Origin of the sequence: Goodfellowiella coeruleoviolacea, from assembly GCF_024171785.1 — a bacterium.
GTDB lineage: Bacteria > Actinomycetota > Actinomycetes > Mycobacteriales > Pseudonocardiaceae > Goodfellowiella > Goodfellowiella coeruleoviolacea.
Map to the genome: position 1 here is coordinate 57,672 of NZ_JAMTCK010000019.1, position 56,961 is coordinate 114,632.

The 56,961-nt window shown below is 73.6% G+C and carries 52 protein-coding genes (2 of these 52 running past the window's edge); 20 read left to right on the forward strand and 32 right to left on the reverse strand.

The features are described 5' to 3' along the window. The 8 genes from murG to LX83_RS32620 form a co-directional block, all read right to left on the reverse strand. Positions 1–242, reverse strand: the start of a protein-coding gene (gene murG / locus LX83_RS32585) for an undecaprenyldiphospho-muramoylpentapeptide beta-N-acetylglucosaminyltransferase (RefSeq protein WP_253778433.1). 862 nt of this gene lie to the left of the window's left edge; the window shows 242 of its 1,104 coding nt (coding positions 1–242); the start codon lies at positions 240–242; its stop codon lies beyond the left edge, outside the window. Beyond that, positions 239–1,777, reverse strand: coding sequence for a putative lipid II flippase FtsW (gene ftsW, locus LX83_RS32590; protein WP_253778435.1), 1,539 nt, complete (start codon positions 1,775–1,777; stop codon positions 239–241). The genes murG and ftsW overlap by 4 nt, the downstream gene beginning before the upstream one ends. Before the next feature lie 6 nt (positions 1,778–1,783). Continuing rightward, complete coding sequence (gene murD, locus LX83_RS32595) at positions 1,784–3,217, reverse strand: UDP-N-acetylmuramoyl-L-alanine--D-glutamate ligase (RefSeq protein WP_253778776.1); 1,434 nt, start codon at positions 3,215–3,217, stop codon at positions 1,784–1,786. Positions 3,218–3,291: 74 nt separating this feature from the next. Continuing rightward, positions 3,292–4,377: a phospho-N-acetylmuramoyl-pentapeptide-transferase gene (mraY, locus tag LX83_RS32600; protein ID WP_253778436.1), complete on the reverse strand. Its 1,086-nt coding sequence runs from the start codon at positions 4,375–4,377 to the stop codon at positions 3,292–3,294. Beyond that, entirely contained in the window at positions 4,374–5,864 is a 1,491-nt protein-coding gene (locus LX83_RS32605) for a UDP-N-acetylmuramoyl-tripeptide--D-alanyl-D-alanine ligase (RefSeq protein ID WP_253778438.1), read from the reverse strand. The genes mraY and LX83_RS32605 overlap by 4 nt, the downstream gene beginning before the upstream one ends. Beyond that, the gene (locus LX83_RS32610) at positions 5,861–7,540 is read right to left on the reverse strand and encodes a UDP-N-acetylmuramoyl-L-alanyl-D-glutamate--2,6-diaminopimelate ligase (protein WP_253778440.1); all 1,680 of its coding nucleotides are present in this window, start codon (positions 7,538–7,540) and stop codon (positions 5,861–5,863) included. The genes LX83_RS32605 and LX83_RS32610 overlap by 4 nt, the downstream gene beginning before the upstream one ends. 61 nt (positions 7,541–7,601) lie before the next feature. Continuing rightward, a complete protein-coding gene (locus LX83_RS32615) occupies positions 7,602–7,811 on the reverse strand; it encodes a DUF397 domain-containing protein (protein ID WP_253778442.1) in 210 nt (69 codons plus the stop codon). A 10-nt stretch (positions 7,812–7,821) separates the two neighbouring features. Further along, complete coding sequence (locus LX83_RS32620) at positions 7,822–8,667, reverse strand: helix-turn-helix domain-containing protein (RefSeq protein WP_253778444.1); 846 nt, start codon at positions 8,665–8,667, stop codon at positions 7,822–7,824. 134 nt (positions 8,668–8,801) lie between these two features. Here LX83_RS32620 and LX83_RS32625 point away from each other — a divergent pair, with 134 nt between their 5' ends. After that, positions 8,802–9,143 (forward strand): hypothetical protein, encoded by a 342-nt coding sequence (locus tag LX83_RS32625; RefSeq protein ID WP_253778447.1) that lies wholly within the window; start codon positions 8,802–8,804, stop codon positions 9,141–9,143. A gap of 294 nt (positions 9,144–9,437) precedes the next feature. Here the strand turns inward: LX83_RS32625 and LX83_RS32630 are convergent, their stop codons facing one another. The 4 genes from LX83_RS32630 to mraZ form a co-directional block, all read right to left on the reverse strand. Next, positions 9,438–11,333 (reverse strand): peptidoglycan D,D-transpeptidase FtsI family protein, encoded by a 1,896-nt coding sequence (locus LX83_RS32630; RefSeq protein ID WP_253778450.1) that lies wholly within the window; start codon positions 11,331–11,333, stop codon positions 9,438–9,440. Continuing rightward, positions 11,333–12,070, reverse strand: a complete 738-nt coding sequence (locus LX83_RS32635; RefSeq protein WP_253778453.1) for a hypothetical protein — start codon at positions 12,068–12,070, stop codon at positions 11,333–11,335. Before LX83_RS32635 ends, LX83_RS32630 begins: the two co-directional genes overlap by 1 nt. After that, positions 12,067–13,023, reverse strand: coding sequence for a 16S rRNA (cytosine(1402)-N(4))-methyltransferase RsmH (gene rsmH, locus LX83_RS32640; protein WP_253778454.1), 957 nt, complete (start codon positions 13,021–13,023; stop codon positions 12,067–12,069). The genes LX83_RS32635 and rsmH overlap by 4 nt, the downstream gene beginning before the upstream one ends. A gap of 457 nt (positions 13,024–13,480) precedes the next feature. Beyond that, positions 13,481–13,912 carry a division/cell wall cluster transcriptional repressor MraZ gene (gene mraZ / locus LX83_RS32645; protein ID WP_253778456.1) on the reverse strand — a complete coding sequence of 144 codons (432 nt, stop codon included), beginning with the start codon at positions 13,910–13,912 and terminating at the stop codon, positions 13,481–13,483. Positions 13,913–14,696: 784 nt separating this feature from the next. Here mraZ and LX83_RS32650 point away from each other — a divergent pair. The 3 genes from LX83_RS32650 to LX83_RS32660 are packed head-to-tail and all read left to right on the forward strand — an operon-like array spanning position 14,697 to position 19,670. Then, positions 14,697–15,737 carry an AAA family ATPase gene (locus LX83_RS32650; protein ID WP_407649722.1) on the forward strand — a complete coding sequence of 347 codons (1,041 nt, stop codon included), beginning with the start codon at positions 14,697–14,699 and terminating at the stop codon, positions 15,735–15,737. Continuing rightward, positions 15,738–16,982: a DUF58 domain-containing protein gene (locus LX83_RS32655; RefSeq protein WP_253778458.1), complete on the forward strand. Its 1,245-nt coding sequence runs from the start codon at positions 15,738–15,740 to the stop codon at positions 16,980–16,982. It begins immediately after the preceding gene. Between the two features lie 3 nt (positions 16,983–16,985). Then, on the forward strand, positions 16,986–19,670 hold the full coding sequence (locus LX83_RS32660) for a transglutaminase TgpA family protein (protein ID WP_253778460.1): 2,685 nt from the start codon (positions 16,986–16,988) through the stop codon (positions 19,668–19,670). A 263-nt stretch (positions 19,671–19,933) separates the two neighbouring features. On the opposite strand, the gene LX83_RS32665 is transcribed toward LX83_RS32660, so the two are convergent. The 4 genes from LX83_RS32665 to LX83_RS32680 all read right to left on the reverse strand — a co-directional run bounded on the left by LX83_RS32665 (position 19,934) and on the right by LX83_RS32680 (position 24,757). Then, complete coding sequence (locus tag LX83_RS32665) at positions 19,934–20,329, reverse strand: DUF3040 domain-containing protein (RefSeq protein ID WP_253778462.1); 396 nt, start codon at positions 20,327–20,329, stop codon at positions 19,934–19,936. 788 nt (positions 20,330–21,117) lie between these two features. Continuing rightward, entirely contained in the window at positions 21,118–22,467 is a 1,350-nt protein-coding gene (locus LX83_RS32670) for a DNA polymerase IV (RefSeq protein ID WP_253778464.1), read from the reverse strand. Positions 22,468–22,695: 228 nt separating this feature from the next. Further along, positions 22,696–23,523: a PIG-L family deacetylase gene (locus LX83_RS32675; protein ID WP_253778466.1), complete on the reverse strand. Its 828-nt coding sequence runs from the start codon at positions 23,521–23,523 to the stop codon at positions 22,696–22,698. A 505-nt stretch (positions 23,524–24,028) separates the two neighbouring features. Further along, positions 24,029–24,757 (reverse strand): class I SAM-dependent methyltransferase, encoded by a 729-nt coding sequence (locus tag LX83_RS32680; protein WP_253778469.1) that lies wholly within the window; start codon positions 24,755–24,757, stop codon positions 24,029–24,031. 33 nt (positions 24,758–24,790) lie between these two features. Between LX83_RS32680 and LX83_RS32685 the strand changes: the two genes are divergently transcribed. From LX83_RS32685 to LX83_RS32695, 3 genes are read left to right on the forward strand one after another with little or no spacing between them, the layout of a single operon-like run. After that, positions 24,791–25,624, forward strand: a complete 834-nt coding sequence (locus LX83_RS32685) for a ParA family protein (protein WP_253778472.1) — start codon at positions 24,791–24,793, stop codon at positions 25,622–25,624. A gap of 50 nt (positions 25,625–25,674) precedes the next feature. Further along, positions 25,675–26,319, forward strand: a complete 645-nt coding sequence (locus LX83_RS32690; RefSeq protein WP_253778474.1) for a LysE family translocator — start codon at positions 25,675–25,677, stop codon at positions 26,317–26,319. Positions 26,320–26,328: 9 nt separating this feature from the next. Beyond that, a complete protein-coding gene (locus tag LX83_RS32695) occupies positions 26,329–27,126 on the forward strand; it encodes a DNA-formamidopyrimidine glycosylase family protein (RefSeq protein ID WP_253778476.1) in 798 nt (265 codons plus the stop codon). A 17-nt stretch (positions 27,127–27,143) separates the two neighbouring features. Here the strand turns inward: LX83_RS32695 and LX83_RS32700 are convergent, their stop codons facing one another. Further along, positions 27,144–27,638, reverse strand: a complete 495-nt coding sequence (locus tag LX83_RS32700) for a YybH family protein (protein WP_253778480.1) — start codon at positions 27,636–27,638, stop codon at positions 27,144–27,146. A gap of 151 nt (positions 27,639–27,789) precedes the next feature. Here LX83_RS32700 and LX83_RS32705 point away from each other — a divergent pair, with 151 nt between their 5' ends. Together LX83_RS32705 and LX83_RS32710 are read left to right on the forward strand one after the other, a co-directional pair. Next, positions 27,790–28,149 (forward strand): ArsR/SmtB family transcription factor, encoded by a 360-nt coding sequence (locus LX83_RS32705; RefSeq protein WP_407649717.1) that lies wholly within the window; start codon positions 27,790–27,792, stop codon positions 28,147–28,149. A gap of 146 nt (positions 28,150–28,295) precedes the next feature. Next, positions 28,296–29,372, forward strand: a complete 1,077-nt coding sequence (locus tag LX83_RS32710) for a quinone-dependent dihydroorotate dehydrogenase (protein WP_253778484.1) — start codon at positions 28,296–28,298, stop codon at positions 29,370–29,372. 71 nt (positions 29,373–29,443) lie between these two features. Here the strand turns inward: LX83_RS32710 and LX83_RS32715 are convergent, their stop codons facing one another. The 7 genes from LX83_RS32715 to rimO form a co-directional block, all read right to left on the reverse strand. Further along, positions 29,444–30,715: a uracil-xanthine permease family protein gene (locus LX83_RS32715; protein WP_253778487.1), complete on the reverse strand. Its 1,272-nt coding sequence runs from the start codon at positions 30,713–30,715 to the stop codon at positions 29,444–29,446. A 224-nt stretch (positions 30,716–30,939) separates the two neighbouring features. Continuing rightward, positions 30,940–31,842, reverse strand: coding sequence for a phage shock envelope stress response protein PspM (gene pspM / locus LX83_RS32720; protein ID WP_253778490.1), 903 nt, complete (start codon positions 31,840–31,842; stop codon positions 30,940–30,942). 13 nt (positions 31,843–31,855) lie between these two features. Further along, the gene (locus LX83_RS32725) at positions 31,856–32,698 is read right to left on the reverse strand and encodes a PspA/IM30 family protein (RefSeq protein WP_253778492.1); all 843 of its coding nucleotides are present in this window, start codon (positions 32,696–32,698) and stop codon (positions 31,856–31,858) included. Between the two features lie 518 nt (positions 32,699–33,216). Beyond that, the gene (locus tag LX83_RS32730) at positions 33,217–33,708 is read right to left on the reverse strand and encodes a helix-turn-helix domain-containing protein (RefSeq protein WP_253778495.1); all 492 of its coding nucleotides are present in this window, start codon (positions 33,706–33,708) and stop codon (positions 33,217–33,219) included. A 212-nt stretch (positions 33,709–33,920) separates the two neighbouring features. Further along, positions 33,921–34,421, reverse strand: a complete 501-nt coding sequence (locus tag LX83_RS32735; RefSeq protein ID WP_407649723.1) for a CinA family protein — start codon at positions 34,419–34,421, stop codon at positions 33,921–33,923. Between the two features lie 62 nt (positions 34,422–34,483). After that, positions 34,484–35,071: a CDP-diacylglycerol--glycerol-3-phosphate 3-phosphatidyltransferase gene (pgsA, locus tag LX83_RS32740; RefSeq protein ID WP_253778782.1), complete on the reverse strand. Its 588-nt coding sequence runs from the start codon at positions 35,069–35,071 to the stop codon at positions 34,484–34,486. A 104-nt stretch (positions 35,072–35,175) separates the two neighbouring features. Continuing rightward, positions 35,176–36,648 (reverse strand): 30S ribosomal protein S12 methylthiotransferase RimO, encoded by a 1,473-nt coding sequence (rimO, locus tag LX83_RS32745; protein WP_253778498.1) that lies wholly within the window; start codon positions 36,646–36,648, stop codon positions 35,176–35,178. Positions 36,649–36,790: 142 nt separating this feature from the next. Between rimO and LX83_RS32750 the strand changes: the two genes are divergently transcribed. The 5 genes from LX83_RS32750 to LX83_RS32770 all read left to right on the forward strand — a co-directional run bounded on the left by LX83_RS32750 (position 36,791) and on the right by LX83_RS32770 (position 40,607). Next, positions 36,791–37,276: an amino-acid N-acetyltransferase gene (locus LX83_RS32750; protein WP_253778790.1), complete on the forward strand. Its 486-nt coding sequence runs from the start codon at positions 36,791–36,793 to the stop codon at positions 37,274–37,276. Positions 37,277–37,543: 267 nt separating this feature from the next. Further along, on the forward strand, positions 37,544–37,984 hold the full coding sequence (locus LX83_RS32755) for a phospholipase (RefSeq protein ID WP_253778500.1): 441 nt from the start codon (positions 37,544–37,546) through the stop codon (positions 37,982–37,984). Positions 37,985–38,232: 248 nt separating this feature from the next. Continuing rightward, positions 38,233–38,913, forward strand: coding sequence for a hypothetical protein (locus tag LX83_RS32760; protein WP_253778502.1), 681 nt, complete (start codon positions 38,233–38,235; stop codon positions 38,911–38,913). 147 nt (positions 38,914–39,060) lie between these two features. Beyond that, positions 39,061–39,639, forward strand: coding sequence for a TetR/AcrR family transcriptional regulator (locus tag LX83_RS32765; RefSeq protein ID WP_253778504.1), 579 nt, complete (start codon positions 39,061–39,063; stop codon positions 39,637–39,639). 83 nt (positions 39,640–39,722) lie between these two features. Then, positions 39,723–40,607 (forward strand): NAD(P)-dependent oxidoreductase, encoded by an 885-nt coding sequence (locus tag LX83_RS32770; RefSeq protein WP_253778506.1) that lies wholly within the window; start codon positions 39,723–39,725, stop codon positions 40,605–40,607. Positions 40,608–40,674: 67 nt separating this feature from the next. Here the strand turns inward: LX83_RS32770 and LX83_RS32775 are convergent, their stop codons facing one another. Then, on the reverse strand, positions 40,675–43,383 hold the full coding sequence (locus tag LX83_RS32775; RefSeq protein ID WP_407649718.1) for a DNA translocase FtsK 4TM domain-containing protein: 2,709 nt from the start codon (positions 43,381–43,383) through the stop codon (positions 40,675–40,677). Between the two features lie 127 nt (positions 43,384–43,510). Here LX83_RS32775 and LX83_RS32780 point away from each other — a divergent pair, with 127 nt between their 5' ends. The 4 genes from LX83_RS32780 to LX83_RS32795 all read left to right on the forward strand — a co-directional run bounded on the left by LX83_RS32780 (position 43,511) and on the right by LX83_RS32795 (position 47,694). Then, on the forward strand, positions 43,511–44,344 hold the full coding sequence (locus LX83_RS32780; protein ID WP_253778508.1) for a lysophospholipid acyltransferase family protein: 834 nt from the start codon (positions 43,511–43,513) through the stop codon (positions 44,342–44,344). A gap of 60 nt (positions 44,345–44,404) precedes the next feature. After that, positions 44,405–45,388: an EamA family transporter gene (locus LX83_RS32785; RefSeq protein WP_308204100.1), complete on the forward strand. Its 984-nt coding sequence runs from the start codon at positions 44,405–44,407 to the stop codon at positions 45,386–45,388. Between the two features lie 73 nt (positions 45,389–45,461). Further along, a complete protein-coding gene (locus tag LX83_RS32790; RefSeq protein ID WP_253778797.1) occupies positions 45,462–46,394 on the forward strand; it encodes a LysR family transcriptional regulator in 933 nt (310 codons plus the stop codon). 67 nt (positions 46,395–46,461) lie between these two features. Continuing rightward, positions 46,462–47,694, forward strand: a complete 1,233-nt coding sequence (locus tag LX83_RS32795; RefSeq protein WP_253778510.1) for an MFS transporter — start codon at positions 46,462–46,464, stop codon at positions 47,692–47,694. A 155-nt stretch (positions 47,695–47,849) separates the two neighbouring features. Here the strand turns inward: LX83_RS32795 and LX83_RS32800 are convergent, their stop codons facing one another. The 6 genes from LX83_RS32800 to thyX all read right to left on the reverse strand — a co-directional run bounded on the left by LX83_RS32800 (position 47,850) and on the right by thyX (position 54,367). Continuing rightward, on the reverse strand, positions 47,850–49,562 hold the full coding sequence (locus LX83_RS32800) for a ribonuclease J (RefSeq protein WP_253778513.1): 1,713 nt from the start codon (positions 49,560–49,562) through the stop codon (positions 47,850–47,852). Further along, positions 49,559–50,572 (reverse strand): 4-hydroxy-tetrahydrodipicolinate synthase, encoded by a 1,014-nt coding sequence (gene dapA, locus LX83_RS32805; protein WP_253778516.1) that lies wholly within the window; start codon positions 50,570–50,572, stop codon positions 49,559–49,561. The genes LX83_RS32800 and dapA overlap by 4 nt, the downstream gene beginning before the upstream one ends. A gap of 188 nt (positions 50,573–50,760) precedes the next feature. After that, positions 50,761–51,399, reverse strand: a complete 639-nt coding sequence (locus tag LX83_RS32810) for a TIGR03085 family metal-binding protein (RefSeq protein ID WP_253778519.1) — start codon at positions 51,397–51,399, stop codon at positions 50,761–50,763. 92 nt (positions 51,400–51,491) lie between these two features. After that, the gene (locus tag LX83_RS32815; protein ID WP_253778522.1) at positions 51,492–53,009 is read right to left on the reverse strand and encodes a serine/threonine-protein kinase; all 1,518 of its coding nucleotides are present in this window, start codon (positions 53,007–53,009) and stop codon (positions 51,492–51,494) included. A 154-nt stretch (positions 53,010–53,163) separates the two neighbouring features. Continuing rightward, positions 53,164–53,568 carry an ACT domain-containing protein gene (locus LX83_RS32820; RefSeq protein ID WP_253778526.1) on the reverse strand — a complete coding sequence of 135 codons (405 nt, stop codon included), beginning with the start codon at positions 53,566–53,568 and terminating at the stop codon, positions 53,164–53,166. Between the two features lie 46 nt (positions 53,569–53,614). Further along, positions 53,615–54,367, reverse strand: coding sequence for an FAD-dependent thymidylate synthase (gene thyX / locus LX83_RS32825; protein WP_253778529.1), 753 nt, complete (start codon positions 54,365–54,367; stop codon positions 53,615–53,617). A gap of 242 nt (positions 54,368–54,609) precedes the next feature. Between thyX and LX83_RS38820 the strand changes: the two genes are divergently transcribed. Both LX83_RS38820 and LX83_RS32835 read left to right on the forward strand, forming a co-directional pair. Further along, positions 54,610–55,299 (forward strand): toxin-antitoxin system HicB family antitoxin, encoded by a 690-nt coding sequence (locus LX83_RS38820; RefSeq protein WP_407649719.1) that lies wholly within the window; start codon positions 54,610–54,612, stop codon positions 55,297–55,299. 90 nt (positions 55,300–55,389) lie between these two features. Beyond that, entirely contained in the window at positions 55,390–56,346 is a 957-nt protein-coding gene (locus LX83_RS32835) for a DUF4097 family beta strand repeat-containing protein (RefSeq protein ID WP_301329316.1), read from the forward strand. A gap of 25 nt (positions 56,347–56,371) precedes the next feature. Here the strand turns inward: LX83_RS32835 and LX83_RS32840 are convergent, their stop codons facing one another. Continuing rightward, positions 56,372–56,961, reverse strand: the 3' portion of a protein-coding gene (locus tag LX83_RS32840) for a hypothetical protein (protein ID WP_253778534.1). The gene runs 415 nt beyond the window's last position; 590 of the gene's 1,005 nt are visible here — the last part of the coding sequence; its start codon lies off the right edge, out of view — the gene reads right to left on this strand; the stop codon is at positions 56,372–56,374.

Sequence of the window (56,961 nt, forward strand, 5' to 3'; positions counted from 1 at the left end):
TTGAGCAGGTCCGGGGTTGGCTTGCGGGGCATCGGCACCGGCGGGATGAGTTCCAGCGGGTACCCGCGGGCGGGCACCAACTTGCTCTCCAGTCCGCGCTCGGTGCCCAACGCGACCACGCGGGCGTCGGGGCGCAAGCGGCGGACCGCGTCCGCCAGCGCCAGGGCCGGTTCGATGTGCCCGGCGGTGCCCCCTCCGGCCACCACCACGCACGGTCCCCCCTGCTGGACCTGCCCGTTCACCGGTTTCCTCCTTCTGCTGTGCGCCCGTAGCCGTAGCGACCGGAGTCGCCGCTGCCGCTGCCCCGACCGCTGTCCCGGTCTCGGCTGGTGTAGCCGGCACTGCCCCGGCCACGGGCGGAACGTTGTTGTCCCGTGCGCCGCGCGCCGCGGCGACGGTAGTCCGACGGCGGGGCGGATCGGCCCGCCCGCCATCGCTCCTCCATGAGCTGCGCCGCACTGCGGCCGGACACCCCGGCCGGCCGCCCCGGCCGCTTGGGCGGCGTGGACGGTCGGGCCGGGCGGCGGCGCGCCGGCGGCCGGTACGGCTCGGTCGCCGGCAGACGCAGCAGCCCGCCGACGCGACCGGGTCCGAACGTGCGCAGCGCGGCCACCGCCTCCGGTTCGTGTCGCGCGCAGTTGGCAAGGATGCCGAACACCAGCATGGTGGTCACCATGGAGGTGCCCCCGGCCGAGATCAGCGGCAGCGTGATACCGGTGACCGGCAGCAGCCGCACCACGTAGCCGATGTTGATGGCGGCCTGGGCCACCAGCCACACCGTGAGCGTGCCGCTGACCAGCCGGATCCACGGGTCGGTGTTGCGGCTGGCGATGCGCAGCCCGGTCACCGCCAGCAGCGCGAACAGGCCGAGCACCACCGCGCAGCCGAGCAGGCCCAGTTCCTCGCCGATCACCGCGAAGATGAAGTCGTCGGTGGGCCGGGGCAGGTACTGCCACTTGGCCGTGCCCTGGCTCAGGCCCTTGCCGAACAGCCCGCCCGAGGCCAGCGCGTAGATGGCCTGCACGGACTGGAAGCTGGCGTCCGGGTCGGCCTCGGGGTTGAGGAAGGCCAGCACCCTGGCCTCGCGGTAGTCGGCGACCAGCGCCAGGGTGACCACGCCCACCACCAGGCCGGCGGCCAGCGCGGCGAACAGCCGCATGGGCGCGCCCACGAACCACAGCAGGCTGATCAGCACCACCACCAGCGTGATGGTGCCGCCCAGGTCCGGCTGGAGCATGAGCAGCGCGAACATGATCAGCGCCACCGGCACCAGCGGCACCAGCAGGTGCCGGTACTGGTGCAGCATGGCGCGCTTGGTGACCAGCACGTGCGCGCCCCACAGGGCCAGCGCCACCTTGGCCACCTCGATGGGCTGGAAGGACACCCCGGGCAGGACGGTGAACCAGGACCGGGCGCCGCCGGCCTCGGTGCCCAACGGGGTCAGCACCAGCACCAGCAGGACCAGGCAGACCAGCAGGGCCGGGGCGGACAGCGCGCGGATGCGGCGCAGCGGCACGCGCAGCCCCACGTAGAACGCGACCAGGCCGACGCAGGCGAACACGGCCTGCTTGGCGAACACCGAGTAGGCCGAGCCGGTCGAGGACACCGACGTGGGCGAGGACGCGGACAGCACCATCACCAGCCCCAGCGCGGTGAGCAGGCCGAACACCGCGAGCAGCAGGTGGAAGTCGGCGAGGGGACGCCCCAGCCACCCGGTCAGCGCGGTGCGCAGGGCGGCGATCCGCCTGGCACCGGCTCCCGCCGGTCGCCGTGCCACGTCAGCTCACCTGGCCTGGGAGTGCCCAGGACCCCCGGGCCGGGTCAGCTCGTGCACGGCCTGGGTGAACACGCGCCCCCGGTGCGGGTAGTCGGTGAACATGTCCCAGGAGGCGGCTGCCGGGGCGAGCAGCACAACATCACCCGGACGTGCCATTGCCAGCGCCGCGCGGACCGCCGTAGTCATGGGCTCATCGTCTCCCGGTTCGACCACTCGAACGGGGACATTCGGCGCGTGTCGCGCCAGCGCGGCGGCGATCACGTTGCGGTCCTTGCCCAACAGCACCACGCCGCGTAGCCGGTCGGCCACGCTGAGCACCAGCTCGTCGATCGCGTCCTGGGAGGCGCCCTTGAGATCACCGCCGGCCAGCCACACCGCGCTGGCGTAGCCGGCCAGCGACGCGGCGGCGGCGTGCGGGTTGGTCGCCTTGGAGTCGTTGACGTAGCGCACGCCCGCGTGCTCGGCGACCAGTTCGGCGCGGTGCGCCACGGGCTGGAACGCGGCCAGTCCGTCCCGCACCGCCGCCGAGGGCACGCCGGCCGCCCTGGCCAGCGCCGCCGCGGCCAGCGCGTCGAACACCCCGGGCGGCCCGGCCGGGCGGACCCGCTCGACCGGGATCAGCGCCTCGCCCTGGGCGGGATCGGCGGTGAAGGCCCGGTCGAGCAGCACGTCACCGGCCACGCCCAGCTGGCCGGGACCCGGCTCGCCCAGGGTGACGCCCACCCGACGGGCGGCGGGCGCGGCCGCGAGCAGGTCGGCGACCAGCGGGTCGTCCACCCCGGCCACGGCCACCTCGCCGGTGAGCACCCGCGCCTTGGCCGCCACGTAGTCGGCCATGGTGCCGTGCCAGTCCAGGTGGTCCTCGGCGACGTTGAGCAGCACCCCGGCGGCCGGGGCCACCGACGGCGACCAGTACAGCTGGAAGCTGGACAGCTCCACGGCGAGCACCCGGTGGCCGGCCAGCACCGCGTCCACCACGGGCAGGCCGACGTTGCCGCAGGCCACCGCGTCCAGCCCAGCGGCCCGCAGGATCGACTCCAGCATGCTGACCGTGGTGGTCTTGCCGTTGGTGCCGGTGACCGCGAGCCAGCGGGGCGGCTCGGGCAGCGCGGCGGAGATCCGCCACGCCAGCTCGACCTCGCCGATCACCTCGACGCCGCGCGCCGAGGCGGCGGCCAGCAGTGGGCTGCTCGGCCGCCACCCCGGGCTGGTCACCACCAGGTCCACCCCGGCGGGCGGCTCGGTCAGTCCGACGCGCAGCGCCACCGCCTCGGCCCGCTCGCCGCCCAGGTCGGCGCGCAACTGGTCGCGCAGGCCGTCCAGCCGCTCGGCGGCGCCGTCGGTCACGGTGACCTGGGCGCCGGCGGCCAGCAGCGCCCTGGTCGCCGACCGGCCGGTCACCCCGGCGCCGGCGACCAGCACGTGCCGGCCGGCCAGCAGCTCGGGGACGACCGGAGCGGGGCCGGTCCCACCGGCACTGGCCGCCGGGTCCACCTGGGGGTTGTTCACCTGGGTCAGCCTCCCGACGCGGTGAGCCACTCGCTGTAGAACAGGCCGAGGCCGAACATGCAGCAGACGCCGGCGAGCAGCCAGAACCGGATGATGACGGTGGTTTCCGCCCAGCCGGCCAACTCGAAGTGGTGGTGGAACGGGGCCATCCGGAAGATGCGGCGCCGGGTGGCCCTGAAGATCGCGATCTGCATCACCACCGACATCATCTCGACCACGAACAGGCCACCGATCACGATCATCAGCAGCTCGGTGCGGGTGGTGATGGACAGCCCGGCGACCAGGCCGCCCAGGGCCAGCGAGCCGGTGTCCCCCATGAAGATCTTGGCCGGTGCCGCGTTCCACCACAGGAAGCCGAGGCAGCCGCCCATGGCGGCGGCGGCGATCACGGCCAGGTCCAGCGGGTCGCGCACCTCGTAGCAGCCGGCCAGCACCAGGGTCTTGCAGTCGTAGCGGAACTGCCAGAAGCACACCACCGTGTAGGTGGCCAGCACCATCGCGGACGAGCCGCCGGCCAGGCCGTCCAGGCCGTCGGTGAAGTTCACCGCGTTCGACCACGCGCTGACCGCCGCGTAGCAGAACACGATGAAGCCGATGATGCCGAAGGACACCACGGCGATGTCCCGCACGAACGACAGGTTCACCGACGCCGGGGTCAGGCCCCTGCTGTCCGGGAACCGGGTCGCCAGGATGGCGAACGCGATGGTGGCGACGAACTGGCCGACCAGCTTGGCGGTCTTGTTCAGCCCCAGGTTGCGCTGCTTGCGGATCTTGATGAAGTCGTCGAGGAACCCGACCAGGCCCAGCCCGGAGGTCAGCAGCAGCACCAGCAGCCCGGAGGCGCTGGGCTCCCGGCCCTGCGGGGTGGAGAACCGGTTGTACAGGTGGGCGGCCAGGTAGCCGGCCCACATGGCGACCAGGATGGCCACCCCACCCATGGTGGGCGTGCCCCGCTTGGCCTTGTGGCCCTGCGGCCCCTCCTCGCGGATCTCCTGGCCGAAGCCCTGCCTGGAGAACACCCGGATCAGGTAGGGCGTGAGCAGGATCGAGACGAACAACGCGGCCGCGGCCGCGATGAGAATGCTGATCACGCCGGCTCACCGTCCTGCCCGGCCAGCAGGGCGTCGGCCACCCGCCACAGCGCCTCGGACTTGGACGCCTTCACCAACACGACGTCATCCGGCCGCACCTGTTCGCGCAGCAGCGCGATCGCGGCATCGACGTCCGGCACCAGTACCGACTCCTCTCCCCACGAGCCCTCCAGGCTCGCTCCTTGGTGCATCGGCCGCGCTTGCTCGCCGACGACAACCAGCCGACTGATGTCTAGGCGCACCGCGAGGCGTCCGATCTCGTCGTGCGCCGCGGTGCTCTGCTCGCCGAGCTCGCCCATCAGGCCGAGCACGGCCCAGGAGCGTCGCCGCCCCCGTGGACCGCCCGCCCGCGCCATGGCGGCCAGCGTCTTGAGCGCGGCCCGCACGGACTCCGGGTTGGCGTTGTACGAATCGTTGAGCACGGTCACCCCGTCGGGGCGGGTGGTGACCTCCATCCGCCTGGCCGACACCCGCTGCGCCGCGGACAGCCGGGCGGCCACCTGGGCCACGTCGGCGCCCAGCTCCAGGGCGACGGCGGCGGCGGCCAGGGCGTTGCCCACGTGGTGCGCGCCGTGCAGGGTCAGCCGCACCGGTGCGCTGCCCTGCGGGGTGACCAGGGTGAAGCTGGCCCTGGCCACCTCGTCGAGCACCACGTCCTCGGCGCGCACCTCGGCCTTGGGGTCCTGGCCGACCAGCACCACCCGGGCACTGGTGCGGCTGGCCATGGCCGCGACGAGCGGGTCGTCCGCGTTGAGCACGGCCACCCCGCCGTCGGCGGCCGAGGGCAGCGCCTCGACCAGCTCACCCTTGGCGCGGGCGATGCCCTCCCGCGAGCCGAACTCGCCCAGGTGCGCGCTGCCCACGTTGAGCACCGCCCCGATCCGGGGCGGCGCGGTCCGGCACAGCGCGGCGATGTGCCCGGTGCCGCGCGCGGACAGCTCCAGCACCAGGTGCCGGGTGTGCGCGTCGGCGCGCAGCGCGGTCCACGGGTGGCCCAGCTCGTTGTTGAACGACCCGGGCGGCGCCACGGTCGGCCCCAACTCGCCGAGCAGCTGCGCGATCAGGTCCTTGGTGGAGGTCTTGCCGGACGAGCCGGTCACCCCGACCACGGTGAGCCCGGTCGGCGCGAGCCGGTCCACCACGGCCCTGGCCAGGCTGGCCAGCCCGGCCAGCACCGCGGCGCCGCTGCCGTCCCGGTCGCCGGTGAGCGCCAGCGCCCGGGTGTGCGCGTCGGAGACCGGCGGCACGATCACCGCGGGCCCGGGCACCTCGCGGGCGGCCAGCACGCCGACCGCGCCGGCGCGCAGCGCGGCCTCGGCGAAGTCGTGCCCGTCCACGCGTTCCCCGGGCACCGCCACGAACAGCCCACCGGGGCCGACGCGGCGCGAGTCGAACTCGACGCTCCCGGTGACCACCGGGGAGCCGTCGGTGTTGTGCAGCCGTCCTCCGACGGCCGTGGCGATGTCCGCCAGCGTCAGCGGGATCACGGCGTCTCCTCGTTGCTGCCGCTGGCGTCGCCGCCGTTGGCGTTGCTGCCGTTGGCACCCGGGTTGTCCGCGCCCAGCGTGGCGCGGATCGCCGCGGCCAACTCGTCGCGATCCGAGAACGGATGCACCACCCCTGCGACCTCCTGGCCGGTCTCATGTCCCTTGCCGGCGATGACGACGACATCGCCCGGCCCTGCCTCGGCGACCGCCCGGCGGATCGCCTGCCTGCGGTCGCCAACCTCGATGACCTCGCCGCGCTCGGTCTCGGGCACGGCGAGCGCACCAGCGAGCATGGCCTGCCTGATCGCGGCCGGGTCCTCGCTGCGCGGGTTGTCGTCGGTGACAACCAGCAGGTCACTGCGGCGAGCCGCGGCCTCACCCATGATCGGGCGCTTGGCCGTGTCCCGGTCGCCACCGCAACCCAGTGCCACGATCACCCTGCCAGTTGCTCGCGCACGCACCGCGTCCAGGGCCACCGCGACGGCCGCCGGCTTGTGCGAGTAGTCGACCACCGCGGTGAAATCCTGCCCGGCGTCCACCCGCTCCATCCGACCGGGCACCCGCGCGGCGGCGAGTCCCCGCACGATCGCGTCCGGCCCGACCTCCATGGCGTGCAGGCAGCCCACCGCCAGCAGGGCGTTGGCCACGTTGAACGACCCGGGCAGCGCGATGCCGATCGGCAGGCTCAGCCCGGCCGCGGCGTTGACCGCGGTGAACGTCTGCTCCCCGGTCGGCGACACCACCACGTCCTCGGCCACCCAGGTGGGGCCCGGCTCGTCAGCGTCGTCCTGGCCCGGCGGCACCGTCGCCACGGTCACCGTGGTCGGCTTGACCAGCCGGCGGCCCCACTCGCTGTCCACGCACACGACCTCGACGTCGGCGCGACCGTCGAACAGCGCGGCCTTGGTCTGGAAGTAGTCCTCCATGTCCTGGTGGAAGTCCAGGTGGTCCTGGGACAGGTTGGTGAACGCGCCCACCGCGAAGTGGGTGCCGGCGACCCGCCCCAGCGCCAGCGCGTGGCTGGAGACCTCCATGACCACCGCGGTCACCCCGCGCTCCAGCATCACCGCCAGCAGCGCCTGCAGGTCGGGCGCTTCCGGCGTGGTGAACGCGCTGTCCAGCCGCTGTCCGGCGATGCGCGTCTCCACCGTGCCGATCAGCCCGGTGTCGTGCCCGTCGGCGGCCAGCGCCGACTCGATCAGGTAGGTGGTGGTGGTCTTGCCGGAGGTGCCGGTCACGCCCCACACGTCCAGGTGACGCGAGGGGTTGCCGTAGATGCGGGCCGCCAGTTCGCCGACCACGGCGCGCGGGTCGCGGTGGATGAGCACCGGCACCTGGCCGTCGCGCACCTCCTCGGCGTCGCGGATCGCGGGCCGCCGCGCGCCGGCCTCGTCGGTGAGGATGGCCGCGGCACCGGCGGCGAGCGCGTCCCCGGCGAAGTCCGCGCCGTGCACCCGGGCCCCGGGCAACGCGGCGAACAGGTCACCCCGGCGGACGTGCTGGGCGCGCAGCGTCGCACCGGTCACCACCACGTCGGCGCGTCCGGGCGTGGTCAGCAGCGCGTCGGCCAGCGTCGCGAGTTCACCGACGGAAACCGGTTCGACGCGACTGGGACGGGGCGGTGCGATCGCGCCCTTACCTATCTGTTCGGTAGGGCCGTTGAGCTTGGCAGGCACGTCGCGGAAGGCTACCGGCGTACCCAGCGTGGCCGCCCCCTACCGGCCCGTTCGGCCCCGATCAGCAAAGATCAAAGTCACCCTGCTTGGCGGCCACCAAAAACCGTGTCAGGGCGTCACCACCGAACACCAGCACCCCACCACCCCGATTCTTGCTGTCCCGCACCCCCACCAGCCCGCCACCCGATCCCAACTCGACGCACTCGGCTCCCTGGGTGTTGCTCCGGCTGCTCTTGCGCCAAATCACGTTGGACAGGTCGTTGACTCGCATCCAGCACACCTCACAATTCGGCGATCACTCGATCCAGCAGCCCGAATGACTCGCTGGGGTCCAACGCGCTGGCTCGAAGATGGTCAAGGGCCAAGCTATACCGGCTCACGTCCGGCTCGTCATCAAGGTAGAGGCCACCGGTAAGGGTGTCGACGTACACAACGCTCGGGTAGTCCGCGAACTTGAGATAACTGAACGAAGTACCCATCGCGATGTGCTGCCCCTTGGCAAAGGGCAACAGTTGCAACGTGACATTGGACAACTCGGCCATCTTGCGCAGATGCAGCAGTTGCGCGAGCTGCACGTCGGTTCCGCCGACGGCGCGGCGCAGTGCCGCCTCGTCAATGATCGACCAGACTTTGAGATCACCGTCGTGCACCCGCTTCTGCCGCGACAGCCGCAGGTCCACCCGCTTCTCAACAAGCTCGTCAGCCGCATCCGGCGCCCCGGAACGCATCAACAAGCGCGCGTACGTCGAGGTCTGGAACAGACCCGGAATCAGGTCGATGTGAAAGGAGTCCAGCGCACCGGCTTCCGCTTCCAACGACACGTAGTCGAAAAACCAGTCAACCACGACGTCCATGTAGCAGTGCCACCAACCGCGCTGCTTTGCGACGCGGACCAACCGCACCAGCCAGTCGGTCTTCTTCTGGTCAGCCCCGTACAGCTGGGCCAGTGCCTTCGCGTCTACTATGGACACGCCGATGGCACCGGATTCGATGCGGCTGATTTTCGACTTTGAGAAGCCCAACTCGTCGATCACGTGCTCGAACTCCAGCCCGGCTTCCTTGCGGAGCTTGGCCAGTTCCTTGCCGAGGAGGCGGCGTCGCACGCCGGGTGACTTGCCCTGCACCATGTGCTCAGCGTAACCGAAGAGCTACCACCTGATCGGGTGAAGTTCTGCCCAAAAGCAATCTGCCTTGTTGCACAAATCAGGCCGGCGATGCCACCGTCATATCCCACCAACAGCCCCTGAGCTGGGAGGGAACCGTGACCCCGATCTCCGACGCGCTCGCTCGCGCGCAGGACCTGCTCAAGCAGGACATGACCGGCTATCTGTCCGAAGTGGAGTATCTGATCGCCGACAGTGACCACGGCGACGAGGTCGTCGCCGAGGTCGCCCGCAGCGAGGTGCCCCGCCTGGTCGCCGCCATTCGCGGCGCGATCATCAACCACAAGCGCGACCTCTACGGCATGTGCCTGGGCTGCGCCCCCACGTGGGAACAGGGCCGATGGGTCCGTGAGCCGTGGCCCTGCCCGGTGGTGAACGAGTTGCAGCAATACGTGCGCGATCCGGACTCCATCTACGACCGCGCCCCCCACGCCCGCTGAACAATTCCTCCACCACAGCCCAAAACGCTTTCCGGGCCCCCGACCCGAAATCCACGCGCGATCGTGTGTCCAACCCCAACTGGTTACAGATCAGGTGCGCGGCGGTCGGTCACCGCGCGGCGATCCCGCGCTGGGCCACAGGCGCACTCGCGCCGTGCGTGATCGCGAAACCTGACCCGATCAACCAGGGGGCGCGGCGAAGCTCACCCCGCACCCCGTCTTCTCACCCGAATGGGCCTGCGCGAACTGTCAACTCGCGGGGTTTGCAAAGCCAACTCGCGGGATGGGGTGGGGTCACGGGGTGAGGATCTGGACGGGGCTCTGTTCCTTGGACAGCGGGATCTGGTAGCGCTGGGCCAGGTAGGAGGCGATGTCGTGGAACAGGGGGGCGGCTGTGCTGCTGTACGGGGCGTTGTGCGGGGCGTCCAGCATGATGCCCACCACGAACCTGGGGTTGTCGGCGGGGAGGATGCCGGCGAAGGTGATGTTGTTGTTGGTCTCGCTGTAGCAGTTGCAGGTGGGATCCACCTGCTGGCCGGTGCCGGTCTTGCCGGAGATCTGGTAGCCGGGCAGGGCGGCGTCGGGGCCGCTGCCGGTCTGCCCCGGCGAGCGCTGCGCGACCGCGCGCATCATGTCGCGCACGGTGGTGGCGGTCTCCGGGCTGACCACGCGCACGCCCTCGGGCCGGGGCTCCTCGTGGCGGACGCCGTCCGGTCCGATCGTGGCCCTGACGATCCGGGGCGGGACGCGCACGCCGTCGTTGGCGATCGCCTGGTACATGCCGGCCATCTGCAGCAGGGTCATGCTCATGCCCTGGCCGATGGGCAGGTTGCCGAAGGTGCTGCCGGACCACTGGTCGCGCGGGGGCACCACGCCGGCGCTCTCCCCGGGCAGGCCGACCTCGGTGCGCTTGCCCAGGCCGAACTTGCCGACCATGTCCATGAACCTGTCCGCGCCGACCTGCTGGGCGACCATCAGCGTGCCCACGTTGGAGGACTTGCCCAGCACACCGGTGAAGGTCATGTCCACGGTGCCGTGGGTCCAGGCGTCCTTGACGACCCGGTCGGCGATCGGGAACTGGCCGGGCACCTGGAGCACGGTGTCCGGCCTGACCACGCCGTACTCGATGCCCGCCGCCGCGGTGATGACCTTGGCGACCGAGCCGGGCTCGAACGGCGTGGTCACCGCGATGTTGTTGCGCTGCTCCGGGCTGGCGCCGCCGAAGTCGGCCGGGTTGAACGTCTTGTCCGTGGCCAGCGCGTAGACCTCACCGGTCCTGGCGTCGAGCACCACGGCGCTGCCGTTGCGCGCCCCGCTCTTGGCCACGTAGTCGCTGATCATCCGCTGGACCTGGAACTGCAGGTAGGTGTCGATGGTCAGTTCCAGGTCGGACCCGGGCACCGCCTCGACCAGGTCGCGTTCGCTGCCCGGGATCACCCAGTCGTCGTTGCCCAGCGCGGTGTCCACCCGCCGCTCGCCGTTCTGGCCGGCCAGCAGGTCGTCCTTGAAGTGCTCAAGGCCCAGCAGGCCGTGGATGCCCTCCGGGTCCACGTCGGTGCGCCAGTTGGCCGCGCCGATGATGTTGGCCGCCAGCTCCCCGTTCGGGTACACCCGCTCGGCCCGGTAGGCCGCGCCGATCTGCGGGAACTCCTTCCTGATCTGCCGCGCCTTGTTCGGGTCGACGTTCTTCTTCAACGACACGTAGCTGACCTCGCTGCGCAGCTTGTCCAGCATCTCCTGCTCGGGCGCCTGGTCGCCGAGCACCTGGTGGATGTAGCTGGCGATGCGCTGGGTGCGCTGCTCGAACGTGTCGAACTTCGGGTTGTCCTTGGTCGCGGCGGCCTGTTCCTTGCGCATGGTGTTGGGCGAGGCGTACAGCTCGCGGGTCTCCACGCTGAACGCCAGCTGGCCGCCGTTGCGGTCCACGATGGACCCGCGCTCGGCCGGGAACTTCTGCAGGGTGGCCTTCTGCTGCATGGCCCGCTGGGAGTACGCCTCGGCCTGGAACACCTGCACGTTGATCAGCTTGATGCCGGCCGCCACGAGCGCGGCCACCAGCAGGAAGCGACTGACCACGATGCGCACCCGGTGGTTGCCGAACCGGGCCCGGGGCTTGCGGGCCGGACCGCGCACCGACAGCGGGCGACGCGAGGCACTGCGCTGCGGCCTTCCGCTGTCGATCCTCGGCATCAGCCGCCCCCTGACTGCTGCTGCTGTTGCTGCTGTTGCTGGTCGGCCGGTGGGGCCGAGGGCTGGGGCGCGGTCGCCGGGGTCGGTGTGCCGTACTCGGTGACCGAGCCGTCCGGGGCGACCTGCAGCCGGGCCGGGTCGGGCGGGGGCACCAGGCCCAGCCGCTCGGCCAGCTTGGCCAGTTCGGTCGGCGACTCCATCCGGCCGACCTCGCTGCGCAGGCGCTCGACCTGTTCGGACAGTTCGCTGTTGTGCTCCCGGGTCTCCTGCAGGCGCAGCGAGTCGGCCACCGACTGGGTGGACAGCCACAGGGTGGCGACCAGGCCCACCACCAGCAGGCCCATCACCACGACCACGAACCGGGCCTTGGACACCACGCCGGTCCGCTGCCGCGCCGCACCGCCCGTGCGGGCGGCCCGCTGGTCGCGCCGGGCGTAGGCCCGGTTGGCCGCCGAGGACCGGCCGGTCGAGGTGGACCGGCCGCGGTCGGCGGTGGTGCGCACCGGCCGCTCGCCCGAGGACCGGGTCCGGGTGCGGGTCGCCGTGCCGGTGCGGGCCGGGGTGCTGGTCCGCGCCGGGGTGTGGGCGGCGCCCCGGCCGCCCCCGGTTCGGCCGGCACTCGTGCCGGCGCTCCTGCCGCCGGTCCCGGTCCGCCGCGTCCCGGTCCCCTTGCGGGTGGACGTCGACGAGGTCTGGTTGGGCAGGTACGGGCCGTTCCACCGCGCCGGTGCGCTCATCCCGCCTCCCGAATCCGCTCGGCTGCCCGCAGCCGCACGGACGCGGCTCTGGGGTTGGCTTCGATCTCCTGCTCGGTCGCCTGTTCGGCACCCCTGGTCAACAGGGTGATCTGGGGTCCGTGGCCGGGCAGTTCGACCGGCAGCCCCTCGGGCGTGCGCGAGGTGGCCAGTTCGGCCAGGGCGCGCTTGACCATGCGGTCCTCCAGCGAGTGGTAGGACTCCACGACCAGCCGGCCGCCCACGGACAGCGCGGCCAGCGCGGCCGGCAGGGCCCGGCGCAGCACCTCCAGCTCGCCGTTGACCTCGATGCGCAGCGCCTGGAAGGTGCGCTTGGCCGGGTGGCCGCCGGTGCGCCTGGCGGCCGCGGGCACGGTGTCGTAGATCAGGCGGACCAGGCGCTCGCTGGTGGTGAAGGGCTCGCGTTCCCGCTCCCGCACCACGGCCGAGGCGATGCGGCCGGCGAACCGCTCCTCGCCGTACTCGCGCAGGATCCGGGTGAGTTCACCCACCGAGTAGGTGTTGAGCACGTCGGCCGCGGTGCTGCCGGTGCCCAGGGACATGCGCATGTCCAGCGGCGCGTCCCTGGCGTAGGAGAAGCCGCGCTCGGTGGCGTCCAGCTGCAGCGAGGACACCCCGAGGTCGAACAGCACACCGTCCACCGAGGACAGCCCGAGCCGGTCGAGCACGGCGGGCAGCTCGTCGTAGACCGCGGGCACCAGCGTGGCCCGGTCGCCGAACGGCGCCAGCCGCCGGCCGGACAGCTCCAGCGCCTGGGGATCGCGGTCCAGGCCGACCAGCCGCAGGTGGGGGTGGGCGGTCAGCAGCGCCTCGGCGTGGCCACCGAGGCCGAGGGTGGCGTCAACGACAACCGCGGGGCGGCCGGTCAGCGCGGGCGCGAACAGTTCGAGCACGCGGTCCAGCAGCACGGGCACATGCGCCGCGCGCTCCGCCATCAGACCGACCCCCTTCCACCTCGTTCGCCCCCTCCGCTGTGCCCGAAACCACCACGTCGGAAAGACACTGTAAGACTCGGAAAGACTCTGTAAGACTCTGCAAGACCCGGAAAGACTCTGCACGACAAACTCTGCACGACGACTCCGCGACACGGCCCCACGACCACGATTCCGCGACCACGATTCCGCTCACCGCGCCACCGCCCGCACGACACGGGTGCGGCCAGCGCGGCCACCGCCACCGGCGGCCGGCCAGGCCGGGGAAGAACGTCGGCCCCGGATTCTCCCGGGCCGGATGTCGTCAGGTCCCCGCCCGCCCGTCAGACCTGGCGCCGGGGAAGGTGCGCCAGGGCCGAAAGCCGAGCGGACCGAGGCCAAACGGCACCCGGGTGGTCCGTCGATCTTCCGCGATCGGATCGCGCGCCGACCCGGTCAACCGGTGACCGGCCCGCGCTGGTCAGAACAAGCCGGGCAGCACCTCCTCACGGGCCTGGGCGTAGCTGTCCTCGTGCTCGTCGAGGTAGCGCTGCCAGGAGGCGGCGTCCCAGATCTCCAGCCGGGTGCTCGCGCCGATGACCACGCAGTCCTTGGTCAGCCCGGCGTAGCGGCGCAGCTCCGGCGCGATCGAGATCCGACCCTGGCCGTCCGGGTGCTGTTCGTCGGTGCCGGCGAACAGGTAGCGCTGGTAGGCGCGCACCGCCTCGTTGGTGAACGGGGCCTCGGCCACCTTGTGCGCCATCTTCTCGAACTCGGCCCTGGGGAACACGTACAGGCAGTGGTCCTGGCCCTTGGTGACCATCAGACCCCCCGCGAGCGCGTCCCGGAACTTGGCCGGCAGCGTGAGCCGACCCTTGTCGTCCAGCTTCGGGGTGTAGGTGCCGAGGAACACCGGCACTACCTCCCCACCCGACCCGCACCCGCCAACCGTGGTGCCGGAACGGCAGCAGGGCCCCCGTCTGCCCCACCCGGCGCCACCCTACCCCACTTTCCCCCACGCCGCACGGTGATCCGCCGGCCACCGAACGCTGAACCGCGTTGTTTCCGCAGGTAGATCGAGCGGGAGCAGGAGTGGGGCGGGGTGGGTGGGGCGGGCGGGACCGCCGCCGGCCGGCACGCGGCGCGGGCGTGCCGGGCGGGTGCGGACCGGTCAAAAAGTGGATTCCGCTTCTTCCGGGGCGCGAAGTGGGGAATCCTGGGCGCGGTGACGGCCGCGGTCGGGCTGGCCTGCCGGCCCGGTGGTCCCGGGCCGGATCCCACGGGCGTAGGTTGCTTCGCCCGGGTTTGACACACTGCGTGGAAAGCTCTTCATCGTCCGGTGACCGGCCGAGGCGGGTCCGTGCCCGGTGCGACGCACGCTCAGCGGCTGCCGTGCCATCGAGGGGGTCAGGACCGAAGAGCGCCATGGAGCAGCACCAGGAGGTCGAGTGACGCAGAGTTCCCAACCAGCCGCGCTACCCGACCACAACTACGGCCACAGCAACGGACAGCACGGACAGCACGGCTACGGGCAGCCCGGTTACGCCGCGCCCGGCTACGGCGCGGTCCAGCCGCCGGTGACCACCGGCCCGGCCGACGCCAGCCACCCGGGGTTCGCCCCGGTCGCGCCGCAGGCCCAGGCCCCGGCCCAGCCCGCGGCGGCCGGCTACCCGGCGCAGCCAGGCACCTCCGGGCCGATCCCGGCGGTGGCGCCGGCCCCGGCGGGGGTGGGCGCGATCCAGGACGCGGTGCTCGCCGAACTGCACAGCACCGCCCAGCGCATCGCCGCCAACGTGGAGCGGGTGCTGGTGGGCAAGCCGGACGTGGTGCGCATCGCGCTGGTCACCCTGCTGGCCGAGGGGCACCTGCTGGTCGAGGACGTGCCGGGCGTGGGCAAGACCTCCCTGGCCAAGGCGCTGGCCAGGTCCATCGACTGCACGGTCAGCCGCATCCAGTTCACCCCGGACCTGCTGCCCAGCGACATCACCGGCGTGTCCATCTACAACCGGCAGAACTCCGACTTCGAGTTCCGCCCCGGCCCGGTGTTCGCCAACATCGTGGTGGGCGACGAGATCAACCGCGCCTCCCCCAAGACCCAGTCGGCGCTGCTGGAGTGCATGGAGGAGCACCAGGTCACGGTGGACGGCACCACCTACCCGCTCGGTTCGCCGTTCATGGTGATCGCCACCCAGAACCCGGTGGAGATGGAGGGCACCTACGCGCTGCCCGAGGCGCAGCGCGACCGGTTCACCGCCCGGGTGTCCATCGGCTACCCCGACCCGCTGGCCGAACTGGCCATGGTGGACGAGCACGCCGGCCACGACCCGCTGGCCGAGTTGACCCCGGTCTCCGACGCCGACCGGGTGCGCGCGCTGATCGAGGCGGTGCGCCAGGTGCACCTGTCCCCGGAGGTGCGGCGCTACGCCGTGGACCTGGTGTCGGCCACCCGACGGCTGCCCGAGCTGCGGCTGGGTGCCTCACCGCGGTCCACGCTGCAGCTGGTCAGCGCGGCGCGGGCGCACGCCGCCCTGGCCGGCCGGGACTTCGTGGTGCCCGACGACCTGCAGGCGGTGGCCGTGCCGGTGCTGGCGCACCGCCTGGTGCTCACGCCCGAGTCGCAGGCCGCCCGCCGGTCCCCGGTCGACCTGGTGCGCGGCCTGCTGCAGCGGGTGCCGGTGCCGCACGGCGCGCTGGACCCCAGCGCCCAGTGGCTGCACGACACTCGAAACGGCAGGTAGATGCGCGCCGCCCTGTCCGGACTGACCACGCGCGGGCGGTGCCTGCTGGCCGCCGGCTTCGCGGCCGGGCTGTGCTCGGTCGTGCTCAACGAACGGGACCTGCTGCGGGTGGCGATCTTCGTCATCGCGCTGCCGGTGCTGGCCGCGGTGCTGGCCGCCCGGGCCCGGGTCGGCCTGCGCGCCGAGCGGCAACTGGTGCCCAGCCGGGTGGCGGTGGGCAGCGCCACCGAGGTGCGGCTGGTGGTGCGCAGTTCCGGCGCGCTGCCCTCGGGCGGGCTGCTGCTGGAGGACGGGGTGCCCTACGCGCTGGGCAACCGGCCGCGGTTCGTGGTGGAGCGGCTGCCCCGGCACGGCGCCACCCCGCTGAGCTATCCGCTGCGGCCGGTGCTGCGGGGCGTCCAGCAGGTCGGGCCGCTGCTGGCCAGGGTGACCGACCCGTTCGGACTGGCCGAGTTCGAGCGGGAGTTGGCCGGGCACAGCCGGCTGGTGGTGGTGCCCAGGGTCCACGCGTTGACCGGGCTGGCCATCGGCGCTGGCACGGGCGGCGGCACCGAGGGCGCGGTCCGGCGTCGCGCCGGGCAGGGCGAGGACGACTCGGTGGTGCGGCCCTACCGGCACGGCGACGACCTGCGCAAGGTGCACTGGCGGTCCACGGCGCGCCGCGACGAGCTGATGGTGCGGGTCGAGGAGCAGCCGTGGCGGGGCGGCACCACCGTGCTGATCGACCACCGGCTGGTCGCGCACCGCGGCAGCGGCCCCACGGCCAGCCTGGAGTGGGCGGTGTCGTTCGCCGCGAGCGTGTGCGTGCACCTGCACCGGCTGGGCGAGCAGGTCCGGCTGGTGGACGAGGACGGTCAGGAGCTGGCCGCCGGCCAGGCCGGTGCGGACAGCGGAGCGGTCCTGGACGCGCTCGCCGCGGTGCAGCCGTCACACCGGCGGGACCTGCTGTGGCACACCGATCCGGCGGCCGGGCAGGAACTGGTGGCGGTGCTGGGCGCCGCCGCGCCGGCGACCGTGAGCGAGCTGGCCCGCAGCCGGCCCCGGGGCGCCCGGAGCCTGGCGGTGCTGCTGGACGTGGCCGCGTGGGCCAACGCCAACGAGGAGTCGGCGCCGGACCCGGCGGGCGCGGCGCGGCTGCTGCGCGGCGCCGGCTGGCAGGTCGCGGTCGCCCGGCCGACGCTGTCCATGGACCAGGTCTGGCGGGAGCTGGGCCAGGGCGTGAGCACGCCGACGGAGGTGGGCTGAGGCGTGACCGGTGCACACACCATCCCGCCGGGCGGCGGGTACCCGGGTGGCCCCCGCGCCAACGGCCCGCGTCCGGCTGGCCCGCGTGCGGGCGGCCCCGGGGCGGGCGGCAACCAGCCCGGCCCCTCCGGTGCTCATCCGCCGGGCGCACCCGGCGCCGGCCGGCCCCACCCCGGGCACCATCCCGGACCGGCGCACCCGGGGCAGGCCCAGCAGGGCCAGCTTCGGCAGGGTCAGATTCGGCAGGGCCGTTCCCCGCAGGGCCGGCCCGGGCCGGGTGGGCCGCCGGCCGGCCCTCGGCTCGACCCGGCGGCCACGACCACGCCGCTGGTGGCCGGGCTGGCCGTGCTGTGCTCGTCCACCGCGCTGTCCGGGGTGGTCGGCGGCGCGGTGTGGCTGGCCTACGTCGCCCTGGCGGTGACCGTGGTGGTGAGCGCGGGCCTGGGACTGCGCGCGCTGCGGCTGCCCACGCCGCTGGTGGCGGTCGGCCAGTTACTCGCGCTGCTGTGCCTGGCCGTGGCGGTGTTCAGCAACAACGGGATCCTGCTGTTCGGGCCGGGCCCCGAGGCCCTGGACGACCTGCTGTCCCTGCTCAGCCAGTCGTTGGAGGAGGTCCGCACCGGCGTGCCGCCGGTGCCGGCCAGCATGGCGCTGCGCTGCCTGATCGTGGTGACCCTCGGCGTGGTCGCGATCCTGGTGGACACCCTGGCGGTGGCCGGTGCCGCCCCGGCCGCCTGCGGCCTGGTGCTGCTGTGCGTGTTCGCGGTCCCGGCCTCGCTGGCCGACGAGATGCTGCCGTGGTGGACGTTCGTGTGCGGCGCCTCGGCGTTCGCCCTGCTGCTGGGCATGGACGGACAGCACCGGCACCGGGTGTGGCGCGGCCGCTGGGACCGGGTGTCCTCGGCCGGCTCGGGTCGCTCCGCCACGCTCGTGGCCGGCCTGGCCCTGCTCGTCGCCCTGGTCCTGGGCTCAAGCCTCACCCTGGTCGGCACGGTCGGCCGGCTGCCGGGCGGACCGGCCGGCACGGCCGAGGACGGCCTGGGCATCAAGCCGTTCACCAGCCTGCGCGGCATGCTCGACCAGGGCCAGACCCAGGAGCTGTTCCGCGTCCGCGGCCTGACCGAACAGCGCTACCTGCGCGCGCTCACGCTGCGCGAGTACGTGCCCGGCGAGGGGTGGCAGGCCAGCGACACCGTGCCCGAAGGCGTGCCCGCGGTGGGTGGCCTGCCCGTCGGCCCCGGTGAGCCCAGGGACGGCCAGATCACCACCGTCGAGATCGAGCCGGTCGGCTGGAACGACTTCTGGCTGCCGCTCTACGGCCAGCCCCGCGCGTTGGAGGGCGTGGACGAGGGCTGGCGCTACGACGCGGGCAGCGGCGTGCTGTACAGCCAGCAGGAGAAGCGGCCGCCGACCTACGTCGAGCACGCCGTGCTCGCCCAGCCCAGCGCGGCCGAGCTGCGCACCGCCGACACCCGGGGCGACATCGACCCGGGGTACTACCAGCTCACCGGGCTGGACCCGCGGGTGGCGCAGCTGGCCAAGGACATCACCAAGGACCAGGCCACCCAGTTCGACCGGGTCGCCGCGCTGACCCGCTACTTCACCGACCCGGCCAACGGCTTCACCTACAGCACCCAGACCAGCGAGGCGCAGAGCCAGGACGCCCTGTACGACTTCCTGTTCAACGGCAAGACCGGGTACTGCCAGCAGTACGCCTCGGCGCTGGGGGTGCTGGTGCGCTCGCTGGGCATCCCGGCGCGGGTGGCGATCGGCTTCACCCCCGGCTACGCCTCCGGTGACTACCGGACCATCACCACCGACGACGCGCACGCGTGGGTGGAGGTGTTCTTCGCCGGCTACGGCTGGACCAGCTTCGACCCGACACCGCTGTTGGACGGCCGGGGCGTGACCCCGCCGTACCTGACCACGAGCGCGTCCCCGAGCAGCGCCACCTCCGCGCCCAGCGTGTCGACCAGCTCGCGCACCAGCACCGCCCCGCAGGACCAGGTCAGCACGGCGAACCCGACCACGGTGGCCCCGCAGGCGCAGGGCCAGCAGCAGGGCGGGACCGGTGGCTCGCTGCTGGGCTGGGCACTGGGCGTGGCCCTGGTGCTCGCCGTGGCCGCCACCGTCGCCGAGATCCTGTTCCGCCGCCGGGGCCGCGCGCCGGCCGGGCCGGTGTGGGTGTGGCTCGGTCCGGTCCTGCTGCCGGTCGCGGTGCTGTGCTGGGACCTGGTCGTGGTGCTCGCCCTGGCCCTGGTGTCCTGGTGGGTGGCGGTGCCGGTGGGTGTGCTCGGCGTGGTCGCGCTGCCCGCGCTGCTGCGCCTGCGGCAGCGGCGCACGCGGCTGGCGTCGGTGTCCGCGCTGGGCACCGACGCGGCCACCGCCGCGTGGCAGGAACTGCTGGCCGAGTCCCGGGACCGGGGTGTGGTGATCGCCCCGACCGAGACCGTCCGGACCGCCGCCCGCCGGCTGGTGCGGGAACACCGGCTGGACGAGTCGGGTCAGCACGCCCTGCGCGGCATTGTCGAGGCGGTGGAGCGGTCCTGGTACGGCGGCCGGCCGCAGCCGAACGCGGCCCTGCCCCAGGCCGTGGCCGAGGTGCGGGCCAGCATGGCGCGCAGTGCCCCGCTGGGCGTGCGGGACCGGATCCTGCCCCGCTCGGTGCTGCCCGGGCCGCGCTCCTGACCCGCCGGCACGACCGACCACATCGGACTGATCGCGACCCGGACCGGCCACGACCCGGGCCAGTCGACCCGGGCTGCCCCGGTCTAACTGGCCCGGTCTAACTGGCCCGGTCTGGCTGGACTGGTCTGGCTGGACCGACCAATCCGGACTGGTCGCCCCCAGCACAGACACCGGACCGGGACCACATGGCGCGTGGTCCCGGTCCGGTGTCGAGTTCGTCCTGAGGTTCGCGTGGGGGCGCGACCCCCGGGCAGGGTTGTGGGCTAGTCGTCCTCGAAGCGGCGGCGGAAGCGCTCCTCCATCCGCTGCGCGAACGAACTCCGGCCGCGACTTGTCCGTCCCGCCTCCTGGCCACCCGCTGACGGTTCGCCGTCCGGCTCCTTCTTGCGCATGCTTGCCAAGGTGAGCAGGGAGCCAACGAACATCAACAGGAAGCCAGCGACGCTCACCACCGGAATGCCGGCGGGTGCTGGCAACATCACGCCAAGTACAAGCAGCGCGATCCCAACCACGAACAGCGCGATGCCCTGGACACGACGACGTCGGGATGGCCGGCGAGCCCGGGCACCCTTGAAGGTCGACGCGAATTTCGGATCCTCGGCATAGAGCGCGCGCTCGATTTCATCGAGCAGTCGCTGCTCGTGCTCGGAGAGTGGCATGGCTCCTCCTCCGGCACAGCGGTCGCGGGCGCCGGGTGATCACGGTTGCCGCCGGACCCGGCGGGCGCCCCACTTTGGGAGCGTCGTGTCCAGGATACGATCCGCGCGTCGACTCGACTACCCAGTCGGCATGCTGGAATGCCCGGGGACAGCACGATCATCCTCTCGGGGCAGCGCACCAGCCGCCCGTACCGCCGCTCGGCCGAATTTGTCAGTGGGGTGTTCTGGTTGTCGGGCTGGTTCCGGCCCCAGACTCCTGGCTGGTTTCTCGGGCGGAACCACGTTCGGAAGGGATGGCGCGAACCGTGTGGTGCGGCGCCCCCTTCGCAACATCGACCATGACGGTAGCGCCCGGCCGAGCCGCTTCATTGAGTAGCAACGACACGCCGGGGTTGTCCAGTTCCGGCCGACAGGTGTGCGGTGGCTTACCGGCTGCCGACCACGCCGGGCAGCGATCCGGCGCCGACCGTGGTTTGGCCTGGTCAGCAGGGTCGGCCAGGGTGACGTGGCACCGCGGCCACAGCTGGTCGGCCGGCTGGGGCGGGCACGCGGCGGGGTTCAGGTTCGCCCGGTCGAGCGCCGCGGCGACCGGCCCGGCCACCCCCGGTTCCCCACCGCCTGCGCAGCACACGTGGCCCACCTCCCGTGGCGCGACTCCGCGCGGTCCTTCCTGGTCGATGCCCTCAGGCTGGCACCACCGACCGGGGTACGCAGGTCGAGTGACCGGCCCACGCGGACCAGCGCGGCGCACGCCACCCACAGGGGTGAGGGCGGGCACGGCCGGGCGGTCAGCGCCGCCGGCCTCCGGGCGGCCGCCCCGGGCCGCCGGTGCCGGTCGTGGCCGGCGGCCCGCCGGCGGCCGGGAGGTCGTCGCCGGCGGACGGGCCGCGCCTGGCCGCCGGGTCGTGGGCGGCCAACAGGGACGCCGGCCGGACCGCGGCGCTGCCGAACCTGGTCCTGGCCTGGTCGGCGGCGCGTTCCGCGTCCCGCCAGCCGTGTTCCGGCTCGTCCAGCAGGAGTTGCTCACCCGCGTCGTCGTGGTCGACCAGCTGCTCGACGCGCACCCCGATCAGCCGCACCGCCCCGGCCGGCACGTGCTCGTCCAGCAGCTGGCAGGCGACGCGGTGCACCTCGGTGGTCACGTCCGTGGCCACCAGCAGGGTGTGGGCGCGGGTGATGGTGCGGAAGTCCGCGTACCTGACCTTGATCGACACGGTGCGCCCGCGCAGCCGGCGGGACCGCAGCGTGGCCGTGGTCCGCTCGGCCAGCCGCAACAGCTCCCGGCGCAGCAGCTCGCGGTCGTGCTGGTCGATCTCGAAGGTCTCCTCCGCGCCGATCGACTTCTCCCTGACCTCGGGCCGCACCGCCCTGGCGTCCCGCCCGTTGGCCAGCGCGTGCAGCTGGTCGGCGACGGCGACACCCAGCGCGCGGCGCAGCCGGGGCAGTGGCGCGGCGGCCACGTCGGCGACCGTGTCCAGGCCGATCCTGGCCAGTTGCTCGGCGGTGCGCCGGCCAACACCCCACAGCGCGGTCGCCGGCAGCGGGTGCAGGAAGTCGAGCGCCTCGCTGCGCGGCACCACCAGCATGCCGTCCGGCTTGGCCATGCCCGAGGCGAGTTTGGCCAGGAACTTGGTGGGCGCCACCCCGACCGAGCAGGTGACCCGGTGCGCGGCGAACACCTGCTCGCGGATCTGCTGGCCGATCTGGGCCGGGGTGCGCCGCAGCCGCCGCAGCGCCCCGCCCACGTCCAGGAACGCCTCGTCCAGGCTCAGCGGTTCGACCAGCGGCGTGATGTCCCGGAAGATCGCCATCACGCCCTGGGAGACCTCCCGGTAGCTGGAGAACCGGGGCGGGATGAACAGCCCGCCGGGGCACAGCAGCCTGGCCCTGGCCGTGGGCATGGCCGAGCGCACCCCGTAGCGGCGGGCCGGGTAGTTGGCGGAGAGCACCACGCCGCGGTTGCCACCGGCCACGATCACCGGCCGATCGCGCAGCTCGGGGCGGTCCCGCAGTTCCACGGACGCGTAGAAGGCGTCCATGTCCACGTGCAGCACCACGCACCCGGTGTCGTCCGGCCAGTTGCCATCCTTGACCAGGTACCGGTCCACGCCACGCGGTAGGTCCCCGCTCCGGCCCATCCGACCCCGCCTCGCCCGAACCCCGTCCTGCTCGAACCCGGTCCTGCCCCAAACCGGTCCTGCTCGAACCCCGTCCTGCTCGACCTGGTCTTCCCCGAAACTCGGCCTTGCTCGAAACGTGGCCTTGCCCGCAACTTGACCTTGCTCGAACGCGCGTTCGATCACGCGGAGCCTACCAGTCCGCGGTCCTCACCCGACCAGCCACGCCGCGTCCCGCCGCCGGCTCGGTCAGGCCGGCACGGTGTGCAGCGCCCCGGCCCGCTCCAGCAGGGACACGTCCGCCTCTTCCAGGCGGCCGTAGCGCTTGTCACCCCACCACGCCCACTCGGCGTCGTTGGGCGGCGTGCCGGTGGAGTGGTACAGCGACCAGCCGTAGGCGTAGAAGGCGAACCTCTTGGCCAGCAGGTCCATGCCGTCGAGGTTGGGCGCGCGGTTCTGCGTGTCGTAGGACACCCACCAGGCGCGGTTGTAGTCCGGCACGACGATGTCGGTCAGCGCGTCCGCGGTGGCGTAGTGGTCGGGGTGGTCTCCGGGATCGGCGTCGCGGTCCCAGTCGGAGGCGTTCACCCAGGGGTGCGGGTTGGCCGCGTCCGCGCCCTCCTGGTCGAGGATCGCGCGCAGGGTGTCCACCAGGTCGGTCCACCCCGAGTACACGGCGGTGCCGTCCACCGCGCTCAGGCCGCTGATCTTCTTGTCCCGCAGTTTGCCCAGGGTGTTGTGGCCGGTGGCGGGGAACCCGCTGTCGTCGAGGTTGCCGTCGGGCAGCCGCAGGAAGTAGCACACCCACTCGTCGGTGCCGTAGCGCCGCACGGCCTTGCCGTTGACCGACACCATGCCCGCGGTGACCGGCTTCGGCGACATCGCCGCCATGCACGCCTCCACCAGGCCCTTCTCCCGGGCCTGCCACCACCCGTCGGTGCGGCCGGCGTCCCCGGCGGTGGTGACGACCTGCACCACGCGCACTCCGGCGGTGTGCAGATCCCAGTAGCGGACATCACCCTGGAACAGCAGTGCGTCGTCCTGGTGCCCACCCACGTAGAACACGACATCAGTCACGGGAGATCCCCTCCCCCAGCCGGTGGCTCGTCCGCCCCCTGTCGTCAGGTTGGCACCGCCGCGCCCACCGCCGTCCGAGCGCAGGCACGCCCGTCCAGCGACAATCACCCCGCCGGGTGACCACATCCGCGCCGCCCGACGCGCTCCGACCACCGGTCGACCACCGCCGCCACGCGCTGTCCACTGTCCACACTGGACGAAAGGCGCCCGGCTCCCCCGCTGTCGCCGCCCGCCGCGCGACGGCCGGCGCCCCCGCGGCACGGCCCGACCGACTCCGACCACCCCACCGGCAAACCCCGGGCCCCGCCGAACCCGAGCACCCGCCGGATTCCGTGAGCCCCCGGACCCAAGCCCCCACCCATCCCAGGGGGGCGACCCCAGGTCCAGCCTATCCACCCCCACCCGCGCCAGGAAGGCTTCGGGGGCCGCCTGTGGACAGCACGCCGGCCTGTGGACAACCGCGTCCACGATCGGGTGAATCAGCGGCCCGCGTGCTCGGGATGTGCTACGGGCGGCGCGCCAGCACGTGCAGCCGGGCGGCGATGTCGCGCAGCGGGGGCTGGCGCGCGGCGGCCAGCTCCAGTTCGGCCAGGGCCTCGGTGGCGCCCGGGGTGGCCTCCAGCACGGAGCCGGGCACCAGGTCGGCCAGCACGCCGTGGCCCTGCACCAGTTCCACGGTCAGCCCCGCCCGACCGACCAGATCGGACAGTCCCGCCACGTCGAAGCGGCGCAGCAGCGCCTCACCGGTGTCAGCCCCGACACCGGCCGCGTCCGCCAGCAGCCGGCGCGCGTCCGCCAGCCGGCCGGCCACCGCGCGCTGCAACACGGCCGCGTACCTGTTGGCGACCAGGATGGACAGCGCGCCGCCGGGCGCGAGCGCGGCGGCCAGCGCCGACACCGCGGCTGCCGCGTCGTCCACCACCTCCAGCACGCCGTGGCCCAGCACCAGGTCGGCGCCGCCACGCGGGGCGAGTTCGGCCAGGGCGTCGGTGTCGCCCTGCACGGCGGTGACCCGGTCGCCCACGCCCGCCTCGGCCACCCGGCGCTGCAGGGTGGCCAACGCGTTCGGACTCGGTTCGATCACAAGAACGGAGCAGCCGGCCACGGCCAGCGGCACCGCCCACCCGCCACTTCCCCCGCCCACGTCGAGAACCTGCGGGGATGTGCCGCCACGGCGCTCGCGCGCGGCGGTCAGCTCGGCGTCGAGCACCTGATGTACGGCGTCCGGTCGCATGGACACAAAGCCTAGAGACCGTAGGCTGCACCCGTGCATACGGTCGCTGTGCTGAGCCTCAAGGGTGGCGTGGGAAAGACGACGGTCGTGCTCGGTCTGGCCTCAGCCGCGCTGCGTCGAGGTATTCGAACCCTGGTCGTCGATCTTGACCCGCAGTGCAACGCCACGGCAACCCTGGAACCCGGGGAGACCGAGGCCAGCGTCTACGAGGTGATCGAGGACCCCAAGAAGAGCACCCTGCGGGCCGCCATCGCGCGGAGTTCCTGGGGCGAGGGGCTGGACGTCCTCCCTGGCTCGGAAGCCGCCGAGTCGCTCAACCACCCCGACCCCGGGGAGAAGCGGCTGGTCAAGCTGCGGCGCGCGCTGAGCTGGCTCACCGAGGACAGCGCGGACGGCGAGCCGCCCTACCAGCTGGTGCTGTTGGACTGCCCGCCCTCGCTGGGCCAGCTCACCCGGTCGGCGCTGGTGGCGGCGGACCGCGCGCTGCTGGTGACCGAACCGACCATGTTCGCGGTCGCCGGGGTGCAGCGGGCCTTCGAGGCCGTGCAGAACGAGCGGGAGCAGCACAACGCGGACCTGCAGCCACTGGGCGTGGTGGTCAACCGGGTCCGGCCGCGCTCGCACGAGCACCAGTTCCGGGTGGACGAACTGCGGGACATCTTCGGGCCGCTGGTCATGCCGGTGGCGCTGCCCGACCGGCTGGCCGTGCAGCAGGCCCAGGGCGCCTGCCTGCCGATCCACCAGTGGGGCACGCCGGGCGCGCGCGAGGTGGCGTTGGCGTTCAACCTGCTGCTGGCCCGGGTGCTGCGGGTGAGCCGCAGCCGCCGGCCGCGCAGCCGGGCCGGTGAGGAGGCCGCCGTTGACTGAGCACCGGCCGGCGGGTAGCGCACCCGGCGCGATCCGGTGAGGACGGTCCGATGAGCGGCGCCGCCTTGCTCGGCTACGCCCTGGCCGCGTTCCTGCTGACCGTCAAGCCCGGCCTGGACACCATGCTGGTCCTGCGCAACGTGGTGACGTCCGGGCCCCGGGTGGGTATGGCCAGTGGGGTGGGCATCACCCTGGGCTGCGTGGTGTGGGGCGCGGCCAGCGTCGCCGGGTTGACCGCGCTGCTGGCCGCCTCCCGGCTGGCCTACGACGTGGTGCGCTTCGCCGGCGCCGGCTACCTGCTCTGGCTGGGCGGGTCGGCGCTGTGGCGCAGCTGGCGGGACCGGGGCGGGCCGGCGCCCGACAGCGGTCCGGTCGCCGGGCCGGCGCCGGTCACCCCGCTGGTGGCGCTGCGCACCGGGCTGGTGACCAACCTGCTGAACCCGGCGGTCGGCGTGTTCTACCTCAGCCTGCTGCCCCAGTTCCTGCCCGCCGACGGCGGCGGGGCGGCCGGCTGGTCGGCGCTGCTGGTGGCCATCCACGTCGGCCTGGGGCTGGTGTGGCAGCTGGTGCTGGTGTGGGCGGCGGGCCGGGCCACGGCCGTGCTGCGCCGTCCCCGGGTGAAGCGCTGGCTGGATCGGATCACGGCCACCGCGTTGATCGGATTCGGGGTGCGGGTGGCCGTCGAGGGCCGCTAGGCAGGCGCGATGCCCGAGGGTGACACGGTGTTCCGCACCGCCCGGCTGCTGGAGCGGGCACTGGCCGGTGGGCTGCTGGTGCACGCCGAACTGCGGCATCCCCGGCTGGTCGGGGTCGACCTGGCCGGGCACACCGTGCTGGGCGTGCGTTCGGTCGGCAAGCACCTGTTCGTCCGGTTCTCCGCTGGCCTGAGCCTGCACAACCACCTGCGCCTGGACGGCGGCTGGCAGGTGTACCGGCCGGGCCAGCGCTGGCGGCGGCCGAGCCACCAGGCCCGGGTGGTGCTGCGCACGGCCGAGCGGGAGGCGGTCGGGTTCCTGCTGCACGACCTGGCGGTGCTGGCCACCGCCGACGAGCCGGAGCTGGTCGGTCACCTCGGGCCCGACCTGCTCGACCCGGAGTGGTCACCGGGCCACGCGGCCGAGGCGGTGCGCCGGTTCACCGCGGTGCCCGACCGCGAGGTGGGGCTGGTCCTGCTGGACCAGACCGTGCTGGCCGGGGTGGGCAACCTGTACAAGACCGAGGTGTGCTTCCTGCTCGGGGTGTCGCCGTGGACCCCGGTGTCCGAAGTGGACGCGGCCAGGGCGGTGGCGCTGTCCCGCACGCTGCTGCTGCGCAACGCCTGGCGGCCGGAGCAGTCCACCACCGGCGAGGTGGCCAGGGGGCTGCGGCACTGGGTGTACGACCGGGCTGGCCGGCCGTGCCGGCGCTGCGGCACCCCGGTGCGGGCCGGTGTGCAGGACAGCGGCACCCGGCAGCGCACGACCTGGTTCTGTCCCCGCTGCCAGCCAGGGCCGCGGCCCTGATGAGGCGGCGCGGCGGGTCAGCCGCGCACGGCGCGCTGGTAGTCGGCCAGCGCGGCCGCGTCGTCGATGCTGCCGTGGTGGTGGAACTGGAGCCAGCGCCCCACCGCCGGGTCGTGCCGGAAGTAGCGCGTTGTGCGGATGGACAGCGGGACGACCTGGCCGTCCGGCCGGGTGTACGTGCCGGTCTCCCGGCCGGCGAACACGGCGTGGCCGCCGTCGACGTACTCGACGATGTCCCCGAAGGTCACCTCGACCCGGGCGGGGCCGTGGAAGATCCGCCGGTAGAGGTCGGCGATGGCGGGACCGCCGCGCAGGATCCCGCCCAGCGGGTTGTTCAGCTGGGCGAGGGGGTGATCGCTCCAGACGCGGCGGAACACGTCCAGGTCACGCTGGTTGAACGCGTGGTAGAAGGTTTCGAGGGCGGCCCAGGCCCCGTCGACGCCCTGGTCGACGGCCTCGTCGAGCCGGTTGCGGGCGGCCGGCCCGAAGCTGTGCGCACTCGTGTTGATCATCGTGTCCCACTCACTCGATCGCGGAGCCGGCGCGGGCCCGGTCCCCGTAGACTGTTTGATGGAGGTCGACCACATGAGTGTAAGACAAGAATCGAACACTGCGCCACCGGCTGATCGGACCCTGTCAGCCAGGGCCCGCAACCTCACCCACGTGCACCCGGCGGACGTGCCGTTGCAGGACGCCCTGGACGCGCTGGCCGATCCGGTGCGCCGCACCATCGTGCGGGAACTGGCCGCCACCCCGGACTGGACGCGCGCCTGCGGCACGTTCGACCTGCCGGTCACCAAGGCCACCCGCAGCCACCACTTCGCGGTGTTGCGCGGCGCCGGCCTGATCGAGCAGCGCGACGAGGGGCCGCGCCGGCTCAACCGGCTGCGCCGGGCCGAGTTCGACGCGCGCTTCCCCGGCCTGCTCGCCCTGGTCCTGGCCGAGCCGGCCGGCACGGCGCCGGCGGAGCCCGCCAGCGACCCTGGCGACGGCGCCTCGGCGGACAGCGGCAACGGCGACTAAGAGCCAGATCACTCGGGCCGGTCGCGTACCGTGACCCCGGCGGTCACCACCGCCGGTGTGGCCGGCGGCCCGGCACGGGCGCGGGCGGACCGGCCGGGCGCGGGCGGGTGGTGCGGGTACTTCGGGGCAGGGAGAGGCGAACACGCGTGGTCTACAAGCAACTGGTCCGTCCAGCACTGTTCCGGCTGCACGGCGGCGACGCCGAGCGGGTGCACGAGACGACGGTGGGCGCGCTGGCCATGCTGGGCTCGATCCGGTCCCTGGTCGAGTTGGGCCGGCGGGTGCTGCCGGTGCGCTCGACCGCGCTGGAGCGCACCGTGTTCGGCATCCGCTTCCCCAACCCGGTGGGGCTGGCGGCCGGCATGGACAAGGACGGCCGGGCGCTGCCCGCCTGGTCGGCGCTGGGTTTCGGGTTCGTCGAGGTCGGCACGGTCACCCGGCACGCCCAGCCGGGCAATCCCCGGCCCCGGCTGTTCCGGCTGCCCAGCAGCGAGGCCGTGATCAACCGGATGGGGTTCAACAACGCCGGCGCCCAGGCCCTGGCCGACCGGCTGGCCCGGCTCGGCCCGCTGCCCGCGCCGCTGGGCATCAGCCTGGGCAAGTCCCGGGTCACCCCGGTGGCCGAGGCGGTGGAGGACTACCGCTCCGCGCTGCGCACGCTCTACCCGTACGGCGACTACTTCGCGGTGAACGTCAGCTCGCCGAACACCCCCGGGCTGCGTGGTCTGCAGGACCGCGGCGCCCTCACCGAGCTGCTGGCCGAACTCTCCGCCACCGCAGCCACCCTGGCCCGGCCGCAGGGGGCCAGGGCCAAGCCGCTGCTGGTGAAGATCGCCCCGGACCTGAGCGAGCCGGCCATCGCCGAGGTGGTCGAGGTGTGCCTGGAGCACGGCGTGAGCGGGCTGATCGCCACGAACACCACGCTCAGCCGGGACGGCGTGGCCGCCAGGGACCGGGCCGCCGCCCAGGAGCAGGGCGGGCTGAGCGGGCGACCGCTGACCGAGCGGGCCCGGCAGGTGGTGGCGTTCGTGCACGGCGAGACCGGCGGCCGACTGCCGATCATCGGTGTGGGCGGCATCATGACCCCGGACGACGCCAGCCGCATGTTCGACGCCGGGGCCAGCCTGGTCCAGCTCTACACCGGCTTCATCTACCAGGGCCCCGGGCTGGTGCGGCGGATCAACCGGGCACTGGCCGCGGGCGCGGTGGCGCGCAGCCGGTAGCCGGCGCGCCCCGGACCACGGCGACCACGGGTGCCACACCCGCGCCGCGCCCGGCGCTGGCGGGCTCCGCGTCAGCCGGTGGGTTCCTGGGCCCGGCGCAGGCCGCGCAGCCAGTGCAGCAGCGGGTACAGGGTCACCATCAGCACGCAGCCCCAGGCGATGCCGCTGAACCGCACGCCGCCCACGGTCAGCGTGAGGTCGCCGACGCCGGCGACCAGGGCGACGGCCACGGCCGCGAGGTTGACCGGGTCGCGCACGTCCACCCGGTTCTCCGTCCAGATCCGCACGCCGATCAGCGCGGCCAGCCCGTACAGCACCAGGGTGGCGCCGCCGGTGACGCCGATCGGCACCGTGTTGATCAGCGCTCCGAACTTCGGCGAGAACGAGAGCAGCACCGCGCCCAGCGCGGCCACCGCGCACGCGGCCGTGGAGTGCACCCTGGTCACCACCAGCACGCCGATGTTCTCGGTGTAGGTGGTGGTGCCCGAGCCGCCGCCGACGCCGGCCAGTGAGGTGGCCAGGCCGTTGGCGATCAGCGCGTCGCCCACGCTGCCGTCCAGGTTGCGACCGACCACCGAGCCCACCGCCTTGACGTGCCCGGTGGTCTCGGCGACCAGGACGATCACCACGGGCAGCACCAGCACGGCCACGGACGGCCGCAGCTCCGGTGCCTGCAACCGAGGCAGGCCCAGCCAGGCCGCCTCGGCCAGCTCGCTGGCCCTGGTCGCGCTGATCGCGCCGACGGCGGCGCCCACCAGCCAGCCGACGAGCACGCCGAACAGCACCGACAGCCGGGCCACCAGCCCCCGGCCCAGGGCCATGGTGAGCACGCTGACCAGCATGGTGATCCCGCCGAGCAGCGGCTGGCGCTGGAAGGTCTGGGTGGCCTCGTGGGAGAGGTTCAGGCCGATCAGGATGACCACACCGCCGGTCACCACGGGCGGCATCAGCGACTCCAGCAGCCGCACCCCGAGCGCCTTGACCGCGATGCCCACCGCGACCAGCAGCAGGCCGGCGGTGAGCACCCCGCCGAGCTGCGCGGGCACGCCGTCCTCCTGGGCAGCCACCAGCGGGCCGACGAACGCGAACGATGAGCCCAGGTAGCTGGGCACCCGGTTGCGGGTGAGCAGCAGGAACAGCAGGGTGCCCAGGCCGGAGAACAGCAGCGTGGTGGTGGCCGGGAACCCGGTCAGCACCGGCACCAGCACGGTGGCCGCGAACATGGCGAGCAGGTGCTGCAGGCCGAACCCGATGGTCAGCGGCCAGCTGAGCCGCTCGTCGGGCGCCACCGACTCCTCGTCCCCGATGCGCCGCCCATCGCCGTGCACGGTCCACAGCGCCACGAAAATGCCTCCCCCGGCGACCCCACTTGCAGTGCCAGGGATACTGCCACGGGTCGTAGTGGATCGGGCTAGCCAACAGCCCGACAATCACACTCCGGGTGGACGTGTTCGTCCGGTCCACCCCGGTCCGGGCGGACCGGTGGCTACCTCCGGTCAGCACCACCCGGCCGGCCGGGTCAACCGGGTGAGCGGCGGCGGGTGTGGCGGCCGGGTGCGGCCCTCGGTCAGCCGGCCAGCCCGGTTGACAGCTCCCGCAGCGCGCTGGCCAGTCCGGCGAGGTGGTCGGTGGCCTCGGTGAGTGCCTGCTTGGAGCCGGTGACGCTGGTGGCGCTGGCGGCCACCGCCTGGCCCGCCGCGGCGATCAGCGCGCCGTAGCCGTCCAGTCCCTCGTCCAACTGCGCGCGCAGCCCCTGGACGCCCTCCACCAGCGGGCCGCGGTGCAGCGGCGGGGCGCTGTCCCTGGCCCGCTCCACGGCCTGCAACTGGGCCGCCACCGCGCGCAGGGCCGCGGCCGCCTCGGCTCCGGTGGCCCTGGCCTGCGCCACCGAGTCGGCGGGCACGGCCGAGGGTCGGCCGGCCGGCGCCAACTGGGTGAGCAGTTCGGCCAGCACGGCCTCGGACTCGGCCAGCCGTTCCATGGGCTGCCTGGCCGCCGAGTGCGTGGGGGGCAGCGGCGGCGGGGTCACCGCGGGCTCGGGCAGCGGCGTGCGGTGCAGCCGGATCGCCCGGACGCCGGACCGCAGCGCGGCCAGCCCGGACACCACGGCCACCCCGATCAGCACCGGCACGCTGGCACCCGGGTGGGCCACCGCCGCCTCCAGCACGCCCGCGCCCGTACCGGACACCACGGTGACGCCGCCCAGGGTGGAGGCGGCGCGGACGGAGCGGCGGCGGCGCCGCAGCAGCTTCGCCCTGGGGTCGCGCCACGAGTCGATCCGGCGCCGCACCTCCTCGGCCATCCCGTCGGGCAGACCGAGCCAGGTGCTGCCGCCCACGGCGTGCCGCACGTGCCTGTCAACCTCGCGCATGTGCCTGTTGACCTGGCGCATCTGCCGGCCCACCTGGCGCATGGCCTGCCGGCTCAGCTGCTCCCCGAGGTCCCGTAACTCATCGCGGCGCGACGCCATGGCGGTGCGCCGCTCAGCCCTGGTTGGCCTGGGGGTTCTGCTGGGCCTGCTGCACCCGCTGCTGGATCTCCTGCTGGATGCTGGCCGCCGCCGAGCCACCGCCCGAGCCGCTGGTCACCTCGCCCGCGACCGAGCCGCCGCGCAGCGAGGCGCGGATCTGGTCCAGCCGGGCGTTGCCGGCCATCTCGGTGGTGGACTGCTGGACCTCCAGCATCCGGCCCTGCACCGAGTTCTGCGCCAGCTCGGCGGAGCCGAGCGCGGTGCTGTACCGCTTCTCGATCTTGTCGCGGACCTCGTCCAGGGAGGGCACGTTGCTGGGCGCGGCCAGCTCGGTCATCTGCCGCAGCGAGTGCGAGACCTGCTCCTGCATCTTGGCCTGCTCCAGCTGGCTGAGCAGCTTGGTCCGCTCGGCCAGCTTCGACTGCAGCACCATGGCGTTGCGCTCCACCGCCTGCTTGGCCTGGGCCGCGGCCTGCAGCGCCTGGTCGTGCAGGGTCTTGAGGTCCTCGATGCCCTGCTCGGCGGTGACCAGCTGGGTGGCGAAGCCCTGCGCGGCGTCCTCGAACTGCTTGGCCTTGACCTCGTCGCCCTTGGCGCGCGCCTCGTCGGCGAGCACCAGCGCCTGGCGGGCCGACGCCTGCAGCTTCTCCACCTCGCCGAGCTGGCGGTTCAGCTTCATCTCCAGCTGGCGCTGGTTGCCGATCACCGCCGCGGCCTGCTGCGAGAGGGCCTGGTGCTGCCGCTGCGCCTCCTCGATGGCCTGCTGGATCTGCACCTTGGGGTCGGCGTGCTCGTCAATCTTGGACGAGAACGCCGCCATCAGGTACTTCCAAGCCTTCACGAAAGGGTTGGCCATCTCCTCCGCCTGCCTTCTCCGTACTCCCGGCCACGTGTGAGCGCTGTGACCAGGCAACGACCCGGTACCGGTGTTGGTTCCATCGTGTCAGGTGCGCCGCCCCGCTTCCACCGGCCCCGGTGGATATCCGGGAAGACCCTGACCTCCCCGGAGTGCCCCAGCGGGTGTCCCGGTGGCTGGCTGGCGGTGACGGCGTCCATCCTGCCGGCCAGCCGATCACCACGTCAGGGGACCCCCGGTCACAGTCGGCCATCAATCCGACGGCCCACCACCCGAACGGTCACTGTCGCGGCCACCAGCGGATGGGCCCGCCCGGGCCCGTCCGGCCCGAACCCGTCCCGCCCAAAACCCGTCCCGCCCAAAACCCGTCCCGCGCTGTCCCGGCCCGGTCAGCCCGGCCAGTCCGGATCAGCCCGGTGCGCGCGTCGGCCAGCGCCGCCATGGTCGCACGTTCCCGTGCCGCGCACGGGCGGATCAGCGTGATCCAGCGCGCGAGACGCGGGTCACGCCGGAGTGGTTCAGGCGGCGACGACCTCGCCGCGGGGCCGGTCGAGGCTGCTGCCGAGCTGGTGGCTGCTGCCCAACTGGTGGCTGAGCACCGGCTGGAGCCGGAAGTCGGCCAGCTCGTTGCCCAGCACCGCCGGCACCAGCCGGCCGCCCTCGATGGCGGTGGCGGCGTTCGCCGACATCTGCGCGGACACCTGCTCGCTCGCGGCGGGCTGCTCGATCTGCTCCAGCTGTTCCGGGCTGAGCGGGGCCTGGCTGGTCACCGGTTCCACCGCGGTGATGTCGGAGGCCACCCGGTGCAGCAGCTCGGACAGGGGCAGGTCGAGCGCGTCGCAGATGGCGGCCAGCAGCTCGCTGGAGGCCTCCTTGCGCCCGCGCTCCACTTCGGAGAGGTAACCAAGGCTGACCCGCGCGGCCCTGGACACCTCGCGCAGTGTGCGGCGCTGATTGGTGCGGGCATGGCGAAGCCGATCACCGATCGCCTCACGCAGCAACACGGTCATCGCGCGCCTCCTTCCGGCCGGGCCGTGCCACCACGTTACCCAGCGACCCCGACTACGGACAGCTACTCGGGTATTCGTCCGCCAAGGGCGAACGAACAAGTCTGGTTCGGTGTTCCCCTGCCGGGACGTTAGCGCGCCTGCTCAGGCCGGCCGACATGGGATCTCACCCGGGTTCCTGGTCGCGGCTCGGCCCTTGCGAGTGGTGAAGCAAGTCACCCCCACGTGGGTACCACACGGGTGGCCAGCAGGTCGAGCGCGGCGGCCACCGCCCCGGCCCGGATGACCCGTCGTTCACCCGGAAGCACCAAGGTCCGCTGGGTCGCCACGCCCGGGCCGGCCAGCGCCAGGTGCACCGTGCCCGGGGCCACGCCGTCCTGCGGGTCCGGGCCGGCCACCCCGGTCAGGCCGAGGCCCCAGTCGGCGCCGCAGCGCTGCCTGGCCCCGGCGGCGAGCTGGGCGGCGACCTCGGGGTGTACCGCGCCGTGCTCGGCGAGCAGGTCGGCGGCGACCCCGGCGAGCGCGTGCTTGAGGTCGGTCGCGTACACCACCAGGCCGCCGCGCAGCACCGCGCTGGCCCCGGGAATGGCGCTGAGCGCGGCCGTGACCAGGCCACCGGTCAGCGACTCGGCCGCGGCCACGGTCTGGCCCCGCTCGCGCAGCGCGCGGACGAGCGCGGCGACCCGGTCGGCGGCCAGGCCCAGGCCGGTCAGCAGCGGGTCGTCCGGGCCGCTCTGGTCGGGCACCGCGCTCGTGGCGCCGGGGTCGGGCACCGCGCTCACCGGGCCCCGGAGACCGCGCCGCGGGCGCTGGCGCGCAGCCGCACCGCCCTGATCACGTAGTCCACCCCGGTCACCAGGGTGAGCACCAGGGCCAGCGCCATGACCACCCAGCGCAGCACCGCGAGGGTGTCCGGCAGCGGCAGCAGGTACAGGCCGATCGCCACGACCTGGGTCAGCGTCTTGGCCTTGCCGCCCCGACTGGCCGCGATGACCCCGTGCCTGATCACCCAGAAGCGCAGCAGGGTGACGCCCAGTTCGCGCACGGCGATCACCACGGTCACCCACCAGGGCAGGTCACCGAGCAGGCTCAGCCCGACCAGCGCGGCCCCGATCAGCGCCTTGTCCGCGATCGGGTCGGCGATCTTGCCGAAGTTGGTGATCAGGCCGTGCTTGCGGGCCAGGTCGCCGTCGATGCGGTCGGTGATGGCGGCGGCGGCGAACACGCCGGCCGCGACCAGCCGCCAGCCGAGCTGGTGGCCGCCGGCGGTGAACAGGGCCAGCAGGAAGAACGGGACCAGCACCAGCCGGGTCAGGGTGAGCACGTTGGCCACGTTGACCACCGGCACCGGCCGGGGTGCCGCCACGGCGCCGCTGGCCGGGGCGGCGGCGGGCGGGGCAGCGGCGGGCGGCGTCGAACCGGCGTCCGCTCCGGGAACGCCGTCCGCGCCAGCGCCGTCCGCCGCCGAACTCACCGGGTACCGCCAGCCGACACCGCGGCCGGCCGGGCCGGGGCCTCCAGCACCACCTCGACCGGCCGGACCACCAGGTCGACGCCTTCGGCCGCGGTGACCACACCGCGCACCAGGCTGCCGACGGCCAGCCCGTCGGCGTCGGTCAGCACGCACTCGCCGTCCACCTCGGGCGCCTGGTGCGCGGCCCGGCCGACGCAGTCGGTGTCCTCGGTCTCGGCCTGCTCGACGAGCACCACCACCTCCTCGCCGACCCGCTCCTCGGCGCGGTCCGCGGTGAGCTGCTCGACCAGGGCGGAGACCCGGGCCACCCGCTCGGCGATGGTGTCCTCGTCCAGCTTGTCGGCCAGGCCGGCGGCCTCGGTGCCCTCCTCGTCGGAGTACCCGAACACGCCGACCGCGTCCATCCTGGCCTCGGTGAGGAACCGCTCCAGCTCGGCCAGGTCGGCCTCGGTCTCGCCGGGGAAGCCGACGATCACGTTGGTGCGCACCCCGGCCGCCGGCGCCAGCGACCGGATGCGGCCGATCAGCTCCAGGAACGAGTCGGTCGAGCCGAACCGGCGCATCCGGCGCAGCACGGACTCGCTGGAGTGCTGGAAGGACAGGTCGAAGTAGTCGGCCACGCCCGGTGTGGTGGCGATGGCCCGCACCAGGCCGGGCCGGGTCTCGGCCGGCTGCAGGTAGGACACCCGCACCCGGGCGATCCCGGGCACCGCCGCCAGCCTGGGCAGCAGGTGCTGGAGCGCGTCGGCGCCGCCGAGTTCGCGGCCGAGGTCCTTGCCGTAGGAGGTGGAGTTCTCGCTGACCAGGAACAGTTCGCGGACGCCCTGCTCGGCCAGCCAGGCGGCCTCGGCCAGGATCTCGTCGGGGTGCCGGGAGACGAACGCGCCCCGGAAGGACGGGATGGCGCAGAACGAGCAGCGCCGGTCGCAGCCGGAGGCGATCTTCAGCGGCGCCACCGGCGCGCTGTCCAGCCGGGTGCGCAGCACCCGGGGCCCCCAGCCGTGGCCGGGCACGGCCACGTCGGCGGCCGCGGTCGGCCGCTGCACCGGGGTGATCGGCAGCAGGGTGCGCCGGTCCACCGGCGTGTGCGACTCGACGGTGCGGCCGGCGACGATGTCGTCCAGCCGCTCGGCCAGGTCCGGGTAGTGGTCGAAGCCGAGGACCGCGTCCGCCTCCGGCATGCTGGCCGCCAGTTCGCTGCCGTAGCGTTCGGCCATGCAGCCCACGGCGACCACCTTGGCGCCGGTGTCAGCGGCGGCGAGCAGGGTGTCCACCGAGTCCTTCTTGGCCGACTCGACGAACCCGCAGGTGTTCACCACGATGACGTCGGCGTCCTCGGCATCCTGCTCGGCGTCGACGAGTTCCCAGCCGCCGGCGGTGAGCCGACCGGCCAGTTCCTCCGAATCGACTTCGTTCCTCGCGCAGCCGAGAGTCAGCAGCGCGACACGGCGGGACGTGGGAGAAGACACGCTGCCCAGGGTAACCGGCCGGGGGTCGGCGCCCCGCACGCCGGGCCTCGACCGGGTGAGCCGCAGGATAGGTTGACCGGTTGTGACCGATGACCCTGAGGTGACCCCCGAGGTGACCGAGGCCCTGGCCGGCGGCGATCTGGTGGTGCGCCGGGCCCGGGTGAGCGACGTGCGGGCCGTGAAGGCCATTGTCGACCAGTACGCGGGCAAGGTGCTGCTGGCCAAGCCGCTGGTCACGCTGTACGAGGACGTGCAGGAGTTCTGGGTGGCCGAGCTGGCCGGCCGGCTGGTCGGCTGCGGCGCGCTGCACGTGCTGTGGGAGGACCTGGCCGAGATCCGCACGGTCGCGGTGGACCCGGGCGCGGTCGGGCACGGGGTGGGCCACGCCGTGGTGAGCCGGCTGGTCGCGGAGGCCAGGGAACTGGGGCTGGCCCGGATCTTCGTGCTGACCTTCGAGACGGCCTTCTTCGGCCGGCACGGGTTCGTGGAGATCGAGGGCACGCCGGTGTCGCCGGAGGTCTACGAGGAGATCCGCCACTCGGTCGACGAGGGCGTGGCCGAGTTCCTCGACCTGCCCTACGTCAAGCCCAACACGCTGGGCAACACGCGCATGCTGCTGGAGCTGTAGCCGGCGGGCGCGCCGAGCCCGGCCGTCCCCGACCGGGTGGTCCGCGCGCCGGCCGCCGGCCCGCGCCGGGCCGGAGTCGTGCCGGCGGCCCGCGCCGGACTGGTGCCGGGCCAGGCGCTGGCGTGCGCGAACAACCCGGTGGCCGCCCGGGGAACCCCGGCCGGCCACCTCTTGTTCACAATTTTTGCGCCGAACAGCGGTTTAGAAAAAGAATCACCAACCGGTACAACTCTCCTTGGTCATCCCTGTCGACCAAGGAGAAACTCCATGTCAGCGGCAACCCTGCGGCGCGCGTCCCGCAACGTCCTGGCCACCGCGGCCGTGGCCGGCGCCCTGTTCGTCGGCACCGGCACCGCCCAGGCCGCCACCATCGAGCAGATCACCGACGACTACCTGTTCAGCAAGACGCTGTCCCAGTTCGTCACGCTCCGCAGCCAGACCCCCTACCCCGACCAGCTCGACTGGTCCTCGGACGCCTGTTCGATGTCCCCGGACGAGCCGCTGGGCTTCGACTTCACCCCGGCCTGCTGGCGGCACGACTTCGGTTACCGCAACTACAAGAAGCAGAGCCGGTTCACCGAGACCACCCGCAAGAGCATCGACGACAACTTCTACGCGGACCTCAAGGGCATCTGCAAGGGCAACTCGGTCTGCAACGGCACGGCCTACGTCTACTACAAGGCGGTTCGCGAGTTCGGCAACAGCTGAGCCCCTCCGCCCGGCCGGTGCCGGCACCGAGACCGACGCCGGCGCCAGCGCCGAGACCAACGCCGGTGCCAGCACCGAGATCAACGAGGTCGTAGGCTTCTCCGTCAGGCGCGCCCAGCCACCCGGGTGGGCGCGCCTGATCCGTTGACCCTGATCCGCCGACTTCCGCGGTGGCGGCGGGAACAGCACGAGGAGCACTGGGGACCGTGGTACGCGCTCGACCGGACCGGCGGCGTTGGAGTGCGGGTGTGGCCGTGGTGCTGGTGGCCCTGGCGGCCGGTCTGGTGTCCCGGGCGGACACCACCCACCACGCCGTGGCCGACCAGCAGCACGTGGCCGACGGGAGCGCACCGACCACCCCGGCCGGTGCCAGGCCGGCGGACGTGCCCGAGTGCGCGGCCGGCTGCGACACCGCGTTCACCCTCGCCCTGCCGGGCGACGCCGTGCTCGCCGGGCTGCAGACCACGCCCGTGGCCAGTCCGCCCGTGGCGCTGCTCGGCTACTGGGTGGCCGGGAGGCTGCGCGCGTCCACCACGGTCAGCGGCCAGGACGGGCTGCCCTACGAGCAGGTGATCAGCGGGTCCTGCGCCCCGGACGGGGACAGCCAGCGGTGCGTGGTCTCGTTCGCCTTCGCCATGCAGGGGCGCGCCGTGGCGGCGCTGCGGGTGCACCCGGACCACGGCATCACGCCGACGGACACCGTCGAGGGCGAGGCCATCGACCCGGTGCTGGTCGACCTGGACGGCAACGGCCGCGCCGACGCGGTGCTGCGCCGCAGCACCTACGAGCCGGACTTCGCCACCGGCCCGCAGTACTGGGAGACGTGGGTGGAGGCCGACGGCGTGTTCACCCACACCGGCTGCACCGAGCCGGTCGCCGGCGACCAGCCGGTCCCCACCCACCCGGCCACCGGCCCCTGCCGCCCCTGATCACCCTCCGCGCGAGTTGACTGGGCAAACCCCGCGAGTCGACATTTCGCGCAGGGCCATGTGGGTGACCCGGCCGCCCCACCCCGCTCTCCCACGCCCGCCGCGCCGGTTCTTGACCGATCGTTAAACAACTGACAGGCTGTCCGCATGGCCCGCCCGAAGAAGTTCGACCCCGAGCACGTCGTGGACGCGGCGATGGCGGCCTTCTGGGCCAAGGGCTACGCCGCCACCAGCGCCGAGGACCTGGTCGAGCGCACCGGCCTGGGCCGGGGCAGCCTGTACCACGCGTTCACCAGCAAGCGCGCGCTGTTCCAGGAGACCCTGCGCCGCTACGACACGCACTGGACCGCGCGCCGGGTGGAGATCCTGGAGGGGCCGGGCAGCGCCCCGGAGCGCATCCGCGCGCTGCTGATGAGCGTGGTCGAGGAGGAGACGGCCGAGCGGCCGGCGCACCGCGGCTGCCTGGCGGTGAACGCGGCCATCGAGTTGGCCGGCCGCGACCCGGACGCCACCGACCAGGTCAGGCGGGTCTTCCAGCGCGTGGAGGACGCGCTGTGCGCGGCGATCCAGCGGGGGCAGCGGGACGGCGAGATCGCGGCCGACCGGGACGCCCGCGCGCTGGCCCAGTTCACCCTCAACTCGATGTACGGGCTGCGGGTGCTGGGCAAGACAGCGGACCGGCGGACGCTGACCGGCATCGTCGACTCGGTGCTGCGCGCGCTCTGAACACCCCGAGCACCGGGGCGCTTTCCGCCGCCCTGGTTTTGTAATGAACAGTCAATTTGAGGGACGAGAAAGGACCACCCGCCATGACCACGGGAGCACCCGCCAACACGAGGATCGCGGTGCTGGGCACCGGCATCATCGGCGCCGCCCTGACCCGCAACCTGCTCGGCAACGGCTTTGCCGTGCACGCCTGGAACCGCACCCGCGCCAAGGCCGAGGCACTGGCCGAGGCCGGCGCCCGGGTCGCGGCCAGCCCGGCCGAGGCCGTGCGCGACGCGGAGGTGGTCATCACCGCGCTCACCGACGGCCCGAGCGTGCTCGCGGCCATGCGCGCGGCCGCGCCCGGCCTGCGCGCCGGCACGGTGTGGGTGCAGACCAGCACGGTCGGCGACGACATCAGCGACCTGGTCGCCCTCGCCCGCGAGCACCGCCTGTCCTTTGTGGACGCCCCGGTGCAGGGCACCAGGCAGCCGGCCGAGCAGGGGCAGCTGGTGGTGCTGGCCTCCGCCGCGCCCGAGGTGCGGGACACCGTGCGGCCCGTCTTCGACGCGATCGGCAAGCGCACGCTGTGGGTGAGCGAGGACGGCGAGTCGGGCGCGTCCAGCCGGCTCAAGCTGGTCCTGAACACCTGGGTGATCGCGATGACCCACGGCGTCGGCGAGACCCTGGCCCTGGCCAGGGGGCTGGACGTGGACCCGGGGCACGTGCTCGACGTCATCACCGGCGGCCCCATGGACAACGCCTACTTCCAGGGCAAGTCCGCCGCCATCCTCTCCGGCGACTACACCCCCAGCTTCACCGTGGACAACGCGGAGAAGGACGCCCGCCTGGTGCTGGCCGCGGCAGCGCGGGCGAACGTGCGGATGGACCTGGTGCAGGCCGGCCAGCAGCGCTTCCGCCGGGCCGCCGAGCAGGGCCACGGCGACGAGGACATGGCCGCCGGCTACTTCGCCAGCTTCGCCAGCTGACCGTCCACGGTGGACCGTGACCGGACCGCGACCGCGCGGCCCGGTCGCGGGTCCGGGTCCGATCGCGCTAGTCCTCGGTGGCGTCCCCACCCGGGCCGCCGCCGCGGATGGTCCACAGCACCGACTCCAGCTCCTCCGGCTTGACCAGCACGTCCCTGGCCTTGGAGCCCTCGGACGGGCCCACCACGCCCCTGGTCTCCAGCAGGTCCATCAGCCGGCCGGCCTTGGCGAAGCCGACCCGCAGCTTGCGCTGCAGCATCGAGGTGGAGCCGAACTGGCTGGTCACGATCAGCTCGGCGGCCTGGATCAGCAGGTCGAGGTCGTCACCGATGTCCGGGTCGATGTCCTTCTTCTCGCCGGCCTTGGCCGCGGTGACGCCCTCGGTGTACTCGGGCTGGGCCTGGTTCTTGGTGAAGTTGACGATGTCGGCGATCTCCTCGTCGCCGACGAAGGCGCCCTGCACGCGCAGCGGCTTGCCCGCGCCCATCGGCAGGTACAGGCCGTCGCCCATGCCGATCAGCTTCTCCGCGCCGGGCTGGTCCAGGATCACCCGGGAGTCGGTCAGCGAGGACGTGGCGAAGGCCAGCCGGGACGGCACGTTGGTCTTGATCAGCCCGGTCACCACGTCCACGCTGGGCCGCTGGGTGGCCAGCACCAGGTGGATGCCGGCCGCCCTGGCCTTCTGGGTGATCCGCACGATCGCGTCCTCGACGTCGCGCGGCGCGGTCATCATCAGGTCGGCCAGCTCGTCGACGATCGCCAGGATGTAGGGGTAGGGCCGGTAGACCCGCTCGCTGCCGGGCGGCGCGGTGATCTCGCCGGACTTCACCTTGCGGTTGTAGTCGTCGATGTGGCGCACCCGGTTGGCCTGCATGTCCTGGTAGCGCTGCTCCATCTCCTCCACCAGCCAGGCCAGCGCCGCCGCGGCCTTCTTCGGCTGGGTGATGATGGGCGTGATCAGGTGCGGGATGCCCTCGTAGGGCGTCAGCTCGACCATCTTCGGGTCGATCAGGATCATCCTGCACTCGTCCGGGGTGGCCCTGGCCAGCAGCGACACCAGCATGGAGTTGACGAAGCTGGACTTGCCTGAGCCGGTGGAGCCGGCCACCAGCAGGTGCGGCATCTTGGTCAGGTTCGCGGTGACGAAGTGCCCCTCGATGTCCTTGCCCAGGCCGATGACCATCGGGTGGCTGTCGCCCACCGCCTCGGCCGAGCGCAGCACGTCGCCGAGGCGCACCATCTCGCGGTCGCTGTTGGGCACCTCGATGCCCACCGCGGACTTGCCCGGGATCGGGGCGAGCAGCCGCACGTTGTCGGTGGCCACCGCGTAGGCGATGTTCTTGGTCAGCGCGGTGATCTTCTCGACCTTCACGCCCGGCCCGAGTTCCACCTCGTAGCGGGTCACTGTCGGACCCCGGGTGAAGCCGGTGACCTGCGCGTCGATGGAGAACTGCTCCAGCACGCCGGTGATCGCCTCGATCATGGCGTCGTTGGCGCGGCTGCGCGCCTTGGGCGGGTCGCCCTGCTTGAGCACGGTGGGCGGGGGCAGCTGGTAGTCGCCGTCCACCGACCGCGCCACCAGCGGCTGGGTCGGCTTGGCCGGCTTCTCCGCCGGTTCGGTGGCCCGCACCGCGGCGGCCCGGGCGGTCGGCACGGCCCTGGCGGCGGCCGGTGTGGCCGGTACGGCCGGCGCCGGTGCGCCCTGGCCGGCCTTGGTGGGCCGGGCCGGGGCGTCCGGGCCGTCCAGCGGCAGCTCGGGCTGGTCGTCGGTCCGGGCGGCGCTGGCCTGGCGGCGGCGGGAGGGCCGGCGCAGCCGCACGGTCGACGCCGGCTCGTCGGTGTCGGTGTCGGCATCGGTGTCGGTGTCGGTGTCGTCCTCGGCGAACGCCTCGGCCGGCTCGTCCGCGTCCGCCCGGGACCCGCTGCCCAGGGTGCGCAACCGGTCGGGCACCTCGCGCACGGGCGTGCCGGTGAACACCAGCAGCCCGTAGACCACCAGCATGGCCAGCAGCGGCACGGCCACCCACGGGGTCAGGCCCTGGGCGAGGAAGTCACCGGCCAGGAAGCCCACGGCGCCGCCGGCGTGCATGCGCTCGGCGTTGTCCACGGGCAGGCCGGCGAACAGGTGCAGCGCGCCGAGGACGCCCAACACCATGAGCAGGCCGCCGACCGCGAACCGGGGCCGGGCCGCCGGGTTGGGCTCGCGGCGCATCAGCACCACGCCGATGGTGAACAGCACGACGGGCAGGGCCACGGCGGTCGACCCGATGGTGGACCGCACCGCCACCTCGACCCAGCCGCCCACCGGGCCGCCGGCCCGCCACCACACCCCGGCGGCGGTGACCAGGGCCAGGGCGAGCAGCACCAGGCCCACGCCGTCGCGGCGGTGCGCCGGGTCCAGTTCCTTGGTCCGGCCCACGGTTCTGGCCATGCCGCCGACGCCCCTGGCCAGCATCCGCCACACCGAGGCCACGCCCTGGCCGGACGAGCGCGCGGACTTGGCCGGCGTCCGCTTGGCCGGGCCGCGCTTGGCCACCGGCTTACCCGTCCGACCCGACCGGCCAGCGCCGGAGGAGGGTTTCCTGCCGCCGCTCGCGGTCTTGCCGGCGCCGGACTTGCCCGCACTGGACTTGCCCGTGCCGGAGGAACGCCTGGCGCCGGTCGTGGACGCGCCCCCGCGTGCGGCGCCGGCCCGCGACGCGGTTCCGCCCGGTGTGCTCGCCCCGCTCTTGCCGCCCGTCGTACCCTTGCGTGTAGTCCCCGTCCGGCTGGCCATGTCGCTTACCGTAGTCCGGCTGTTGAATGGCCACATCAGTCACACCAGTCACCCGGATCACGGACAGACAACCGAGTGCTGCCGTTCGCTGTCCGACGGACGTCGTCTCATGCCATGCTGCTGCCTCATGGTCGCCTCGAAACCTGATGTCAGCGAGCCGACACGCCGTGCGCGCCCCCGTTCGTCGGCGTCCGCCCTGTGGCAGACGCTGATGACCGTCGACCGGGGGCTCGTCGGGCTCACCGGACGCCTCCGGGTCACCGGCGGCATCCCGGCGGCCCTGCGCGGCCGACCGGTGCTGCTCGCCGCCAACCACATCGGTGTGTTCGACTCGTTCGTGCTGGTCGCCGCCTGCCGGCGGCTGGGCATCGCACCGCGCTTCCTGATCGCGGGCGGCATGATGGACGCGCCCGTGATGGGGCCGGTGCTCAGCGCCTGCGGTCACCTGCGGGTGGACCGGGGCAAGAGCCACGTCACCGAGGCGTTCGGCAACGCCGTGCGGGCGCTGCGCGAGTCCGGGGTGCCGGTGCTGGTGTACCCGGAGGGCCGGATCAGCCACGACCCCGGGCTGTGGCCGGAGCGCGGCAAGACCGGTGTGGCCAGGATGGCGCTGGCCGCGGGCGTGCCGGTGATCCCGATCAGCCAGTGGGGTGCGCACGAGGCCGCCTACTGGGGCTGCGACACGGTGCGCGGCTGGTCGGACTTCACCCCCATCGCCGCGTCCTGGCTGCGGGCCGTGCGCGACCGGCCGACCTTCCAGGTGCGCTTCGGCGCGCCGGTGGACCTGTCCGGGCTGTCCGCCGGCACACCGGGGGACGCGGTGCGCGCGCACCGGCGGATCATGCACGCGATCACCGACGGCCTGGTGCCGTTGCGCCGCGCCGAACCCGACCGGCCGAAGTTCCACGACCCGACCCGCCCCACCGACGGCCACAGCCCGTGGCGGCCGGGGGCGGTCTGATCCGGTGAGCACCGCCTGATCGAGCGCGCTCGACCGGGTGGTGCGGCATACTGGCCGCTCGTGTCCAGGGATGTGTCCACCGACCCGCTGGTGCGCCCGGGGTGGGGAACGGCGCTGATGGTGCTGTCCTCGGTCTGCTTCGGCAGTTCCGGGCTGTTCGCCAGCGCGGTGATGGCCACCGGGTGGTCGGCGCCGCAGGTCACCGCGGTGCGGATCTGGCTGGCCGCCCTGGTGTTGGTGCTGGTCGTGGGCGTCTTCCGGCGGGCGGGCCTGCGGGTGGCGCGGTCGGAGTGGCCACTGCTGGCCGGCTACGCCCTGCTCGGTGTGGTCGGCATCCAGCTGTGCTACTTCCTGGCCGTGTCCCGGCTGCCGGTGGGGATCGCCCTGCTGTTGGAGTACCTGTCCCCCGTGCTGGTGGCGCTGTGGGTGCGGTTCGTCCGGGGCACCCGGCTGCCGGCGGCGGCGTGGCTGGGCACGGCGCTGGCGCTGACCGGGCTGGCCCTGGTCGCGCAGGTGTGGCAGGGCCTGCGGCTGGACCTGCTCGGCCTGCTGGCCGGGCTGGCCGCGGCGGTGTGCTCGGCCGGGTACTTCCTGCTCGGCGAACACGCGGTGAGCACCCGCGACCCGCTGGGCCCGGTCACCCTGGGCATGGCCGGCGGTGCCGTGCTGATGCTGCTGGTCTGCCCGCCGTGGCTGGTGCCAGGCCACACGCTCGGCGCGGCCACCACCTTCGGCGGCTGGCACCCGCCGGTGTGGTCGCTGCTGGTGGCGCTCGCCCTGCTCGGCACGGTCGCCGCCTACCTGATCGGGATGAGCGCGCTGCGCCACCTGCCGCCGTCGGTGGCCAGCGTGCTGGCGCTGATCGAACCGGTGCTCGCCGCGGCGGCGGCCTGGGCGCTGCTCGGGCAGTCGCTCACCGCCGCGCAACTGGTGGGCGGGGTGGTGTTGCTGGCCGGCGCGCTCATCGTGCGGCTGGCCGGCGGTCGCCCCCGCGTCGAGCCGGGCCCGCTGGCCGAGCCGGTCCCCACCACCGGGTCGGCCTGACCGCCACCGGATCCACCGACCGCGGCCCGGAATGCCGCCGCCGCGCGCGGTGCTGACACCTGACGTGAGCACCATGCTGGAACGGCTGGAGCTGGAGTGCTTCCTGACCCTGGCCGAGGAGCTGCACTTCGGGCGCACCGCGGAGCGCCTGCACGTCACGCGGGCCCGGGTGAGCCAGGTCATCCGCGCCCTGGAACGGCGCATCGGCGCGCCACTGTTCGAGCGGACCAGCCGCTCCGTCCGCCTCACCCTGCTGGGCCGGCGGCTGCACGCGGAGCTGGAGCCGGCCTACCACCGCATCCTGCGGGGTGTCGCGAGCGCGCAGGCCGAGGCCCGCAAGGTGGAGGGCGTGCTGTCGGTCGGCTACCTGGGCACCGCGGCCGGGGAGTTCGTGATGGACGTGATCAGGGCGTTCACCCGCGGGCATCCGCGCACGGACGTGCGCATCCACGAGACGCAGATCAAGGACATGGTCGGGCCGCTGCGCACCGGCCAGGTGGATCTGCTGGTCACGCAGCTGCCGGTGCGGGAACCCGACCTGGTGTGCGGCCCGGTGGTGCTGCGCGTGCCGAGGATGCTGGCGGTGCCCGCCAACCACCCGCTGGCCCGACGGGACGCGGTGTCGCTGGAGGATCTGGCCCGCGACCAGGTCTTCGCCTGCTCCGGGGACGTTCCCGAGTACTGGCAGGAGCACCTGGCCCCGTCGCGCACTCCCGGCGGACAGCCGGTCCGGCGTGGCCGGATGGCCGGGACGCTCCAGGAGACCCTCACCCTGGTCGGCGCCGGGCACGGCATCTCCCCGGTGGGCGCCGACGTCTGCCGGTCCTACACCCCGCGCGGGGTGGTCTACGTGCCCTTCGCCGACGCCGAGCCGTTCGAGTACGGCCTGGTCTGGCGCGCCACCGGGGCCACGGCCCGGGTTCGGGCCTTCGCCGAGGTGGCCGTGGAACTCGCCGAGCGCGCGGACGCCGCTTCGGCGGCGTCCACCGTTGACCCGGATCGGTAAGCCTGGCTTACCGACCGGTGCGCGGACCGGGGCTGATCCAACGGGGCCGGGCCGCGAGCCTGGAAGCATGACGCAGGACCTCTCCACCGCACAGCCGTCCGCCCCGACAGCCGACCCCGCCCCACCGGGGGCCGCCGCCTCCGGCCTCGGGCGCACCCCGGCGTTGCTGGCGCTCTCCCTGGGCGCGTTCGCCGTCGGCACGACCGAGGTGGTCATCACGGGGCTGCTCCCCGAGGTGGCCGCCGACCTCAGCGTCTCGCTGCCCACCGCGGGCCTGCTGGTCTCCGGCTACGCGCTGGGCATGGTGGTGGGCGCCCCCGGCCTGGCGGTCCTGGGCGCGCGGGTGCCGCGCAAGCGGATGCTGCTGGCGCTGACGGTGCTGTTCATCGCGGCCAGCCTGGTCAGCGCCGTGGCCCCGGGCTACGGGGTGCTGCTGGCCGGCCGGGTGCTCTCGGCGCTGGCCGGCGGCGCCTACGTCGGCATCGCCGCCGCGGTCGCCGCCGACCTCGTCGCCCCGGAGCGCAAGGCCACCGCGATCGCCACGGTGTTCATGGGGTTGAGCCTGGCCAACGTGCTCGGCGTCCCCGGTGGCACCGCCCTGGGCCAGGCGCTGGGCTGGCGCGCCACGTTCTGGGCGGTGGCGGTGGTCGGCGCCGTGCTGCTGGTGGCGCTCGCCGTGCTGGTGCCGCGGGTGCCGGCCGCCGAGGCGGGCGGACCGCGCCGCGAGCTGGCCGCCTTCCGGCAGGGCCGGGTGTGGCTGGCGCTGGCGGCCACGGCCTTCGGCTGGGCGCCGTTCCTGACCGTCCTGACCTACATCGCCCCGCTGCTCACCGAGGTCACCGGCTTCGCCGCGGCGACGGTGCCGGTGGTCCTCGCGCTCGTCGGCGTCGGCATGGTGATCGGCACCCCGCTGGCGGGACGGCTGGCCGACCGCGCTCTGCGGCCGACGCTGCACGGGGCGCTCGCCGCCCTCGCCGTCATCTCCGCGCTGCTGCTCGCCGCGGTGCACAGCCAGCCCGCCGCGATCGTCGGGTTCTTCCTGTTCGGCCTCATCGGCGCCGCCGTCATCCCCCCGCTGCAGACCCGGGTGCTGACCACGGCCAGGCACGGCGGCAGCCTCGTGTCCGCGGCCAACGTCTCCGCGTTCAACATCGGCAACGCGGGTGGCCCCCTGCTCGCCGCCACCGCCCTGTCCCTGGGCGGCGGCTACACGGCGCCGCTGTGGATCGCCGCCGTGCTCGCGGCGGTCGGCCTGGGCTTCGCCGCCGCGAGCTTCCGCCGAGGCACGCCGACGCGGTGACGCGGTGAACGCGGTGACGCGGAGACACCGCCCAGCACGTCCCGCGGTACCCCAGGTCGGGCGACACCGGTCACGAACCGGCCGGGACCGATCGCGGTCCCGGCCGGCGCACGGCTGACCCGGGCAGCGCGCGGCTGACCCGGGCAGCGCGCGGCTCACACGGGCAGCACGGTGGGCACGATCATCGGGCGGCGCCGGTAGGTGTCGGCCACCCAGCGGCCCACCACCCGGCGCACCGCCTGGGCGATCCGGTGCGTGTCGGTGATGCCCTCGGCCTCGGTGCGGGACAACTCCATCTCCACCAGGGCCACCACGTCGTCCAGCGCCTTGGGGTCGTCGGAGAAGCCGCGGCCGGACACGGTCGGCGGCGCCACCGCGCGGCCGGTGGTGGCCTCCACGGCCACGGTGATCGCGATGAACCCGCCCTCGCCCAGGATCAGCCGGTCGGACAGGGTGGACTCGCCCACGTCACCGACGGACAGGCCGTCCACGTACACGTGGCCCACCTCGACCCGGCCGCTGATCCGGGCGATCCCGTCGACCAGGTCCACGACCACGCCGTCCTCGGCGATCACCACCCGGTCGCGCCGCACCCCGGTGCGCACCGCCAGCTCGGCGTTGGCCCGCAGGTGCCGCCACTCGCCGTGCACCGGCATCACGTTGCTCGGCCGCACCGCGTTGTACAGGAACAGCAGTTCACCCGCTGGCGCGTGCCCGGACACGTGCACCTTGGCGTTGCCCTGGTGCACCACGTTCGCGCCCAGCCGGACCAGGCCGTTGACCACGTTGAACACGGCGTTCTCGTTGCCGGGGATCAGCGAGCTGGCCAGCACCACGGTGTCCCCGGGGTGGATGCGGATCTGCCGGTGCTCGCCGCGCGCCATCCGGGACAGCGCGGACAGCGGCTCGCCCTGCGAGCCGGTGGACACGAACAGCACCTGGTCCTCGGGCAGGGTGCTGGCCAGGTCCAGGTCGACCAGCAGGCCCTCGGGCAGCCGCAGCAGGCCCAGGTCGGCGGCCACGCCCATGTTGCGCACCATGGACCGGCCCACGAACGCCACGCGCCGGCCGTGCGCCGCCGCCACGTCCAGCACCTGCTGCACCCGGTGCACGTGGCTGGCGAAGCAGGCCACGATCACCCGGTGGGTGGCCTTGCCGATCACCCCGTCGAGCACCGGCCCGATGTCGCGCTCGGGCATGACGAACCCGGGCACCTCGGCGTTGGTGGAGTCGACCAGGAACAGGTCGACGCCCTCGTCGCCGAGCCGGGAGAACCCGGCCAGGTCGGTGAGCCGGCCGTCCAGCGGCAGCTGGTCCAGCTTGATGTCACCGGTGTGCAGGACCAGGCCGGCGGCGGTGCGGATGGCCACCGCCAGCGCGTCCGGGATGGAGTGGTTGACCGCGAAGAACTCCAGCTCGAACGGGCCGTGCGTGCTGCGCTGCCCCTCGGCGACCTCGACCAGCACCGGGTTCTGCCGGTGTTCCCGGCACTTGGCGGCCAGCAGCGCGAGGGTGAACTTCGAGCCCACCACCGGCAGGTCGGGCCGCTGCTTGAGCAGGAACGGCACCGCGCCGATGTGGTCCTCGTGGCCGTGGGTGAGCACCAGGGCCTCGATGTCGTCCAGCCGGTCCTCGATCGGCCGGAAGTCCGGCAGGATCAGGTCCACGCCCGGCTGGTTGTCCTCGGGGAACAGCACCCCGCAGTCCACGATGAGCAGCCGGCCGGCGTGCTCGAACACGGTCATGTTGCGGCCGACCTCGCCGATGCCGCCGAGCGCGACCACCCGCAGGCCGCCGTCGGCCAGTGGCGGCGGGGCCGCGCCGGGGCCGGGACCGAGTGCCGGGCTCTCCCGCTGGACCCCGTTCATCGCGGCACCGTCCCGGTGCTGGTGTGGGTGGTGGGGACCACGTAGGCGGCGGCCGCGTCCGTGCTGACCACCCGGGCCGAGGCCACGTCGGAGGCGGGCGCGTCGCTCAGCGGCACCCCGGCCTCGGCGAGGTCGGCGGCGATGGCGCTGACCTGGTCGGCGGTGGCCGGTGGCAGCGGCAGGCGGGGGTCGCCGATGTCGGTGCCGCGCAGCCGCAGCGCGGTCTTGGCGAACACCACCCCGCCGACCCGGCTGAACGCCCGCAGGATCGGCAGCATGCCCAGGTGCAGCGACCGGGCCGTGGCCACCTCGCCGTTCTCGTGGGCGTCCAGCATGGCGCGCAGCCGGCCGGCGGCCACGTGACCGATCACGCTGGCGTACCCGACCGCGCCCACCGACAGCCAGGGCAGGTTCAGCCCGTCATCGCCGGAGTAGTAGGCCAGGTCGGTGCTGGCGATGACCTGGGAACCGGCCAGCAGGTCGCCCTTGGCGTCCTTGACCGCCTGGATGCGCGGGTGCTCGGCGAGCCGGCGCAGCGTGTCCACCTCGATGGGCACCACCGAGCGCGGCGGGATGTCGTAGAGCATCACCGGCAGGTCGGTGGCGTCGGCCACGGTGGTGAAGTGGGCGAGCAGCCCGGCCTGCGGCGGCCGGGAGTAGTACGGGGTGACCACCAGCAGGCCGTGCGCGCCGGCCCGCTGCATGGACCGGGCCAACGCCACGCTGTGCGCGGTGTCGTAGGTGCCGGCGCCGGCGACCACGGTGGCCCGGTCACCGACCGCCGCCACCACCGCGCGCACCAGGTCGGTCTTTTCCTCGTCGCTGGTGGTGGGGCTCTCCCCGGTGGTGCCGTTGACCACCAGCCCGTCGTTCCCCAGCTCCACGAGCTGTGTCGCCAGCCGCTGCGCTGTGTCCAGGTCCAGTCGGCCGTCCTTGTCGAACGGGGTGGCCATGGCGGTGAGCACGCGGCCGAATGGCCGGCCGGGTGAAGCAGTTGGGCATCCGGTCATATTGGTGACGCTACCTCGTGGTGGTGGTTGACTCCGTGCTGAAGGACCCATTGTCCGACGTGAACGCCCACGACCGACGTCCGGGTGCGGCCAGGACCGCCCGCCCCGACCGCGGGCCGACCACCCGGGGCGTCGAGGTCACCGCGCCGCCCCACCGGACCCGCCGGCCGCGCAACGCCGCACCGGCCTCACAGGCCGAGGCGCATGCCGCGCACGACCTCCACGGCCCTCGGGTCGCCGGTGAACTCCACCTCGGCCTCGGCCCGGCCGAACGCGTGCAGCACCAGCTCGCCCGGCTGGCCGGTCACCGTGACGATGCCCCGGCCCTGCCGCACCATGGTCTCGCCGCCGCCGGGCCAGCGCAGCAGCACGCCCACCGGGCTGCGCCGGTACACCAGCCGGCCGGCCAGCCGGATCGTCTGCCACAGCGCCCGGTCGCGGCGCGCGTCCTCGGGCCGGGGCCGCCAGCCCTCGCGGGCGCGGCGCACGTCCTCGTGGTGCACGAAGTACTCGGTGGTGTTCACCCGCTCGTCCACCGCGGGGATGGCGTACGGGGAGAGCCGGGACGGCCCGGTGCGCACCATCTCGACCAGTTCCAGCCAGGGCAGCGCGGCGTAGCGGTCCTGGACCCGCTGGGTGTAGCCGGCCAGCGCGCGCAGCGCGATGCCGGGGGCCGCGTCCAGCCGGCGTTCCCGCAGCACCAGGTGCGCGGCCAGGTCCCGGGTGCGCCAGCCCTCGCACAGGGTGGGCGCGTTCGGCCCGACCTCGATGAACAGGTCGGCTAACTGGGCTCGCTCGTCCCGAGCCACGCCAAGGGTCTTCGCCATGCCCGCCACCGTAACGGTGGGTGCGCCAACCGACACCACGCGGTACCGGGCGACACCACCCGGGAGCGACACCCCGGCGAGGCCGGGTGCGCCTACTCCGGCCGCACCGAAGCCTCCATCTTGGCGCCGTCGGTGCGCCACAGCACGCAGTAGATCTCGGGTGCTTCCACGCTGTCCTCGCTGGAGTGGGCGTACTCCTCGTTCCACTCCCGCTCGGTGGGCACCAGCGCGGCGTAGGCGAACTCGGTGTCCTTGGCGGCCCCGCCGACCTGGTCGGACTGGTAGACCAGGGCGCACCAGCCCTCGGCGTAGCCGCGCAGCCGCTCCTGCCCCGGGTAGCCGGTCCGCTTGTCGTCCCTGCCGGCGTCGCCGAAGGTGGCGCCCTTGCTGAAGATCTCCACGTCGTGCGGCTTGTCACACGGCACGCCGGAGTTGTCCGGGAACGCCGCGCCCTGCCTGACCTGCCCGAACGCGCAGTCGTAGCTGGACTGGCCCACCCGGAAGTCGGCGATGTCGCCGTCCAGTCCCCAGGTCAGGGTGGGGGTCATCGCCGCAGGCCAGGTGGACCGCGCCAGCGCCCAGCGGTCCACCACCACGCCCGCGGCCACCAGCAGCAGCGCGCCCAGCACGCCCAGGGTGACCGGCAGCGCCCGCACCCGCCGCCGCGGCACGACCCCGCCGGGAAGCGTGCCCAGCCCGGCCCCGACGTGGGTGAGGTGCACGGTCTGCCCCGGGTGCCCGCCCGGGGTGGCGCCGCCGGCCGGCAGCGCGCTGGAGTGGTGGCGCGCCTGGGCGAGCAGCGCCCGCACCTGCGGGGCGGTCAGCCTGGCCTCGGGCGCGGCGATCAGCAGTCCGGTGATCACCGAGGCCAGTGGCCCCTGGCAGCGGGTCAGCCGGGGCACCTCGCTGACGATCGCGTGCAGGGTGGCCGCGGTGGTCGCGCGCTCGAACGGCACGTGCCCCTCGACCGCGCAGAACAGCGTCGCGCCCAGCGCCCACATGTCCGACGCCGGCGTGGCCTCGCTGCCCTGGATGCGCTCGGGCGCCAGGAACGCGGGTGAGCCGACGATCGCGCCGCTGGTGGTCAGCCGCGGGTCGTCCACCGCCTGGGCGATGCCGAAGTCGGCCAGCTTCACCCGGCCGTTGGGCAGCACCATGACGTTGCCCGGCTTCACGTCCCGGTGCACGATGCCGGCGGCGTGCGCGACCTCCAGCGCGGACAGCAGCTGGGTGGCCACCTCGACGACCTGGTCCGGGGCGAGCGGGCCGCGCTGGCGGACCACCTCGGCCAGGCTGGGCGCCTCGACCAGCTCCATCACGATGTAGGTGGACCCGCCCTCGGCGACCACGTCGTGCACGGTGATCACCGACGGGTCGTTGAGCCGCCCCGTGGACCGCGCCTCGCGCAGCACCCGCTCCCGGAAGACCTGGCGCTCGGCCGCCGGCAGGCTGTCCGGCACGTGCAGTTCCTTGATGGCGACCTGACGGCCGATCACCCGGTCCTGCGCGCGCCACACCACGCCCATGCCGCCGCGCCCGATCTCCCCGAGCACCGCGTACCTGCCGGCGATCAACCGCTGGTCGATCACGGGTTCGTGCTGCTCCGCCACGGCCGGTCTCTCCTCCACCCTGTCCTGAGTCGTCGCCGGACGACGATCGTCGCCGAACAACGGTCATCACCGACGACCGGCCCTCGGCCGGGCCGGGTCCCCACCTTGGACCGGGGCCGAGGCGGTTTGGTTTCCCCGGCGCGAGCCCGGCCCGTCACGGGGTCGGCAGGTGCACCCGGTGTCCTGCCGCCCGCAGCGCCCGCACGGCCGACTCCAGGTCGTGCTGTTTGACCAGCAGGTGGTCGGTGTCGAAAGTGGACACCGCGAACAGCGCCACGCCCGCGGCGGCCAGCGCGCCGGCCAGCGCCGCCATGATCCCGGTGAGGGTGAACTCCAGCGGCCCGCGCACGCTCAGCAGCCGCCACCCGGGTTCGGCCACGGCCGCGGCCGGTGCGAACTCGGTGGGGCAGACCAGGGACAGCTCCCCCTCCGCTGTCCTGGTCACCGAGACGAACGCTGGTTTGGGCAGGTCCAGGGGTAGTGCGTCGACCGGCACGGCCCTGTCCAGCCGCGCGACCGTGTAGTCGTCGGGCTCGACGTCGATGGTCAACTGCTTCATCCCGACCTCCTGTTCGATCCCGTGGCCGCGCCGCCCGGGGCCCGGGTCAGCCCTCGGTCACCAGCGGACTCGACGCGACCTCGGTGCCGTCGGGCAGCGTGGAGATCACGAAGTCGGCGAAGACGTTGCCGGCGGCCTTCTGCAGCTGGCGCAGGCACTCCACGGCCAGCGCCCGGATCTCCACGTCGGCGGCCTCGGTGGCGCGCATGGCGATGAAGTGCCGCCAGGCCCGGTAGTTGCCGGTGACCACGATCCGCGTCTCGGTGGCGTTGGGCAGCACCGCGCGCGCGGCCTGCCTGGCCTGCTTGCGGCGCAGCGTCGCGCTGGGCACGTCGGAGAACTTCTTCTCCAGGCCGGCGAGCAGCTCGTTGTAGGCGGCCACGCTGGCCTCGGCCGCGGCCAGGAACTTGGCGTGCAGCTCGGGGTCGTTGGCGATCACGTCCGGCTCGACCACGGCGGCGTCGCGCTCGGGCACGTACCGCTGGGACAGCTGGGAGTAGGAGAAGTGCCGGTGCCGGATCAGCTCGTGGGTCAGCGAGCGGGAGATCCCGGTGATGTAGAAGCTCACCGAGCCGTGTTCGAGCACGGACAGGTGCCCCACCTCAAGGATGTGCCGCAGGTAGCCGGCGTTGGTCGCGGTGGCCGGGTTGGGCTTGCGCCACGACTGGTAGCAGGCCCGGCCGGCGAACTCGGCCAGCGCCTCCCCGCCGTCCGCGTCGGTCGTCCAGGGCACCTCCGCCGGCGGGAAGAACTCCGTCTTGGCGATGAGCTGCACCTTCGGCGACACCGTTTCGGTCACGGCCACTGTCCCTTTCTGCCTGTTTCCCCGGCGAACACGGGCAGGTCACCCTGGCCCGCGCCGCACCAACCAGCCTAACGACCTGCGGAGAGATCGTTTTCCCGGCGGGTTGCCCGCAGGCGCACCCCCCGGATCGGCCGGAGACCGCCGTGCGGCACACCACCGTCATGACACCATCAAGACATCACAGAATCCCCGAGTGACTGCTTGTGTGACGTCATGAGTGATGCCATGCTGACGTCATGGATCTCACGCCCTATCTCGCCACCCTCCGCGACGGCCTGACCACGGCCGCCTCCGCCGGCACCGAGGACACCCAGCGGACCGCCGCCGTGCTGGCCGCGGCCCTGGAGCCAGCGGCCCGGCTGGCGATCATGAACGCCCTGTCCGACCTGGCCGCCGAGGTCACCGTGGCCCTGGAGGATCGCGTGGTCGAGGTCAGGCTGGACGGCAGGGACATCCGGGTCGTGGTCACCGGCGGCCTGACCGACGACGACAGCGAACCCGACGACGCGCCACCACCCCCGCCCCCACCCAACGGCGGCGACAGCGCCGGCGACATCAGCCGGATCACCCTCCGCCTGCTCGACGAACTCAAGGCCAAGGCCGAGCAGGCCGCGTCCGCCCAGGGCGTGTCCCTGAACACCTTCGTCGCCCAGGCCGTGCAGGGCGCGCTGCACAACGCCACCCGGGGCCGGGGCCGGGGGCGGGGCCGCGGCCAGGGTGCGCCCTGGGGGCCCGGCGGACCGTGGGGCCCCGGTGGGCCCTGGGGGCCTGGCGGACCGTGGGGGCCTGGCGGTCCCTGGGGGCCGGGTGGACCGGGTGGACCGGCCGGCACCGACCAGGAGCACCGCGGCGAGCCGCAGCCCGGCCACCGCGGCGGGCCGCACGGCGGCCGGGGCAGCCGCGTGCGCGGCTGGGTGCAGGGCTGACGACCAGCGGTCACGGCGCGCGCACGGCTACCGGCCGGCGCTGACGCCACACGAACGTTCCCCCTTCAGGCAAGGAAAGCGGTGACAACGATGGTGGATCACCCCGGCGAGTCCCCCGACTCGTCCGACGCACCCGGCGGGCCCCACGGCTCCGGCGAGCCCGCGGACACCGACCAGGTGGTGCGCCGGCAGAGCTTCGAGGTCGAGGGCACGGTGGAGATCGACGTCGCCCTGACCGTCGGCCGGGTCGAGGTGCGCCTGGTCGACGAGCCGGGCGTGCACGTCGAGGTCCGGGCCGACACGTCGGCCGGCAACACCTGGGCGCAGGGCCTGTCCGGCCTGCTGACCTGGATGAACAACCAGTTCGGCGGGGGTGGCGCGGACCAGGGCCCGGCCGAGGCGGTCCGGCAGACCAGGGTCGACCTGACCGGCACGCGGCTGCGGGTGCACGGTCCCAAGTCCATGCCCCTGCGCGGGGTGGGGCTGGCCACGGTGGTGCGGGCGCCGCACGGTTCCCACGTCCAGGTCCGCACCGGCACCGCCGACATCACGGTGACCGGTGCCGCCGACCGGCTGAACCTGACCACGGGCAGCGGTGAGATCCGCGCGGACCGGGCCGACGGGAAGGCGGAGATCCACGCCGGCTCCGGTGCGGTCCGCCTCGGCCCGATGCTGAGCGGCCTGCACGCCCGCAGCGGCACCGGGGAACTGGAGGTCTCCTCGGTGGGCGGCCCCACCACCCTGTTCACCGGCAGCGGCGACGTCTGGCTCGGCGCCGTGCAGAGCGATGTCATGGTGCGCACCGGCAGCGGCGACCTGACCGTGGCCGACGCCGCCTGCGGCCGGGTGGAGCTGGGCACCGGCTCCGGTGACATCCGGGTCGGCATCCGCCCCGGCGTGCTGGCCCGCGTGGACCTGTCCTCCAGTCACGGCCAGGCCCGCAGCGAACTCCCGGTCAGCGACGTCCCCCTGGGTGAACCGGAACGCCTCTGGGTGCGGGGCCGCACCAACTCCGGCAGCGTCCTGGTCACCACCGCGGCCGGCTGACCCGCCGGGCGGGCCGGGCCCCGGGTCAGTGCGGGGTGTCGCAGCAGCACGGGCCCTGGTAGTACACCGCCATCAGGTCCAGGCACTCCGCGAACCCGGGCCGGCCCAGCTCGCGGTAGGCGCGCGCCCACCACGGCCGGAGGTCGGCGAAGTAGCAGCTCGGCCCGGTGACGAAGGTGTCCTTGAGCGCGCGCAGCGCGGTCGCCGGGTAGCCGGCGTCGAGCCAGCGTTCGACGTCGGCCAGCACCACCTCCAGCGGCAGGCCGGCCACGACCACCGGGTCCGCACCCGCGTACGCGCCGGCGGCGGCGAGCACGCCGATCCCGTCCGCGCCGGGCTCGTGCCGCCACCCCGCCGGAACGTCGAACGCGACCCCGCCGTCGGTGTCCCGCACGAGGGCCGTGCCGTCCCAGTGGGAACCGGGAGGGCACCGGTCCGGGTCGGGGTGCACGCCGAGTTCGGCGGCCAGCCGGTCGACGAGTCCCTGGTGCCGGGCACGCGCGTCAACGCGCCACTGGTTCCGCGCGAGCCACCCGGCTGGGTCGCGCCCGGGCGGGGGCGTCGGCACCGGGTCCGCACGCAACCGGCGCAGCACGCGCGACAGCATGAACTCCA

What these genes read in the sequence shown, in the direction of transcription:
- LX83_RS32620 (WP_253778444.1), bottom strand. Translation starts at nt 8,667, where the DNA reads ATGGTGCAGGGCAAGTCACCCGGCGTGCGACGCCGCCTCCTCGGCAAG.
- LX83_RS32730 (WP_253778495.1), bottom strand. Translation starts at nt 33,708, where the DNA reads ATGACCGTGTTGCTGCGTGAGGCGATCGGTGATCGGCTTCGCCATGCC.
- LX83_RS32680 (WP_253778469.1), bottom strand. Translation starts at nt 24,757, where the DNA reads ATGCGACCGGACGCCGTACATCAGGTGCTCGACGCCGAGCTGACCGCC.
- LX83_RS32690 (WP_253778474.1), top strand. Translation starts at nt 25,675, where the DNA reads ATGAGCGGCGCCGCCTTGCTCGGCTACGCCCTGGCCGCGTTCCTGCTG.
- LX83_RS32695 (WP_253778476.1), top strand. Translation starts at nt 26,329, where the DNA reads ATGCCCGAGGGTGACACGGTGTTCCGCACCGCCCGGCTGCTGGAGCGG.
- rsmH (WP_253778454.1), bottom strand. Translation starts at nt 13,023, where the DNA reads ATGGCGGAGCGCGCGGCGCATGTGCCCGTGCTGCTGGACCGCGTGCTC.
- LX83_RS32755 (WP_253778500.1), top strand. Translation starts at nt 37,544, where the DNA reads ATGTCAGCGGCAACCCTGCGGCGCGCGTCCCGCAACGTCCTGGCCACC.
- LX83_RS32615 (WP_253778442.1), bottom strand. Translation starts at nt 7,811, where the DNA reads ATGCGAGTCAACGACCTGTCCAACGTGATTTGGCGCAAGAGCAGCCGG.
- LX83_RS32670 (WP_253778464.1), bottom strand. Translation starts at nt 22,467, where the DNA reads ATGGGCCGGAGCGGGGACCTACCGCGTGGCGTGGACCGGTACCTGGTC.
- LX83_RS32635 (WP_253778453.1), bottom strand. Translation starts at nt 12,070, where the DNA reads ATGAGCGCACCGGCGCGGTGGAACGGCCCGTACCTGCCCAACCAGACC.
- LX83_RS32835 (WP_301329316.1), top strand. Translation starts at nt 55,390, where the DNA reads ATGGTGGATCACCCCGGCGAGTCCCCCGACTCGTCCGACGCACCCGGC.
- LX83_RS32790 (WP_253778797.1), top strand. Translation starts at nt 45,462, where the DNA reads ATGCTGGAACGGCTGGAGCTGGAGTGCTTCCTGACCCTGGCCGAGGAG.
- LX83_RS32780 (WP_253778508.1), top strand. Translation starts at nt 43,511, where the DNA reads ATGGTCGCCTCGAAACCTGATGTCAGCGAGCCGACACGCCGTGCGCGC.
- LX83_RS32630 (WP_253778450.1), bottom strand. Translation starts at nt 11,333, where the DNA reads ATGCCGAGGATCGACAGCGGAAGGCCGCAGCGCAGTGCCTCGCGTCGC.
- pspM (WP_253778490.1), bottom strand. Translation starts at nt 31,842, where the DNA reads ATGGCGTCGCGCCGCGATGAGTTACGGGACCTCGGGGAGCAGCTGAGC.
- LX83_RS32820 (WP_253778526.1), bottom strand. Translation starts at nt 53,568, where the DNA reads ATGAAGCAGTTGACCATCGACGTCGAGCCCGACGACTACACGGTCGCG.
- LX83_RS32810 (WP_253778519.1), bottom strand. Translation starts at nt 51,399, where the DNA reads ATGGCGAAGACCCTTGGCGTGGCTCGGGACGAGCGAGCCCAGTTAGCC.
- LX83_RS32700 (WP_253778480.1), bottom strand. Translation starts at nt 27,638, where the DNA reads ATGATCAACACGAGTGCGCACAGCTTCGGGCCGGCCGCCCGCAACCGG.
- LX83_RS32800 (WP_253778513.1), bottom strand. Translation starts at nt 49,562, where the DNA reads ATGAACGGGGTCCAGCGGGAGAGCCCGGCACTCGGTCCCGGCCCCGGC.
- LX83_RS32665 (WP_253778462.1), bottom strand. Translation starts at nt 20,329, where the DNA reads ATGCCACTCTCCGAGCACGAGCAGCGACTGCTCGATGAAATCGAGCGC.
- LX83_RS32655 (WP_253778458.1), top strand. Translation starts at nt 15,738, where the DNA reads ATGCGCGCCGCCCTGTCCGGACTGACCACGCGCGGGCGGTGCCTGCTG.
- dapA (WP_253778516.1), bottom strand. Translation starts at nt 50,572, where the DNA reads ATGACCGGATGCCCAACTGCTTCACCCGGCCGGCCATTCGGCCGCGTG.
- LX83_RS38820 (WP_407649719.1), top strand. Translation starts at nt 54,610, where the DNA reads ATGGATCTCACGCCCTATCTCGCCACCCTCCGCGACGGCCTGACCACG.
- LX83_RS32725 (WP_253778492.1), bottom strand. Translation starts at nt 32,698, where the DNA reads ATGGCCAACCCTTTCGTGAAGGCTTGGAAGTACCTGATGGCGGCGTTC.
- LX83_RS32765 (WP_253778504.1), top strand. Translation starts at nt 39,061, where the DNA reads ATGGCCCGCCCGAAGAAGTTCGACCCCGAGCACGTCGTGGACGCGGCG.
- LX83_RS32770 (WP_253778506.1), top strand. Translation starts at nt 39,723, where the DNA reads ATGACCACGGGAGCACCCGCCAACACGAGGATCGCGGTGCTGGGCACC.
- LX83_RS32795 (WP_253778510.1), top strand. Translation starts at nt 46,462, where the DNA reads ATGACGCAGGACCTCTCCACCGCACAGCCGTCCGCCCCGACAGCCGAC.
- LX83_RS32775 (WP_407649718.1), bottom strand. Translation starts at nt 43,383, where the DNA reads ATGGCCAGCCGGACGGGGACTACACGCAAGGGTACGACGGGCGGCAAG.